A 53174-nucleotide genomic window follows, 5' to 3' on the forward strand; every position below is an offset into this window, starting at 1 on the left:
ATCCGAAGCTCAGGTTATTTATCTACCGATGACAGTGCTCGGTATTATATCGACGATTTAACTTGGCAAGTAAAGCAGGGTGAACATTGGGTATTACTCGGGGGTAATGGTGCTGGAAAATCAGCACTCGCAGCAGCGTTAATTGGTGAAGCAAAACAACAAAGCGGGCAACGTCATAGTACCTTTAACAAGCTACAATTAGTGTCAAGTGATCTACAAAAGCAGTTACTTAACACGCATCGTAAAAGTGAAAAGCCACAAAAAGTAACAGACATGCTCTTTGCTGAGCCTCAAATAAATAGCGATTTATGCCAACAGTTAATCACCGCTTTTAATTTTGATGCCTTACTTAATCGTGATTTTACTGATTTATCTACTGGCGAAACGCGTAAATTATTATTAATTAAAGCGCTATCTGCTAACAGTGATTTAGTTGTGCTTGATGAACCATTTGATGGCTTAGACTCTGAATCGGTTGGGCAGCTAAACCGCCTATTACAGCAGTTGAGCGCACAAACCTGCTTTGTGTTTGTGCTAAACCGTGTTGACGAAATTCCAGCGTTTGTTGATCACTTTGCTTATGTGAATAATGGTCGTTTACAACATAGCTTGGCAAACCGTGTGCAGCAAAACGAGCGGATTTATTCAAATTACTTCATTTAGAGCATACATCATTAAGTATTCCCGATGCGCCTGAACACTGCTTTAAATCAGCGACAAACACGCCACTCGTTAAGCTCACTAATGTTCATGTGCGTTACAGCGAACAAACAATTTTTGAAAATTTAAACTGGACGATTAACCAATATCAGCACTGGCAACTCACCGGGAAAAATGGCTCAGGTAAAACCGTTTATTAAATTTAATTACAGGTGATAACCCTCAATGCTATAACAATGAGATTGAAGTGTTTGGTTTTAAGCGTGGCACAGGGGAGAGTATTTGGGATATAAAACAGCACATTGGTTATATTTCAAATACGCTACATTTGCAGTATCGAGTGAGTATTTCGGCGCTTAATACTATTATTTCAGGGTTTTTCGATAGTATAGGTTTATATCAACAAGCCAGTGAGTTACAAACGCGTTTAGCTAAAGAGTGGTTGGCACTAATAGGTTTAAGTGACAAAACAAATAGCGCTTTTACCCAGCTATCGTATGGCGATCAGCGACTATTACTGATTGTGCGCGCAATGGTTAAACATCCTGCTTTGCTTATTTTAGATGAGCCATGTTTAGGGCTTGATGAGGCAAATCGTCAACGCGTTTTACTGCTGATTGAAAAGGTGTGTGCTGCAAAAACGAGTACCGTTATTTATGTAAACCATCATGCAGCAGATACCATTAAAGGGATTGAACACACCTTAAAAATGGAAGATTTTAAACCGGCTCACTATGGGCAACATGCTGCTCATAGTGAGACGCTTATGTAAGCTTGTTTATAACTGAGTAACCTTAAACCCTTGGTCGCGAAGTTGTTTAATTAAACCATGCTGCTCAACTAAGTGCAGAGCACCTACCGCAATAAACACCTTACCTTGTTCAAGTTTAGGCGTGAGCTGAGTGACCCAATTATTATTGCGCTCAATCAGCATCACTTGCTCGCTTTGTTGACCGTATTGGCTGTCATCAAAACTGGTGTGGTAATAGCTGGTTAGGGTTTGCATATCGCCCTTTTTCCATGCATCCACTAGGGTGATAAAGTAGGTATTAATATCGCTTAGTTGCTCAAAAGTTTCTGCCATCATGGCATTGCTTAATGACTCTAAGCCATTAAACATCTGTAGTTGTTGCTCTATGGTTTCAAGCTCTGCAATGTTAATACTGTGCTTTTGCGCGTACTCGAGTATTTGCTTATCGATGCCGTTTTTATCTGAATAGCCCGCGTTTTGAAACTCAATTTGCATCATGGTCAACATGACAGCCCAAGGTTTAAAACTGTTGAACATGGCAATATCAATCGATTTTTTAGCAAAGTAGTCTTTGAGGAGTTGATAATTTTTTTCTGAAAGCTCGCTCTGTAGCGTACGCCCGTTAGTAAGCAGCATAAACGGCATAGAACGTTGTTGCATTTGTAATGGTGATAGTTTACTTATATCCACTTCAACAACAACTTGATTACTGTTATCCAGTGCGTGAGTCACTTTTTGTGGTAGCCCTTTCATGCTGGCATCACCCACATGCACGGTGCCAAATAAATACGAGCTAGCGCCTTGTTTTTCTATTTTGAATAGAGCCGGTGCTGCATAGCCATTGACGCTAAAGGCTAAAAGTAATAACACCATAAATAAATGACTAATACGTAATGACACGTTCATAAAATCCTATCCAAGTTTAAGTCGTTTTATAAATACTAACTTAGTTTACTTTATAGGTAACGTAAAAATGCCTGATTAATCAATCAGGCATTTTTCGGTGTTATTGATACCAATTATTGCTGTAGGCCATGTTGCCATAATTAGCCAGCGCACGAGCTTGCTTGATGAGTGCGCTATCGTTATGTCTGGGGTGTAATTGCTTATTTTTATAAATATAGGTGGTTGCCGGTTTATCTGGCTGCAAAATAACAACGTTATCATTTTGCATGTAAGCAAAGTTTTTATCGTACTGCATCATTGCACGCTGCTTATTTTTGGCCACAGGGCGAGTGAGATCGTGACCAATCATTGGGTGTTCACCGCTGGCGCCAATAAGCGACAGTAAGGTGGTAGGAATATCCAGCTGACTGGCTAATTGATGATCGCGTTTGGGCTTAATACCGTTTCCAAAAATAACCGCAGGAATTCTAAAGTGATCAATAGGTACAAGGCTGGAACCAGACACGCGTGAGTCGTGATCAGCAATCACTATAAACACAGTATCGTCCCAGTAAGATGATTTTTTCGCCTTTTCAATGAATGTGCCTAGGGCATAATCTGCATATTTAGCTGCGTTATTACGGCTTTGCTTTGGTTGCTCAAACAGGGCTATTTTACCGTCCGGAAATTCATAAGGGCTATGATTAGAACTACTAAAAATCAGACTAAAAAATGGCTTTTGCTGTTGTTGTAATTTATTCAGCTCTTTATCTGCTTGAGTAAATAAATCTTCGTCAGATGCGCCCCATGAACCATTAAAGTTAATGTTAGCGAAGCTTTCACTATCAACAATATCACTAAAGCCGTTACCCAAAAAGAAGCTACGCATGTTGTCAAAGTGACTTTCTCCACCATAAATAAACTGAGTATGGTAGTCCTGCTTTGCTAAAAAACTAGCCAAGGTAAAAAAGTCACGTTGTGATTTATCGAGTTTTACAACGGCGCGTGAGGGAGTCGGTGTAAAACCGGTTATAACTGCTTCAATACCGCGTACAGAGCGAGTGCCGGTAGCGTATAAGTTATCAAATCCCCAGCCCTGTTGATAAAGTGCATCTATATTAGGCGTTAAGGGTAAGCCACCTAAGGTACCTACATAACGAGCGCCCAAGCTTTCTTGCAGAATAATAACCAGGTTTTTCTTTTTACCTTGGTAGCTTGCCTGATGAAAAGTGCGGGTAGGGGCATTTGGATTATTAAATATTGCTTGAGGATTTTGCATGGTACTGCGCACTGTGGCGAGTAACTCCTCTTGAGGGACCTTGCCATAATATGCCTGACTTGATTGCTCATTGGAGAGCTGTTTTAACGCAAATGCTACGCTATATAATGAATTAAGCGTGAGGTCATTCAGCAAGTGGTCGGTCGAAAATGCCACCATAGCGGGGTTTAATGGACGATGGCCTAATGAATTTCGAGCGCCTAACAGTGTTATGCTACATATAATAACAGCTAATAGTGATAGTTTTATTGCCCCTAGTGAAGAGCGGTTTTGCCATTGCTGAGTAAGAATTTTATTAGCAAATTTAATGGTGAAAACGAGCGCTAAAACAGCGAAGAGGACTTCGAGTTTGTAACCTGAAAAAATCATTTTAGAGACTTCTTTAGGATAAATAAGGTATTCAATAAATAGGCGATTAGGGCGTAAGTCGTATTCGTTAATAAACGTGGGTGTAATAACCTCAAAAAACACTAACATTGCAGCCATTATTACTAAATACCACTTTACGACTCCTCGAATATAAGCAGTTAATTTGAGAGCATGTGCTGCAAGTGTTAGTAACAAAGCGGGGGTTATGATGTAGCATAATGTTGCTATATCAACACGTAAACCGCCTACAAAAAGAAAGTGCCAGGCGCCTTCGGTAAATACACGGCCACTTTGCCACAAACTTAAACCTAATCGCGCAAAAGTTAGCAAGCATAGGAGTGCGAAAAAAAATACCGCTAAAACCCACAATGGCCCCAGTACTTTTTTAGTGCTACTGATTAAGTCCATAGCACAGACCACCAAACTAAAATAGCAATAAGCATGGCGATAAAGACACTGGCGGATGCAATATCTTTAGCTAGGCCTGATAGTTCATGATATTCGCTGCCGATGCGATCAACCACCACTTCGACTGCGGTATTGACCAACTCAGCAAATAACACAAACAATAAGCTGGCAATCAATATTAATTTGCTACTTAAAGTAATTTCTTGCAAGCAGGCAAATACGCCTAGCAAACTAAATAAAACCAACTCTTGCTGAAAAGCAGCCTCAAATCGGCTCATCCATTTTAGGCCGTTAAATGTATGGCTTAAGGTAAAAATTAGGCGCATTAGGCCTTGGCGTTTTATAACGGTTTTATTATTCATATTTTAGTTTCGCTATGGTTAATCGTTTGACATGACGCGAGTAAATCTTCAGAGGTTTGATAGGTTTTACTCGCAACACCGGTTAAGTTTAAAAGGGTGTGAAAAATAGCATCGTGTGATTGCGCTAAAGTGCTATTTAAGTTGTTGAGACACTTGGCTGTAATGCGCTGATTATGCTCATCAGCCCAGATGTAAAGAGGTACATGGGTTTGAGCTGTTGGTGCAAATGCATAGGGGAAGCCATGTAAGTACGCGCCATTTTCACCGAGCGACTCGCCATGGTCAGACACATACAGTAATTGCTTATCAATATTAGCTGGCAGTGCCTTTAATTGTTCAATAACTTGGGCGTTGATAAAGTCACTATAAGCAATTGTATTGTCATAGGTATTAACCAGTTCTTCAGCGCTGCAGTTTTGAATATCGCTGCGGTCGCAGGTAGGACTAAATTGTTTAAATTTTTCAGGGTAGCGCTTAAAGTAAGTAGGGCCATGTGAACCCATCATATGCAGCACTATAACCGTATTAGCCTGACTCAAATTGGCAAGCTTGTGCTTTAGTGGGGCTAGTAACGCTTCATCAAAACAGTATTTACCATCACATAGTTCGGATGCTTTGGTATCAATACTAATAGTAGGTACGCGCGTGCAGACGTTTTTACAGCCACTATTATTATCAACCCACAAGACATCTGCGCCTGCTTGTTGTATCAAATCAATTACGTTTTGCTGGTTATCACTGTCTAAACGAGAAAAATTGGCATGAGTTTGCAGTGAAAACATACATGGTACTGACACTGCTGTGGCCGTGCCACACGACGATACGTTATCGAAATAAGTGACATTATGTTTTTGCGTGTATTGGTTGGTATTACGCTCATAGCCTTGGTAGGAAAAATTTTCAGCTCGAGCGGTTTCACCTACCACGATGACAGTAACTCGTGTTGTGCTTGGCGATGCTAAAGTTGGCGTGGTATCAATATTTTTAAATTCAATATCGCTATAAAGTAACTGGTCACGGGCGTATTTGTAGCCACTAGAGAGATATTGAAATGGAATAATTTCTTTTTTAAGAATACGGTTATTACGACCCGTTGCCGCGTAATCGGCGTAAAAGTTAACGACCACTAATGCAATCAGTGCAAAGCTTGCTAAAAGCAGTTTAAGACGGCTAATAACTTCTTTGTATGGGCGAGCGCAGTTTATTTTTATTCTACTCAAAATAAAGACAGGTAATGCGGCAAAAAGCAGTAAAAAGCCAACGAGTTGCAGGTTTAAATAGCTTAACGCTTCACTAGAGTCAGTTTCGACGGTGTTTTGTATCATGGAATAATCAAACACCACACCATAGTTCAATGAGCCATATAACGCCGCACTCGAGAGCACTAGCAGCAAGTAGTTAATGGGTTTTAGTATTCCCCGAATAGAAACCACTGAAAAGAATATGATTAGCAAACAAATCAGTAGTAACGGCACAGAAAACAAAAATAGCCATGAAAATGTGTGCAACGAGGTAATAGCGCTAAACGCACCATGCATAAATGGAATATTAATAACTAAGCCGTAATAACAAGCCATAAAAATAATGAATGCATTAGCACTGCAATTAAAATAAAAGCGTTTTTTAGTATTTTCTTGCGGTTGCTTACTGAGTTTGAAAGTTGAGTTCATAACACGCCTCTTTTTCGTGAACGTTGTTATGCTAGGCTGCCAGACTTAAGAAACTCTTAAGAAATCGATTTATTTTAATTTTGTTAGATAAAAATGAGGTGGCTTACTAAAAATTAATCAAACCAGAATTCAGTGTTATAAGAATAGTGAATTTCCTGAGTTGAAATGAAGGGATAAAAAATCTATTTAACCTGGTTTAATTGAATTTTAAAACCTGAGTAAGCGTGTTTTTATAATTATTTTGAATTGAATTTGGTGTTGACTTACCGCCCTGAGCGCGGTAATAATATAAAAAGACAGCGAAACAAGATGTTCGCAATGACTAAATCTTAAATGGTACTGAATTTTATGCTTAAAAATGCACTTAACCTAGTCCTGATTATTATCGTGGTGATTATTCCCGCGAGGGCTTCGTAGTGCTTTAAAAAACTAAGCATTGAAAAGCCCTCCGCACTTAACCGTCCGGGGGGCTTTTTAGTTTTAGAGTTAAATTTTTAATGGGTTGTCACACAGGAATGAGGATTTACTAATGACAGGCGCAGAACTAACAATAGATTTACTCGCCAAACACGGCGTAGATGAAGTATTTGGCTACCCAGGTGGTGCTATTATGCCCATTTACGATGCCTTGTATGGTGCGCCTGTAAAACATTACCTTACTCGTCATGAGCAAGGTGCAGGGTTTGCCGCCGTGGGCTATGCACGCAGTACTGGACGTTTAGGTGTGTGCTTGGCAACATCAGGCCCTGGAGCTACTAATTTAATTACCGCATTGGCAGATGCCATGATGGACTCAGTGCCTTTACTTGCTATTACAGGGCAAGTACCAACCGCCGCTATTGGCTCTGATGCTTTTCAGGAAATTGACGTGCTTGGCATGTCGCTTTCGTGTACTAAACACAGTTACATGGTTGAGCGAGCAGAAGATTTAGCCGAAATATTACAAGAAGCGATGCATTTAGCACAAAGCGGCCGTCCAGGCCCCGTTTTAGTTGATATCCCCAAAGACATTCAAATGGTGCAGGTGCCTTTTAAACCTTGGTTAGCGGCAGATGAATACTTACCGCAACTTAATTTAAACCAAGTTGCTATCGCCAATCAATTACTCAGTGAAGCCAAGCAACCCGTAGCGTATGTTGGTGGGGGCGTTCATGCCGCTGATGCGCAAAATGAATTAATGCAATTTTTAAATAAAACGCAAATGCCTGCGGTTTCAACCCTTAAAGCATTGGGCAGTGTATTACCTGATTACGAATATGATTTAGGCATGCTAGGTATGCATGGTGGTCAAGCCGCTAATTTAGCGGTGCAAGAATGTGATGTATTAGTGTGTATTGGTGCTCGCTTTGATGACCGTGTAACAGGCAACTTAGCTAAGTTTGCTGCAAAAGCAAACGTGATTCATTTAGACATAGATGCAGCCGAGGTCGGTAAGCGTAAACCCGCAAAGGCTTCTTTAATTGCTGATTTAAAAACCTCACTTCCCGCCCTTGAGTGCGTCGTTACGCCAAAAGCGTGGTGCGATCATAATAAACAAATGATGGTTAAGCATGCATGGCGCTACGACTATCCTGGTGAAAAAGTATTTGCCCCTTATTTGCTTAATCAACTAAGCCAGCGTATGCCAAGCACCAGTGTTGTTTGCTGCGATGTGGGTCAGCACCAAATGTGGGTTGCGCAGCATATGAAATTTAACCATCCATGCAACCACTTAAGCAGTGGCGGTGCAGGCACCATGGGATTTGGTTTACCTGCGGCAATCGGCGCACAAATAGCGAGAAAAGATGACTTTGTGATCACCGTATCAGGTGATGGCTCAATCATGATGAATATCCAAGAGCTTGCCACTATTCGTCGTAATAATTTACCAGTAAAAATACTGATACTTGATAACCAGCGTTTAGGCATGGTACGCCAATGGCAGGAGCTATTTTTTGAAGGGCGTTACAGCGAAACTAACCTGTCAGACAACCCTGATTTTGTCCAACTTGCTGCTGTGTTTGGTATTGCGGGACAAACGATTACCCACGCTAACCAAGTGGATGATGCAATCACAGCCTTATTAAATAGCGATGGACCTTACATTGTTCATGCTTGTATTGATGATAAAGAAAACGTATGGCCACTTGTTCCACCTGGGGCTGCTAACGATGAAATGATGACGGAGAAAGCACAATGAAACACAGTTTAACTATTGCCTTAAAAAGCCAAAGTGTCGCAATCGAGCGCTTTTTACGTGTCGTGCGTCATCGTGGTTTTGATTTAACTCACTTGCAGCTCAATATGGACGATGGCCAATATAATATGGCCATGACGGTTGATAGCGATAAACCAATTTATTTGCTTACCAGTCAACTAAATAAATTGGTTGATGTGAAACATGTCACGCTGCAAAGCTTACAGCAACAAGCTGTATAACAAAAAATTTAACAGATTTTACGAGTAACTGTTCACGTGGTTACTCATCAATTTTAAGAATGAGGAATGCCCGCATTTATTGCGGCAAATACTGAGGTAACTATGGCTAAATTAAGAAGTGCAACGACTACTGAAGGACGTAAACGCGCAGGCGCAAGAGCATTATGGCGTGCAACAGGCATGACCGACACCGACTTTGGTAAACCAATTATTGCTGTGGTTAACTCATTTACACAATTTGTGCCGGGGCATGTGCATCTTAATCAGCTTAGTGAACTAATGGCTGAAACCATCACCCAAGCGGGCGGTGTTCCAAAAGAATTTAATACCATCGCCATAGATGACGGTATTGCCATGGGGCACGGCGGTATGCTTTATTCACTGCCATCGCGCGATTTAATAGCCGACTCGGTAGAGTACATGGTCAATGGCCATTGTGCTGATGCGATGATTTGTATCTCAAACTGCGACAAAATCACCCCTGGGATGATGTTAGCGGCGCTGCGTTTAAATATACCGGTTATTTTTGTATCGGGTGGCCCTATGGAGGCGGGTAAAACTAAATTAGCCAATATCGATATTAAACTCGATTTAGTAGATGCCATGGTTAAAGGTGCCGATGAATCGGTAAGTGATGCCGACTCAGAGCAAGTTGAACGCTCTGCATGCCCTACCTGTGGGTCGTGTTCAGGGATGTTTACTGCCAACTCAATGAACTGTTTATTAGAAGCAATAGGCCTTGCGCTGCCGGGTAACGGTACCACGCTTGCGACCCACAAAGACCGTAAACAATTGTATGTTGAAGCAGGTGCTCGCATCGTTGATTTATGCCGCGAGTATTACCAAAAAGATAACCAAGACGTACTGCCTCGTGCCATCGCTAATAAAACCGCATTTATGAACTCTATGGTGGTTGATATTGCCATGGGCGGCTCATCAAATACGGTATTACATTTACTCGCAGCGGCACAAGAAGCTGGCGTTGATTTTGATATGTCACACATTGATGAACTTTCACGTAAAACCCCGTTTTTATGTAAAGTTGCCCCAGCTACCGCGCAATACCATATTGAAGACGTACACCGCGCTGGTGGCATGATGGCCATAGTACGCGAGCTTGGTAAAGCCGGCTTGGTTGATTTATCGGTTAATCATGTTGCCGGCATGACCATGGGTGAGCTGGTAAAAAAATGGGATGCAACGGATCCTAATAACGAAGTGGCGCGAAAGTTTTACCGCGCGGGTCCCGCTGGTATTCGTACTACTAAAGCCATGAGCCAAGATTGCCGTTGGGACGAAGGGGATAATGACCGTGAACATGGTTGTATTCGCAGTGTTGAACATGCATTTCGTCAAGATGGCGGCCTCGCGGTACTTTCAGGTAATTTAGCGGTTGATGGCTGTATTGTTAAAAGTGCCGGCGTTGTCGATGAAATGCTGCACTTTGAAGGCACTGCTGTTGTTTATGAGTCTCAAGATGACTCTGTAGAAGGGATTTTAAATGGTGAAGTAAAAGCCGGCGATGTAGTTGTAATTCGTTACGAAGGCCCTAAAGGCGGCCCAGGCATGCAAGAAATGCTATACCCAACTAGCTATTTAAAATCAAAAGGTTTGGCAGAGCAATGTGCATTAATTACTGATGGGCGTTTTTCAGGTGGCACGTCGGGTCTATCGATTGGCCATGTGTCTCCCGAGGCTGCCAGCGGTGGCGCGATAGCTTATGTTGAAAATGGCGATAAAATTATCATCGATATCGCTACTCGAGAAATCACTTTAGCATTAAGCGATGAGGAACTTGAAGCTCGCAGGCAAAAACAATTGGCTCGTGGTAAACAAGCTTATAAGCCGCTTAACCGCGATCGTTATGTGTCATCTGCGCTTAAAGCGTATGCGCTACTTGCAACCAGTGCCGATAAAGGTGCGGTGCGCGATTTAGCCAAACTGGAGGAGCTTAGTTAGGTATGGTTTCTCAAGAACTCGATTATTTTCGCGCTATTATCCAAGCCAATATGGAGCCTTTAGCTAAGGTGACTGAGGTGAGTGAAATGGCCGAATTGAGTGCACGATTAGGTAATCATGTTTGGTTAAAGCGTGAAGATCAGCAACCGGTGTACTCGTTTAAATTACGCGGTGCTTTTAATAAATTAAATAAGCTGCCAAAGGGCTCGGTCGTGATAACCGCATCGGCAGGCAATCATGCTCAAGGAGTGGCGCTGAGTGCTTCACACCTAGGGCATAAAGCCACCATTGTTATGCCCGTAACGACGCCTGAAATTAAGGTTAATGCGGTAAGGGCATTGGGTGGGGAAGTCGTGTTACATGGTCATCAATTTGATGCGGCAAAGGCGTATGCGCTTGAATTAACTGAGCAGCGAAACGGCGTATTTGTCCCTCCATTTGATGACCCCGATGTCATTGTTGGTCAAGGCACAGTTGCCCGTGAACTAATGCAACAGCTGAACGACTTAGACGTGGTATTTATTCCTGTTGGCGGCGGCGGATTGCTGGCGGGTATGGCGGTGTACATTAAATCGCTGCGCCCAGATATCAAAGTGATTGGGGTCGAGGCTAATGAAAGCGCTTGTTTAAAAGCTGCCATGGAAGCGGGAGAGCCTGTAGAGCTAGAAAGAGTAGGAAGCTTTGCCGATGGTGTTGCCGTAAAAATAATTGGTAGCGAAACATTTAGACTGGCGCAAAAGTTTTGCGATGAAGTGGTGACCGTATCAGATGATGAAATATGTGCTGCCATGCAAGATATTTTTGTATCAACCCGTGCTATTGCCGAACCTTCAGGCGCACTTGCAACTGCAGGGCTTAAAAAATGGTCTCAGCAGTCGGGTTTAAAGGGGTTAAACTTAGCGGCTATTTTGTCTGGTGCTAATTTAAATTTTGATCGCTTACGCTATGTAGCTGAACGAACTGCATTAGGTGAGAAGAACGAAGCATTATTAGCGGTAACAATTGATGAAAAACGCGGTAGCTTTAAACAATTTTGTGCCTCACTCGGTGGGCGCGCTATTACCGAATTTAACTACCGATATGCAGGGCCTGGCGAGGCGCAAATTTTTGTTGGTATTGCACTGCGTCAAGGATTAGCAGAACTTGAGGAGCTTAAACAAAGCCTGACCGATAATGGCTATTCGTTTTGCGACTTGTCAGATAATGAATTAGCAAAACTTCATGTACGGTATATGGTTGGTGGTAAAGCGCCAGAGCAGCTACATGAACGCTTACTGCGGTTTGAGTTTCCAGAGTACCCAGGTGCATTAGCGCGCTTTTTAGATACACTGGGTAGTAATTGGAATATCACTTTATTTCACTACCGTAATCATGGCGGTTCAACGGGTAATGTATTGGCAGGTTTTGCTATTGAACCAAGTCAATATGAGATGTTTAATGAGCACTTAAACCGCTTAGGTTACAGTGTTCAAGACGAAACCCATAACCCGTGTTTCACCCAGTTTTTAACCACACAACCTCAAGCAGAAAAGCTTGAAAAGCTCGCCTTAGCATAATCCTATTTTAAGCAGGCATCTTCTGTGGATGCTTGCTTTATCAGCTGCTTTACATATAGTTACGTTAATCACTACGTTTTTTGGAAACTCTCTTTGTTACTTAAAGGAATGATAATTAGCGTCTGCCTTTTTTGTAGCCAGTTAATGGCGCAGGAATCAGTCACACTACAATTAAAGTGGACACATCAATTTCAATTTGCGGGTTATTATATGGCTCAGCAAAAAGGGTATTATGATGAGGCCGGTTTAGACGTCACTATTGTGCCTGCCGATCCAAAACGACCAAATAGTTTTGGCGCGGTAGAGCGTGGTGAAGCCCAGTTTGGGGTTGCGCATTCTGGTATTTTACAGCAGCGTATTGCAGGTAAACCCTTTGTAGCCATGGCTGCCATATTACAGTTTTCTCCTTATTGCTGGATGGTCAAAGAAAGCTCTGATATTTTTCATGCCCGTGATTTTGTCAATAAATGTGTAAGTGAAGTGAGTAAAGAGAGCAATTCTGAGTTGTTAACTATGCTCAAGCGCAGCGGTATAAATATCGAAAAGTTGGCTATATACAAAGGCGATAAATTACAAAAAGCATGGATGGAAAATAAAATAGATGCCATCGAAGTCTATGTTACCGACTTACCTTATTATATGGATCAGCAAGGTATTGCTCATCGACTTATATGTCCACAACGTTATGGTATGGACGTATACGCAGATATTTTATTTACCAGTGATAACATGATTAAGTACCACCCCGATACGGTAGAAAAGTTTTACCAAGCGAGTTTAAAAGGGTGGCGCTATGCGGTAATGAATATGGATGAAGCCATCGCCATTACTCAGCAGTTTTATGCCCCTGAGCGTAGTTTTCATCAATTAGCTTATGAGGCCGAAGTACTAAAAGACTATATTGCGCCACCAAGCACCAATGTGGGTAATATGTCGATGGCCAAATGGCGTTTAATTGCTGATTTATATGAGATTGACCAAACAAAGTTTGACGAAGTAAAAGCCGATTTTATTTATAAATATAAAAAACAAGAAACGTTGCAGCTTTCTTGGATGCTGATTGCAGCCATTATTATTAGTATTATTTCTATTCCCCTTTATTTACGGTTAATGTTCAAAGCACGCTAATGGCTAATTTAACCAATAGAAAAGGTGGGAAAGTTAAGTAATCCCCTTGCTCTGCGAGGTTAAAAAAATAACCGCTTAATTAGGCGCGAGTGTACTGGTATAATTTATTGCCTTTTTAATATTTTAAGCTGTTATGACCTTAACTGAGCAATTTACTGCCCTCGATTCGTTACTGATGAATACGCGCTCGTATTGGCAATGTACTGCGTTTGATTTTGACTGTTTACCATGGCCTGAATTACACGACCCCCTAACTGCTTTAACTGATCAGGACGTTGCTGAGTTAGATACTGATCAAGCGCAACTTTATCAGTTTTTTTCACCTTACATACCCGGTATGGAGCAATTAAGCCGATTAGCTTCACTCCCTGTCATAACAAGCAGTCGAACGGATTATCCGTTTTGGATTAGTAACGGTATTAAAGGACGAAAGTTTACTCAGCTACAAGATTTTGTTGGCGCATTGCCCACTAGTAATCAGCCTGTATTAGAGTGGTGTGCAGGCAAAGGCCATTTAGGGCGAATGTTAGCTTTTAATGGTGCGCAGAGTGTACACAGCGTTGAGCTACAATCTCATTTGTGTGAACAAGGGCAAAAAAGTGCACAGCAGCAGGGACTTGCAATACAATTTAGCCAAGCTGATGTACTCACAGATAACACTCAGGATTTTTTTAGCCCACACACTCATGCTGTCGCTTTGCATGCCTGCGGTGCGTTACACCAAACTTTTATGCATCAAGCCAGTGCAGCAAAAGTACCACAAATTAGCTTTTCACCTTGTTGCTATCATTTATTTACTGATAATAATTATCAAGCAATGAGCGAACAGGCGAAGCGAAGTGCGCTTAATTTAACTCATCGAGATTTAAAACTCGCCTTGCAAGAAACCGTCACAGCTCCATCGCGAGTGGGCAAAGTACGAAAAACAGAAGTTGAGTGGCGACTCGGGTTTGATGATTTAAGAAAGTCACTCACCGGTGAGTCGGCGTATGTTAGTGTGCCCTCAGTGAATAAAGCAATATTTTCAGATTCGTTTGAATCATTTTGTAAGTGGGCGGCAGATAAAAAAGCCTTAAAACTGCCAAAAGATATTGATTACAATAAATTTTTATTGATTGGGCAGGCGCGAAAAAAGATAACCGAGCGAGTTGAACTGGTTCGACATGTGTTTAGAAGAGCAATAGAAGTTTGGCTTGTGCTCGATCGTGCTTTATATTTGCAACAGCAAGGCTATAACGTCAGTGTTAGTACATTTTGTGAGAAGCAATTAACACCCCGTAATATTTTAATTTTAGCCAGTTTAACGCCCTCGACCTAAAAGAGATGTAATGAGAAATTTAAATAACCTACTAGAAAATAATAAACGCTGGGCATCTAGAACGAGCGAAGCTAATCCCGAATTTTTTAAAGTTTTATCGATGCAACAAAATCCAGAGTATTTATGGATTGGTTGTTCTGACTCACGAGTTCCTGCTAATCAAATTGTTGATTTATTACCAGGTGAATTGTTTGTGCATCGTAATGTTGCCAACGTGGTAGTGCACACAGATCATAATTGCTTATCGGTTATGCAGTATGCGGTTGAAGTATTAAAAGTTAAACATATTATGGTTGTTGGCCACTACGGTTGTGGTGGTGTACAAGCGGTATTAAACGAAGACCGCTTTGGCTTTATTGATAACTGGCTACGCCATGTTGGTGATGTAAAAGAAAAGCATTTAGAGCAACTTAATGCTCTACCAGAAAAACAGCGTCTTGATCGTTTAATTGAGCTTAATGTAATTGAGCAAGTGCGTAACGTATCGCGCACTAGCATTGTTCAAGATGCTTGGTTACGAGGTCAAGAGCTCACTGTGCATGGCTGGGTATATGGATTAGAAAACGGTCACTTGCATGATTTAGAGTCGGTAGTTAGCTGCGCTGAAGAAGAATGCACTAGCTATAAAAAAGCAGTACACCATGTACTGAACAAGTCAGCGGGTAGTCACGCTTAATATGGCTAAAACGGCGCTAATAATCGGCAGTACCGGCTTAGTGGGCAGCCAGTTATTACAACAGCTGTTAGCATCTCCTTGCTATACGAAAGTAGTGAGCTTATCGCGCCGCCAATTAGACTTTTCTCATTCTAAATTAACTAGCCATGTTATTGATTTTGAGAACCTGACACATTACGTTGAGTTATTCAAAGGTGACGTGTTTTTTTCCTGCTTAGGCACCACGTTAAAGCAAGCTGGAAGCGCAGCAGGACAGCGTAAAGTTGATTTTGAATACCAATTTATTTGTGCGCAAATGGCGGCCAATAACGGTGTTCCTCATTATTGTTTGGTGTCATCAAGTGGCGCAAATGCGCATAGCATGAGCCGTTACCTAAAAATCAAAGGGGAACTTGAGCAGCAGGTAAAGCAGCTTGGTTTTTCGCGCTTGAGTATATTGCAACCGTCTTTGTTAGTCGGCGAGCGATCAGAGCTTAGAATTGCAGAAAAGTTAGGTGGGGTGGTACTGCCACTGTTAACGCGTTTTGGCATCTTCAAACGGTATAGACCAATAACCGGTGAGCAAGTAGCTAATAAATTGCTAAGGGTGAGCATAGAGCAGCAACAAGCAACGGGTTACTATGTGCTCGACGAGCTATTTGAATAACTGAGTGATTAGCGCCATAAAGCAGGTTCGTCTATGGCGTTATATTTATTATTCTGCGTCTGTTTTTGCCGATAATTGCTGTTCAAGTATCGCTACTTTTGCTTCTAATTCAGTTAGCTTTTCACGGGTGCGGATCAGCACTTGGCTTTGAATATCAAACTCTTCACGGCTTACAAAGTCCATTTCGGCAAGCTTATTTTGTAACACTTGCTTGGTTTTACCTTCAAGTGTATCAGCCAGGTTTTTTACACCTTGTGGCATGTTATTAGTGATCTGTTTCGCAATTTCTTCAAGTTTTGCTGGGTTAATCATAGTCGTCCCTTGCCTGTTGCCTAAAATGATAATAACTAATATTACCTTATTGGCTAGGCGTATTGTAGTGATTACGTTAAAATTGCCCGTCTTTTTGTAATCAGCTGGTCGTTATGAAACTCAATCCTAAACAAGATGAAGCGGTAAAGTACATTAGTGGTCCTTGCTTAGTATTAGCTGGGGCAGGCTCGGGTAAAACACGAGTTATCACCAACAAAATTGCTTACTTAGTACAGAAGTGTGAGTATCAAGCGCGTAATATTGCGGCGGTTACCTTTACCAATAAAGCGGCTAAAGAAATGCGCGAGCGGGTTTTGCAAACCTTAGGAAAGCAAGAGTCTAAAGGTTTATGGGTCTCTACATTTCATACACTCGGGCTTGAAATCATCAAAAAAGAGTTAAAAACACTGGGTTTTAAGCCTGGTTTTTCGCTGTTTGACGACCAAGATACGAATCAACTACTCGGTGATTTAACCGAAGATGAGCTTAAAAAAGACAAAGACTTACTTAATCTACTTAAAATGCAAATTGGTAGCTGGAAGAATGAACTCATTTTACCAGAGCAAGCTATTCGCGAAGCCAGAGAGCCACAAAAAGCCTTGTTCGCTCAATTGTACGCACGCTATCAAAACCAACTTCGCGCTTATAATGCACTCGACTTTGATGATTTAATTATGATCCCCACGCTGCTTTTAAGCAGTAACGCCACTTCACGTGAACGTTGGCAGCAGCGTTTTCGGTATTTACTGGTGGATGAATACCAAGATACTAATACCAGCCAATACCAATTAGTAAAATTGCTGGTTGGTGAACGTGCACGGTTTACTGTGGTAGGAGATGACGATCAGTCAATTTACTCTTGGCGTGGTGCTCGCCCACAAAACTTGGTGCTATTAAGTAAAGACTATCCAGGATTAAGATTAATAAAACTAGAGCAAAATTACCGTAGTGCAGGGCGCATTCTTAAAGCGGCTAATATATTAATTGCAAATAACCCCCATGAGTTTGAAAAAAAGCTCTTTAGTGAACTTGGCTATGGTGAGCAAATTAAAGTCATTGGTTGTCGCGATGAAGAGCATGAATCTGAGCGTGTGGTTGCAGAGATTATTTCTCATAAGTTTATGAAGCGCACCAGCTATAAAGATTACGCGATTTTGTACCGGGGTAATCACCAAGCGCGTGGTTTTGAAAAGTCGTTAATGAGTAACCGTATACCTTATAAAATTAGCGGCGGGATGTCGTTTTTTTCACGTTCTGAAATTAAAGATATCATGGCTTACTTACGTCTTTTAGTGAACCAAGATGATGACAATGCCTTTTTAAGAATCGTGAATACGCCACGGCGTGAAATAGGCACGGTGACGCTTGAAAAACTAGGCACCTTAGCCAATGAAAAACATCAAAGCTTGTTTGCCACCTGTTTTGATAACGACTTAGGATACAGACTAAAAGGACGTGGTTTTAATGCGTTAGCTGGGTTTGCCCGTTGGGTGGTTGAGCTGTCGGATAACGCAGTACGCAGCGATACCTTAGAAGCGGTCAAAGATTTAGTGCGAAATATTAATTATGAAGCCTATTTATATGAATCATCACCGAGTGCCAAAGCCGCCGAAATGCGGATGAAAAATGTCTCGGAGCTGTACCGTTGGATCACCGATATGCTGACTGGCGATGCCGATAATCCGCCAATGACGTTAGCTGAAGTGGTTAGTAAATTGACCCTGCGCGATATGCTAGAGCGTAACGAGGAAGAAGATGAAGCAGATGCAGTACAACTACTTACGCTGCATGCTTCAAAGGGACTCGAGTACCCTTATGTATTTATGGTAGGCATGGAAGAGGGGCTATTACCACACCAAGTAAGCATTGATGAAGATAACGTAGACGAAGAGCGCCGCCTTGCGTATGTGGGTATTACCCGTGCGCAGCAAGAGCTAACCTTAACGTATGCTAAAATTCGTCGTCAATTTGGTGAAACATCGCAAACGGAGTTGAGTCGATTTGTGCAAGAGCTACCCCAAGATGACTTAGCCTTTGAAAACAAAAAAGCGCCTAATACTCAAGCTGAACGCATGGAAAAAGGCCAAGCTCGGGTTGCAAATTTAAGAGCAATGCTGAAAAAGCCACAATAAAGTGTGTTTAGCGCTATTTTAATTCTGAGTTTTTAAGTGTAGCTGGTATAGCGCTGGTTAGTGGGTGCTGTTTAGCAACGAATAGGTTTATGCCGTGTTTATCTAAAAGAGCTCTAAAGTTTAATATTGATGGGCCTTTAGCTATCACTTTTATCTGTTTAAGCTTAGTAATAGCCAACACCCCCTGCAACTGTAAATCGTAGCTTTCTTGTTGTAATACTCGTTTACTGAAGGTGGAGCTAAGGAGTAAATAATCACACTCTATTTCAGTCACCAAATTAAGCTCGCATTTGTCTTTTGCGAAATTGTTTAAGCCAATCGAATGACCGAGTTTTTTAAGCTGTTTTAAGTTCTCTAATTGCTGTGCGCTGGCATAACGCAGCTCCTGCTCATCAAACAACAAGCAAAGCTGTTCATTGTTTACCGGTTGTTTTAGTGTCGCTTTTAGTAAAGAAAATTTATGCTCTTCTAACAGTAAACTGGAGCAAGGCAATAGCGCAACGGCTATCTCTGCATTTTGTGCTTGTTGGTAAGCTTGTTGGATGAGTTGTAGTTCAACTTTGGTATGTTGTTCTTTATCACTTGCAAATTTCTTTAAAATATCAAAACTAGTAAAGCCAAGTACAGGGTGTTCACCAAACGCTTCAAATAATGAGGCATATTGATAATGCTCATCCATAGAAATAATATCTGAGCTACGAAACGTCATAGGTAATACATCAAGATGGTGCAATGTTTGTGACTCATGTTGCAGCATTGGCTCTGTGAGTAACGGGTGAAATAATTCGAAGCGATTTTTACCAGAGTTTTTAGCGTAATACATTGCGGCATCAGCATCTCTAATAATTTCATCTGTATGTTTATAGCTTTGTTTTGAATAAGTGATACCAATACTCGCGCCGCTTTGCACACAAATACCTTTTGTACAGAAAGGTTTTCGCATGATGTTGATGATTCGATTTGCAACATCTTCAGCTTGGTTTGGCTCGGTTAAATGAGTGAGTAAAATTACAAATTCATCTCCCCCTAAGCGTGCTAATAAATCATGCTCACGAATACATTGAGAGAACAACTGACCCACGCTAATTAAAAATTCGTCTCCGGCATGGTGCCCAAGCTGGTCGTTTATATCTTTAAATTTATCAAGATCAATAAACAGTACCGCAAAGTGCTCATCAGGGTGACGTTGGTAAAACTTTAGCGTTTTTTCTAGCTGCGTTAAAAATAAATTACGATTAGGCAAGCTTGTTAATGAGTCATGGTGCGCATCGTGATACAGCTGCTGCTCTATTTTTTTACGCTCATCAATTTGCATCTGTAAATGCAAATTTGCTTGGCTTAGCTCTTTGGTTTTTTCGTTTACTCGAGAAGCGAGCTCTTGGTGGCTCTTTTTCAGCGCCTGTGAGGCTAATTTTGTTTGTAATACCGTGGCAATTTGATGCGATACAAAGGTTATGAGTTCTGCATCATCTTGTGTGAAAAGGTGTTCATTATTATAAGCTTGGCAAACAATTAAACCTATAACTCCTTGCGATGTTTTTAGCGGAGCGCCAAGCCAGCTGGTGGCTCTTCTAGATTCATCAATTGGTTTTTCACGCTCTACAATGCCACTATCTAATAACTCTTGTGCTCTTTGCGGGTGAATTATTTGTGTTTCTTCGGTGCTGATCACCAGCTCACTGTACCCTTTTGCAAAGCGCCTTGGTTGGGTGCTGCCTTGAAATTCGTCAACACTGTAAGGAAAACTAATCCAGCCCGTTTCTTTATCATACAAGGCAATATAAAGATTTTTTGCGTAAGTAATGGTTTTTATTATTTCGTGTATTTGAAAATAAGCATCATCTAGGTTTTTAGCTTGAGTTGTCAGCTCTGAAATTTTAAATAATATTTGCTGGCGTTGCAGGGCGCTTTTTCGCTGTTGTATTTCAACATTTAAAGCATCATTGCTTTGCGTTAATGCACGGGTTCTTAGTTTTACTTCTGATTCGAGCAACTCTCGTTTCTTAACGCGTTCAATAGCTGTCGCTAAATAAAGTGACATTGCTTCAAGTAGGTTTATTTGTTGCGAACTATAACCTTGCTCAGTGTCGTAACTTTGCGCTGCTAATACGCCAATAATATTTTTTTCTTGATAAACGGGAACGCCTACCCAGTGTTCTGCAGGTGTACCTAATGCTTTGAATAAGCCTTGCTGTGCAGCATCATGCATTTGTTGCTTAGTGAAATAAGTGGTCTTTCCTTGCTTAAACACATAACCCGTTGCGCCTTCTTCAAAATTATTCTCCCGATTAAGTGGTACAGAAATTCCATCTTTTTCATCAGAAAAATAAGACAGTTCCAACTGTTGTGATTGCGGCTCAACAAGCACCACATAAAAGCTTTTACTCGGGACATACTTTTGTAAAATGTCATGAATAGCTGGGTAAAGTAAGGTTAATTCGGCAACAGTACTTGCTTGCTCTGATAACTGTATCAGGGCATTGTGGAGGTGGTAGGCATGTTTGTACTTTTTCAATAGTGCTTTTAGTCGTTTATTTTGGCGCACTACGCTACTCGGTACAATGAGTTTATCTTCCAATGATGTTTAACCAGTTATAATTTTTTGTATAGTTATTAATCATTATAGTTCCACTTTTAACATTTTGCGTCAAGTAGATATTTATCTTAATTATGCTGCGAAAAGTCGATAATTAGAAACAAAAAAGGCTTACTGTGAGTAAGCCTTTCATTTATAGTTTTAGCCTGACTGATTTTATTTAGCAGTCATAAAGTCGATTGCTGCGCTTATTTCATCATCAGAACAATCCATACATGTACCACGTGGCGGCATTGCATTGAAGCCGTTGATTGCATGATCTAATAAGGTATCTTTTCCTTTAGCAATACGAGGAGCCCAATCGTCAGCTGATTTAGGAGCGCCTAAAGCACCTGTACCATGACAAGCAAAACAGGCCGCTTGATATACTTGCTCGCCTGAACGAGGCCCTGTTGGTGCAGCAACCGCTACTTTTTCACCTTCAAGGTAAACAGCACCGATAGGCGCTAAACGTTTTTTAATTGCATCTTCAGTCATAGAGTTATCATATGGCTGTGCGTATGCGGTGGTTGCTAGCACAAGTAATGCTGCAGCTGATAGTTTTTTCATTTTGCCTTGCCCACTTCAATTTGAACGTGATCAATCACGATTTTAAATGACGGAATTTAAACCAATTATAACTCCACTAAGTCATTTATAAAATGCTCAGAGTCGATTTTATTTAGAAATACGACTAATGATTGTCTTAACTCAATAAAATTACATGGTTTAGCGCATAGTTAAATTATAAAACGGGATCATCACGCCTTTAATGCGATCAAAGCCCTTACGACTAACTCATAGCTAATACGTTACGCACTAACTTATCGATTCCTGCATCTGCATCCATAATGGATTGTGCCAACATATAGGCCGGTGTCGTAACGAGTTTATTGCTTTTATCAATAACAATATCATTCACTTTACACTCTACGTGTTCAGCGCCTAATGTGCTAAGAGCCTCGGCTGTGTCGCTATCATTACCAATAGTAAGCTGAGGTTTATGATAAATAAAAGGCAATAGAGCCGGTGCAATACACATGTAACCAGTGGCTTTTTTTGCATCCGCAAACGCTTTACAAGCGCTAAGTACTGCCTCGTTTACTTTAGCGTTAGTGCCATTAATAGCAAAGTCAGATAGATTTTTAGCTACCCCGAAGCCTCCAGGGACAATGAGTGCATCAAATTGTGTAACGTCTAATTCAGCGAGTGACTTTATATTGCCACGGGTGATGCGAGCTGATTCAACTAATACATTTCGCGGCTGTGTTATTTCTTCACCAGTGATGTGATTAATGGTGTGGTACTGCTCTATATCAGGTGCAAAGCACTGATACTGAGCATTATTTTTTTCAATGTGTAATAAAGTCAGTACCACCTCATTAATTTCACTACCATCAAACACACCACAACCTGCTAAAATTACAGCTATATTTTTCATATCATTTCGCTCCATTAAAGTCTCTTAAATAAAGTTTAACACGATGAATCAGCCGATTTAAAAATTTATTTGCTCGTTTTTTAGGCGCAAAGCACGTTGTTATGCGCTATATGCCATTTAGTGATTAGTAGCCATGAAAAAAATTATAAAGGATCGCTATGATCTTTGATCCATTATGCTAGAATGCTCATCCAGTTATTTAAATGGACGTAAATAATTAAGGTGGGTTATAAAACCAGTGACGGTATAAATGCTTTTTCCACATTAATAAAAAAATAATAAAAAGAACCTCGAATTATCTTTTTTTAAACAAATCAATAAATTACAAGTTAATCTAGGCATTTCAAGATGCTTCGGATGAACTGCTTGTGGGTGTTATCTACATAGTTATCCACAACTTACTAAAAATGTAGCGCTCTTAATCACATTAATTCACAGTCGTTTTATTTACTGCCTTATGGCATGCTTACACTCATATTACTTTTTTGTATTTAGGATCCAATTTTACCATGGCTCAGATCCCCGAAAACCCGCTTATTTTAGTTGATGGCTCTTCATATTTGTTTCGTGCTTATCATTCACCACCACATCTAACCAACTCTAAGGGTGAGGCCACCGGTGCTATTTATGGCGTGGTAAACATGCTTAAAAGTTTGATCAAACAATATGATCCCTCACATATGGTGGTGGTATTTGACGCCAAAGGTAAAACCTTCAGAAATGATATGTACAGTGAGTATAAAGCGAACCGTCCGCCAATGCCTGATGATCTGCGTACTCAAATAGCGCCGCTGCACAGTATTATCAAAGCAATGGGTTTTCCGTTAATTAGTATTGAGGGCGTGGAAGCCGATGACGTAATCGGTACTTTTGCACGGATTGCCTCTGAGCAACAACGTCATGTACTGGTATCGACTGGTGATAAAGATATGGCGCAGTTGGTCAATGAGCATGTAACCTTGATTAATACCATGACCGACAGTATTTCAGATCCCGAAACTGTGGTTGAAAAGTTTGGTGTTGGACCTGAACTTATTATCGATTATTTAGCTTTAATGGGCGACAAAGTAGATAATATTCCTGGCGTTGAGGGTTGTGGACCTAAAACAGCAGTTAAATGGTTACAAAAGTACGGATCGCTTCAGGGCGTAATTGATAATGCTGCTGATATAAAAGGTAAAATAGGCGAGAAACTGGCAAAAGCGATTGATCATTTACCGTTAAGCTATGAGCTTGCCACTATTAAATGTGATGTTGAGGTTGAATCTGATCTTGATACTTTTAAATTACAAACACCGAATAAAGACGAATTAATTGCCTTATACGGTGAATGTGAGTTTCGTCGTTGGCTAGCTGAATTGCTAGACAACCCAAAAGATGCCGACACACATTTAGCAGTACCAACGCAAGAGAATGAGCTGCCAAAAGTTGAAGATGCGCACTATGAAACTATTTTAACTGAGGCCCAATTTGAGACATTAATAGAACAGCTTAATGAAGCTGAGCTATTTGCTTTTGATACAGAAACAACCAGTTTAGAGTATATGAAAGCGCAATTGGTCGGTATGAGCTTTGCGGTTAAAGCAGGCGAAGCGGCTTATTTACCAATAGCACACGATTACCCCGGTGCGCCCGATCAGTTAAGCCTTGAATTTGTGATGCAAAAGTTGGGGCCAATATTAGCAGACGAAAATAAAGCTAAAGTAGGTCAAAATCTTAAATACGATAAAAGCGTGCTTGCCAATGCAGGCTACGAATTAAATGGTATTAAGTTCGACACTATGTTGGAGTCTTATGTATTTAATAGCGTAGGCACCCGTCATGATATGGACTCGTTGGCGCTTAAATACTTAGGCCACAAAAATATTAGTTTTGAGGATATTGCTGGTAAAGGTAAAAAGCAGCTTACATTTAATCAAATAGAACTTGAAAAAGCAGCGCCTTATGCCGCTGAAGATGCCGATATTACTTTGCGTTTGCACCAAGTGTTATGGCCGAAACTTGAAGCGGATGAAAAACTAAAATCGGTGTTTGAAGATATAGAAATGCCACTAGTAAGTGTTATTTCTGATATTGAGCGCACCGGTGTTGCTATCGACAGCAACATGTTGGCCACGCATAGCCAACGTTTAGGTGAGCGATTACTTGAGCTTGAAAAAGAAGCGTTTGAAATCGCGGGCGAACCGTTTAACTTAAGCTCACCAAAGCAACTTCAGGTACTGTTATTTGAAAAGCTCGAATTGCCCGTTATCAAAAAAACACCCAAAGGCGCGCCCTCTACAGCAGAAGAAGTACTACAAGAGTTAGCGCATGATTACCCATTGCCTAAAGTGATTATTGAGCATCGTGGTTTATCTAAGCTCAAATCAACCTACACCGATAAGTTACCCTTGATAGTTAATGAACGCACGCAGCGAGTGCATACTTCTTATCACCAAGCGGTAACAGCAACAGGTCGATTAAGCTCAAGCGATCCTAATTTACAAAATATTCCTATTCGTTCAGAGGAAGGGCGTCGTATTCGTGAAGCGTTTATTGCCGCAGATGGGTATAAAATTGTGGCTGCCGATTACAGCCAAATAGAACTGCGTATTATGGCGCATCTCTCGCAAGATAAGGGATTACTAAGCGCATTTGCTAATGGCTTAGATGTTCACAGTGCCACGGCTGCTGAAGTATTTGGGGTTGAGCTTGAAGAGGTAACATCAGATATGCGCCGTAAAGCTAAAGCGGTAAACTTTGGCTTAATTTATGGCATGTCAGCATTTGGTTTAGCACGTCAACTTGATGTACCACGCCATGAAGCGCAGCATTATATTGATAAATATTTTGAGCGTTTTCCAGGTGTTTTAGAATACATGGAAACAACGCGTGAGAAAGCGGCCGAAAATGGCTATGTAGAAACAATTTTTGGCCGTCGCTTACATTTACCAGAAATAAATGCGCGCAATGGCGCTCGTCGCAAAGGCGCTGAGCGCGCAGCAATTAATGCACCGATGCAAGGCACTGCGGCTGATATTATTAAAAAAGCGATGTTAAGCGTGCATGCTTGGGTTAATCAGCAAGCACCTAATACAGTTAAGCTGCTCATGCAGGTACACGATGAATTGGTATTTGAGATTAAAAAAGAATGTACTGAGCAATATACCAAACAGATTTGTGAGCTGATGTCACAAGCGGCGCAGTTAGATGTACCACTTATTGTTGAAGCTGACGAAGGTGATAACTGGGAACAAGCACACTAATTTAGCGCTACTGTACTGGTTTTAATATAGCCCAAATACAGAGTCCAAAAAGAGAATCATAAAGCGCCGCTAGGCGCTTTTTCTTTATCTTGCAGGTTAAAAAAAAGTTAAATTAAACAGCAGTTTGTATTAAATCGTTAGAGGTTCGTCAATTCGCTACGATTATCAATAATATGCTTGTATTTTTACACTTGCTTTTGGTAAAGTGCCGCCCGTCCTCATCCTGTAGGACATCCTGTTGATGATGCATCGTAAGATGCAACGTATTAATAGCTTCTCCCCAGTTTGCTATATCGGCCTATCATATATTTGATGGGCCGTTTTTTTATTGTCTTGCATCCAAGCGTTAAATTTATTCTCTAATTGCACTTAGCGTTTCAAGTGATACCATCAGTCTACTTAGCATTTTCGATTTACCACACAGTAACTAATGATTTTCAGCTGGGCTGATCAAAGTATTATTTTTACCGGTATAAGTCTTTTTATTTTAGGAGTGCATTATGTTTAAAACGTTAGCTATCGCAGGTTTATCTTTATCATGTTTACTAGTTTCAGGTGCTGCATCGGCAAACTGGCAACTATTGAACGATAAAAGCCAATTAAGTTTTGTATCAATTAAAAAAAATAGCATTGCTGAAGCAAGTCACTTTACTCAGTTAGCAGGGCAGCTGAGCGATCAGGGTCAATTTAGCGTAAACGTTGATTTAACCTCAGCCGAAACCTTTATCCCAATCCGTAACGAACGTTTAAGTAAGATATTGTTTGAGTCTGACACGTTTGCAAACGCAGTATTAACCGCTGACTTATCTGATAAGTTGTCACTTATTAAGCAACCAGGGCAGTACGTATTAAAAGGTATTAGCGCTGAGCTAGACTTTCATGGTCATAAAAAGCCACTTGCTGTTGATGTACTCGTAAGCAGTGCGGCCAATGGAGATTTAAGTGTGGCATCATTCACCCCTATCATTATCAACAGTGATGACTTTAAGATCACCGAAGGGGTAATGCAGTTACAAAAATTAGCCGGATTACCTTCAATTGCTAATGCCGTGCCAGTTACTTTTGCACTGACATTTAAAAAACAGTGATTTCACTTAACGAGCTTAGCAAGCAACTCAGCGAGCCAAGCAAACCTTTTGAACAATGGCAGCCCGCTCACTGCGGGCAGTTACCATTATTGATTGATGAGCAAGGTAAATGGTTTTACGCAGGTAGTGAAATAACTCGTCAATCAATGGTGAAACTTTTTGCCAGTGTATTATGTAACGAAGATGGGCAGTTTTACTTAAAAACACCCGTTGAAAAAATCGCGATCGAGGTGAAGGATGCGCCTTTTATTATTGTAAATTGGCATAGTGAACCGACATCAGAGGGAAGCGTTATTTGTTGTATTGATAACTTAAACCGCACATGGCTATTAGGTCGTTCTGAGTCACTTTATATCAATGACTACAAAGGTGCGGCTGTGCCTTATATGCAGTTACCCTACGGCTGCTTTGCGCGAGTTGCGCGAAATGTGTTTTATCAGTGGGCTGAAATAGCCGAAACAGATGAACTCGGCTATTTTATTACCTCCGCACAGCAGAAATTTTACTTACAGTAATTATTCGCTATCTGGCGCTACTAAATCAGCAGGTGGAACGGCCACTATTGGGCCTAAATACCACTCATCTAGCTTTTTAGCGACTTCTGGTAAGCCGGTGCCTTTAAGTGATGAAAATGCATGAACCGTAATATCGCCATCTAATTCACTTAACTCACGACGTACGTTAAGAACTTGTGATTTACGCGGACCTTGCTTTAGCTTATCGGCTTTAGTTAATAGTGCCAATACCGGAATTTCACTGCCTACAGCCCAATTAATTAAGTCGCGGTCTAAATCTTTTAATGGATGACGAATATCCATTAATACTACAATACCTTTTAAACTTTGACGTTTTTGCAGGTATTCGCCTAGCGATTTTTGCCATTTCTTTTTCATTTCAATCGGCACTTTTGCAAACCCATAGCCAGGTAGGTCAATTAGGCGCATATTATCTACATCGGCAAGTTCAAAGGTGTTGATCAGCTGAGTACGGCCGGGTGTTTTACTGGTTCGTGCTAACTTTTGATCGGTTAGGGCATTTAGCGCACTTGATTTACCCGCATTAGAGCGACCGGCAAACGCGACTTCAATTCCCGTATCAGCAGGTAATTTAGTGATGTCTGGCGCGCTTGTAACAAAAGACGCAGTGTTATACTTGATACGAGATTTGAGCACAGGCTCTCCTAAAACTTAAAAAAATAACATTGGGTAAACCAAATTCACCCGTGGCGCGTATTTTATACTATAAAGTAGCTATTAAAAAGTGTATTTGAGCATGTAAGATCATTGCTGACAGTACATTTTAACTGGCTTAGCGTTTAATTTTACTCAAAACCCTATAATTTATAGGTTTAATGTGTGTAGAAAACGTGCCAGAGAATTTAATATCGTGTAGAATATAAAAATCACAACATCCATATTGTAGATGATACAGGGTCGGAAACAGAGAATTCACCATGAAAAAAATAGCACTATCTTTAACTATATTGCTTGGTGCGTTGTCAGCAAGCAACGCAACAGCATTTGATGGCGATGTAAACGCAGGTAAAGAAAAATCAGCAACGTGTGCGGCTTGTCACGGCCCAGACGGTAATGCGCCGGTTAACATCTACCCAAAAATTGCAGGCCAACACGCAGATTACATATACAAGCAACTTACTGAATTTAAATTAGGTATGACTTCGGGCGGTAAAGAAGGTCGTATGAATCCAGTAATGAGCGGTATGGCAATGCCATTAAGTGATCAAGATATGAAAGACTTGGCTGCTTACTTTGCTTCTTTGAACATGTCTGAAGGTGCTACACCGAAAGATGTTCAAGAAACAGGCGCAATGTTATATAAAGCAGGTGATGCTGAGCGCGGTATCCCATCATGTGCGGCTTGTCATGGTCCACGTGGTAATGGCTCTTCACTTGCTAAATTCCCAAAGATTTCTTTCCAACATCCAGAATACATCAAGTCACAACTTGAACAGTTCAGAGATGGTGTTCGTAATAACGACCTAAATGGTGTTATGCAGGACATTGCAAAGAAACTAACAGATAAAGACATTGAAACACTCTCTAAATACCTTGGTGGTCTACACTAAAGTCGTATTTATTTAGATGTTGTTAACATAATATAATGTTAATTAGTGAAAAAGGCAGCTTTAGCTGCTTTTTTTGTGCGTGCTGAGACCGATAAAGCTCCTTCCCTTGTAAGACATTAACCATGCTTTAGTGTAAGAAAAATCTCATTTTATTTTTGTTTTTTAATGTAACTTATTGTAATTTATGCTTTTAGTGTTTTTTGTCATATGTAGTACAAGAAAAAAGATATAAATTAGTTGTAACAAAATTATTAACGAGTAAATTAACCCCTGTCGCAAAAACAATAACAAATAGGAAAACGTTATAAGGATAGTAGCGCGGCACGACTGAATAGCACATAGAGTGTGCTACCAAAGGAAATATCAAAAAAGTGTTAGGAAGACCGAAAATAATAAAATACTCATGGAAGTTTAATAATAAAAACAAAATGGAATGCTACACGGAAGATAAATAATAAAAATACGGATAGAAAATAATAATAAAAACAATAAAGACTAAAAAGTCGAAGGGAGAAGTGTCCATATAATGGCGCTCAGATTAGTAGGCGGTAGAGATGTTTTCTCTACCGCCTTTTTATTTGTCCTGTTACAATACCCCCCCGTTAAAAAAAGCACCTTAACTGTGCTTTGGCGCGCAAAACGCCCAAACTGAATTCTCCTGGCTAGGCCAGCACCGCGATGCCCATTGAGTTGCGCCTCGCTCAAAACCTCTTAAGTGAGACGATCAAAATATGAGTAGAAAGAAAAAGTCACGTAAAATTCCATCAAATGGTCCCGTTCGTTTAAGTCAAGATAAGCTTAAAGAAATGCGCGCATTGAAAGAGCAACGTGTTAAAAAAACTAAGGGCGCTAAACCTGGTTCACGTAATGCACCGGATGCATTGAGTAATGACACTCAAAAAGCAGGTTCGGCTGCTAAAGATAAACGCGTTGGTAGTAAAAAAGCAGTGCCATTAGTTGCACCTGCTGCTGAACCAAAAATCGAAATGAAACGTAACCTTAAACCTGTAGCAGAGCTTAAAAAGGCTGTTGAACCAGAATTAACGCCTGAACAAGAGTTAGAAGCCCTTGAAAATGATGAGCGCTTACTTAAATTAGTTGAGCGTCATGAGCAAGGTGAAATGCTAACGGGTAAAGATGCAAAATACTTTAATAGCCGCATAGCGCGTCACCAAGTGCTTTGTAAATTATTAGGCATTGAAGATGAAGAAGAGTTTGAAGATGACTTCAGCGATGAAGACAGTAATTCAGACTTTGATCAATACCTATCAAACGATCTAGCGAATGAATGGCTAGATGACGACGAAGATAAGTAATAAGGACACGCAATGAGTACAGCAGTGATCTTAGCCTTAGTTGTAGGTGCTGCTATTATAGCGGGCTTGGCATTTTATGCGGGTCAGTTGCTCTATAAGCTAAATGTGCAAAAAAAGCTAATTAGCAAAAAACAGGCAGAGCAACAGCAAAAGCTAAAACAGTCGCGTTTAAAGCGTAATGCGAAGTTAGCCGATAGTATTCATTTAATTGCACGTGCTATGAATGAAAAGCAATGTGATTATTCTGAGGGGTGCTTACGTATTTGGGTGCTTATGTCGCAATATAGTTTTGATACTGAGCGCGACCTAACGAGTGCATACCCGGGTATTTATAAAATGTACGACGTGGTAAAAGAAATGCCAACCCATGATTCGCGCAAAAAGTACGCTAAAAAAGAAATTTTTAAGCAAGACACGGCGCGCTGGCGCGCAGAAGAATCACTGAGTGATGAAATAGAAGCTGACTGTAAAAAAATTATTGTTGAGTTTAAAGCAGCCCAAGGCAGCGAAAACGTGGTTTTTAACTAGCGCTTAGATTTTACGGCATATATAAAAAAAGCAGACCTTGGTCTGCTTTTTTTATGCGTGCTAGTTTTAAATTATATAACGCGTGAGAAGCGAGTGGCATTTATCTGTTTTTGTAAATGCGCATCAAAGCACATACAAATAATACGAATAAATAAATTCCCTTTTGGTGTTACGCTAATTAGGTTGTTTTCTATTGTTACCATTTCATCGGCAATTAATGGTGCGAGTGCCTCTAAAGCATCTTGAAAGTAGTCATTAAAGCTGATTTTATGTCTGTTAGCGAATACGCTCATATCAAGCTCAAACTGGCAAATAAGCTGCTTAATCGCATCGGCGCGAATAATATCATCTTGGGTTAAATGCATGCCTTTATTAATGGCACTGCCTGCTTGCTCATCAACTGCTTGATAATAATGTTTTAACTCTTTTTTATTTTGTAATATGGCCGTGCCTATTTGTGAAATAGACGAAACACCTAAGCCCAATAAGTCGCACTCGCCATGAGTGGTGTAGCCTTGAAAATTACGATGCAGCTGACCCGTATTTTGTGCAATGGCTAGCTCATTATCAACTTTTGCAAAGTGATCCATACCTATAAATTGATAGCCCGCCTGCGTCATTTGCTCTAGGGTATTTTTAAACATGGTGAGCTTATTATGCGCACTGGGTAAATCGGCGTCTTTAATTTTACGTTGGGCGGCAAAACGTTCTGGTAAATGAGCGTAGTTAAATACTGAAACGCGGTCAGGGTTTAAGGCAATCAGTTGCTCAATCGTTTGCGTAAAGCTCTCAGGTGTTTGTAGTGGCAAGCCATAAATCATATCAGCATTAATTGATTTAAAGCCCAACTGTTTTGCTTGGGTAATTAATTGCTTTACCTCATCAACATGCTGAGGGCGATTAACAGCCAGCTGAACCTGATCATTAAAATCTTGAATACCAAATGACACACGATTAAACCCCAACTCGCTTAAATCAACCAGCATATTGTCAGCCAGTGAGCGAGGGTCGATTTCGATACCGCGCTCGCAGGTATCGCTAAAGTTAAAGTGTTGCTCTAGCAGCTTTACTAAGCGCGTCATTTGCGCTGCGGTTAAAAAAGTTGGTGTGCCGCCCCCCAAATGTAATTGCTCAACCCGATAATCTTGAAACAGCGGCGCTTGTGCTGCAATTTCTTTAGCTAAAAAGTCTAGGTAGGTATCGGCTTTAGATTGGTGGCGAGTAATGACTTTATTACAGCCACAGTAATAACAAAGCTGACTACAAAAAGGAATATGAATATATAAAGACAACGAACGGGTTTGCGATGATTCAATAGCGCTAATCAAATCTTGTTGCTGATAACCATCAGCTAACGAAAGCGCGGTCGGGTAAGACGTGTAACGCGGGCCCGATACATTGTATTTGTTTATTAAAGTTTGATCCCATTGAGGAAGTTTAATCATCACGCGCACCTTATCTTTTAAGTTGCTGCGTATTGTAAAAAAGCAAAGAGGAGGAGGTTTTGATCTACAACAAAAAAAGGTGCCGCAGCACCTTTTTAATATATAACGCGGCTGCGTTACATTATGGCGTCTTTTAAGTACTGAAATAACTCTTTGTAGCTTCTCGCTGGTTTTTCAGCTTTTACTTCTTTGGCAGCATTACGCACCATTTGGCGCATTTTTTGGCGCTCAAGAGCTGGATATTGTTCAATTGTTTCGTTGATTAAGTCATCGCCTTGTTCAATTAAATCACTGCGCAGTTGCTCAATTTTTTTGATCATAACCTCAGCTTGGTTATTTTTATTAAGCATGACATCAATGATCGCTTTAATTTCTTCAATATTTTCTACCGTACGAAGGGTTTTTGCGATGTAATTTAAATGTCGGCGGTAAGCATCACTTTTATTACTTATTTTATCAGCAACCACCATTGCTTCTTTTAAGTCATCATTGAGCGGCAGGCGTTCGCGCTGCTTTTTACCCATTTTGGCAATTTCAGATCCTAACTGATGAAACTCTTGCGCTTCGCGCTTAAGTTCACTTTTTGATACATATATAATTTCTTCTTCAATTTCAGCAGGCTTGCCTTTTTTCTTCGCCATGGGGTGCTCTTAAATAAAAATAACTTCATCTATTATACGCGATTCTTTTAGTGATTAATATTAGCTGATGTGGTGCAGTGAGTGTGTTAGCATTTAAATATAAAAAATGTGTGCAATATGGCCTTCAGGGCTCAGGACAGAATTTATGAAAAGCCAACACCAAGATCCAATTTATTCGCAAATCTCTCAAGTAAAAGACGCTGTATCAGAAGTACTTGAACATGCTAAAAAACTAGGTGCTACCGCTGCAGAAGCTGCTATGTCAAGCACTTCTGGGCTGTCGGTAAGTACGCGCATGGGGGAGGTAGAAACCATTGAGTTTAATCAAGACGGTGGTTTAGGTATTAGCGTGTATGTTGGCAATAACAAAGGCTCGGCATCAACGGCTGATTTAAACCCTAAAACATTACGTGCTGTGGTCGAAAAAGCCATCGATATTGCTAAATTCACTTCAGACGATCCATGTAATGGCATTGCTGATAAAGAACTGCTTGAGTTTGCCCCTAAAGATTTAGACTTGTTTCATCCTTGGGATGTAAGCCCAGAGCAAGGGATTGATTTATGTCATGCCGCAGAGCAAGCCGCATTAAACGCCGATGAGCGAATAGTGAATTCAGATGGCGCGAGCTTTTCATCGCATCAAGGTTTGCGAGTATATGGTAACAGCCATGGTTTAATTGCAGGCTTTCCACGTACTCGCCACAGCATAAGCACTATGGTGATAGGTAAAGAGGGCGAGCATATGCAGCGCGATTCAGCCTACACGATTTCTCGCGATCAAGCAGGGTTAAAAGATGCTGCAAGTGTTGGACTTGAAGCTGCAGCAGAAACTCTAGCAAAACTAAACAGCCAAAAACTAGGCACTATGAAAGTGCCGGTTATTTTTAGAGCTGATATTGCTAATTCATTGTTTGGCCATTTGGTATCAGCAATTGGTGGTGGCGCACTGTATCGTAAATCCAGCTTTTTATTGGATAGCTTAGGCACGCAGGTATTTAGTAAAACGGTTAATATTTCAGAGCGTCCGCATTTACTTAAAGGCTTAGCGTCATCGCCATTTGATAGTGAAGGGGTTAAAACTCTCGACAGAGAAATAATTCACGGCGGCGAGCTGCAAACGTATTTATTAGCAAGCTATGCAGCACGTAAAATGAATATGACCCCAACCGGGCATGCTGGCGGTATTCATAATTGGTTAGTAGAGCAAACGCATCAAGATTTAACTGCATTATTAAAAACCATGGGTACGGGCTTATTAGTTACGGAACTGATGGGGCAGGGTGTGAATACCGTAACGGGTGACTACTCTCGCGGTGCGGCTGGTTTTTGGATTGAAAATGGGGAAATACAATACCCAGTAAGCGAAATTACGATTGCTGGTAATTTAAAAGATATGTTCAAAGGTATTTCCGCTATAGGTGGCGATATAGAGCGTCGCGGCGGGATTCAGACTGGTTCAGTACTGATTGAACAAATGCAAGTAGCAGGTGCTTAATACCCATCCGCAATAATATTTATTTCAGTGAATTGGTATAAACCCACTTTGCTTGCTTAAATTAAGTTTAATTTAAGCAAGCCTTCTTTTGATGTTTTTAAGGTGTGATATGGCTAAAGATAGATATGCGCCAAAACCGTTAACCGATATTATGGCTGGGCTGAACAACCGCTTAGCAGCCTATGCTGGAAAAAGTCAAGCACTGGATACACAGCAACAATTGTTGCGCGATTTCTTAGGCCCTAAGTTAGGTGAAAAGTGCCGAGTAAGTAATTACCGTGACGGCACCTTAATGATAGAAGCCGTTTCTGCACCTATTGCGCTTAGGCTTAATTATTTAAAAATGGACATGCAATCGCATTTTAGAGCCGCGGGTATGGCCGAGCTTGGGCAAATAAAAATTACTGCCAATCCACAGGCAACTCAGCGGTTAAGCACTCGACCTAAAGTGGCTGATGGCAAACCAACGAACTCCCTTAAAATGAGTGAACAAACGGCTGATTATTTAAATGCGATCGCCGATTCTGCTCCACCGTCATTAAAAGAAAAGCTTCAACGCTTAGCTTTACATGGTAAAAATAAATCTTAATTAAATACCATTTAACACCTTGCTCAGTTTGTTTTGCTGGCTTTAAAATACTTTGTTACATATTCGATTTTATTGTTATTTAAATCAGGTTTATGATGCCTAGTTAGTACTTCCTAAATTAGGTTGTAGCTGATGCGTATTTCATTAAGCAGATAATAGACTGCATCCTATTGTTGTTTTTTTGAGTTATCAAATCTTAATGAAATGCGTATTTATTCTAATTAATATACGGAATTCTTATGAAAAAAATAACAATGACTGCCGCCAGTATTGCATTGGCGTTAGGTTTGGTTGGTTGCGGCGAAAAGCCACAAGAAATGCAAGCAGAAGCAACAACAGTAACCGCACCGGTGGCAACCCCTGGTGCCTTAGGTGTTGATTTACAAAATATCGATAACAGTGTTCGTGCACAGGATGATTTTTACTACCACGTAAACGGTAAATGGTTAGAAAAAACTGAAATCCCTGGCGATAAGTCAAACTATGGGTCGTTCTCACAGTTATATGATGAATCGCAAAAAGCAATGAAAACAGTTCTAGAAAATGCCAGTACCAATAGCAGCGCAAAGCCAGGTTCAGATGAATATAAGATCGGCGCATTTTATACTAGCTACATGGCAGAAAATGCTCGTGAAGAGTTAGGGATGTTACCACTTGAGCCTGCTATTAAAAGCATTGATACAGTAAAAGATAAAGCCGCGTTGGTCACACTGATGGCACAGCTACAAGTTAAAGGCGGAGATCTTCCTTTTGGCTGGTATGTTAATAATGATGCTAAAAACTCAAGTGAAAATGCGCTTTATGCCTATCAAGCCGGACTTGGTTTACCTGACCGTGATTATTATTTAAAAGATGATGAAAAATTCACAAAAATTCGCGCGGCATATCAAACCTATATTACCGATATTTTAGCTAAAGCTGGCGTTAATAATGCCGCTGATGCAGCCAAAGCGATACTTGCCCTTGAAACGACACTTGCTGATGCACAGTGGAGTCGGGTACAAAGTCGTGATGCAACAAAATCATATAATAAAATGTCAGTAGCTGAAGCTAACACGTTAATGGGAGATTTTGATTTAAGTGCTTACTTTGAAGCCGTTGGTGTTGATGCCCAAGAGTTGATTGTGCGCCAACCAAGTTACTTTGAAAAATTTGCAGACATTTTCAAAAATACAGACTTATCGGTTTGGCAAAACTACTTAAAATTCCATTTCGTTAGTAATTACGCGCAGTTGCTAAATAAAGACTTAGTGGATTTGAAATTTAATTTTTACAGCACCACATTGCGCGGTGTTGAAGAGCAAGCGCCACTTTGGAAGCAAGCCGTTGATGCATCAAACAGTGTACTGGGTGAAATTTTAGGTAAAGTCTACGTTAAAGAAAACTTCCCGCCAGAAGCGAAAGCGCGCATGGAAGAATTAGTTGATAACGTGATTAAAGGCTATTCAGTGGCAATTGAAAACCTTGAGTGGATGAGCCCTGAAACAAAAGTTGCGGCGCAAGAAAAGCTGGATAAGTTTACGCCTAAAATTGGTTACCCAGATAAATGGAAAGATTATTCAGATTTAGTAATTAATCCTGATGAACTAGTAGGTAACTATATTCGCTACAGTGAGTGGGCTTATGCAGATATGGTTGCTAAATTAGGTAAGCCAGTTGATCGCTCTGAGTGGCATATGACGCCACAAACAGTGAATGCTTACTACAACCCAGTGAATAACGAAATAGTATTCCCTGCGGCGATTCTGCAGCCTCCTTTCTTTAATTTAGAAGCAGATGATGCGGTTAACTATGGTGCTATTGGTGCGGTTATTGGCCATGAGTTAGGCCATGGCTTTGATGACCAAGGTGCAAAATACGACGGTGATGGCAATTTACGTAATTGGTGGAGCGAGTCAGACCTTAAGCAGTTTGAACAGCGAAGTGCTGCCTTAGTTGCGCAGTATAATCAATATAAACCGTTTGAAGATGCCAGCGTTAATGGTGAGCTGACACTGGGTGAAAACATTGGTGATTTAGGCGGCTTAACCGTCGCTTATAAAGCGTATCAATTATCGCTGGGTGATTCTAAAGCGCCCATTATTGAAGGCTATACGGGCGACCAACGCTTCTTTATGGGCTGGTCGCAAATTTGGCGTCGTAAATACCGTGATGAAGCATTGCGCAATCGTTTAATGACCGATTCACATTCACCGAGTCATTATCGCGTAATTGGTATTTTGTCGAACATGCCAGAATTTTACCAAGCGTTTGATGTTAAAGAGGGCGATAAAATGTATATCAAGCCTGAAGATCGCGTAAAAATTTGGTAATTTGAACTAAAATTAGCTTAAGCGGTTAGCCCCACTAATCGCAAAATAAAAAGCCAGTGAGCATGATGCTCACTGGCTTTTTAGTTACTTTTATCTAGTTATATTTAGTTTTTATGGCGCTGATAATCTCGACATTGGCTGCAGGAAAATCATAGTTATCAAGTTCGTCTATACTTACCCATTCGCTTGGTTGCCCTTCTGCGCCATGAGCTTGACCGTTAAAGTTACTGACCACGTGTACATTAAGTCGTACGCATTTATCGCCATAGTCATGCTCTATGGTGATAAGTTCGCTTGAACTATGAATAGTCAGTCCTACTTCTTCTAGCAGTTCACGTTTTAGGGCTTGAAACACACTTTCTCCGGCTTCAACTTTGCCACCAGGAAACTCCCATAACCCACCTTGATGTTGCTCATCTGCACGTTTACAAATAAACACATTGTTATTTTTTTTAATTACACCCACAGCAACATTGATAATTACTTTAGTCATTACCTCTCCCTTAAATAGCATAAAAAAAGCGACGCAAGCGTCGCTTTTTATCTAACGTAACAAAGTGGTGTTATTTTAATTTACCACAACATTGTTTGTATTTTTGACCTGAACCACATGGACATGGATCGTTACGACCCACTTTTGGCTCGCTACGCGCCATAACCTGAGCGCTTTGTGGGGCTTCACCACCTACATGCTCTGCTTCTTCATGTTGATATTCGCGAGGGGCATTTTCACTTTTACGGTGTTGCTCTTCTACTTTTTCAACATCTTCTTCAGCGCGAACTTGCACTTTACTTAAAATACCGACGACATCGACTTTTAAGTTTTCTAGCATTTCAGAGAACAATTCAAACGACTCACGTTTGTACTCTTGCTTAGGATTCTTTTGTGCATAACCACGTAAGTGAATACCTTGGCGTAAGTGATCCATTGCAGCAAGATGGTCTTTCCAATGCTGGTCAAGACTTTGAAGCATAATGGCTTTTTCAAACTGACGTAGTACAGAATCGCCAACCATTTCTTCTTTTTGCTTGTAAGCTTGTTCAACCGCTTCTTCAATACGCTCACGCAGTTTTTCTTCGTACAGTTTATTGTCATCAGCTAACCACTGAGTAATTGGTAACTCAATTAAGAAGTCTTGTTTTAAGCGTTCTTCAAGTCCTGGTATATCCCACATTTCAGCCAAGCTTTGTGGAGCAATGTATTGATCAATCACACCAGCGAGCACATCACCACGGATAGCAGTAATCGTTTCTGAAATATCACCTTCTTCAAGCAATTCGTTACGTTGTGAGTAAACAACACGACGTTGATCGTTTGCTACATCATCGTACTCAAGTAGCTGTTTACGCACATCAAAGTTACGTGCTTCTACTTTACGCTGAGCGTTTTCGATTGCGCGGTTAACCCATGGATGTTCAATCGCTTCGCCGCGTTGCATACCTAGTTTACGCATCATATTAGTCATGCGCTCACCAGCAAAAATACGCATTAACGCATCGTCCATCGATAGGTAGAAACGGCTTGAACCGGCATCACCTTGACGGCCAGAACGACCACGTAATTGGTTATCAATACGACGTGATTCATGACGCTCAGTACCAATAATGTGTAAGCCGCCAGCATCAATTACCGCATCATGGCGAATCTTCCATGCTGCTTTTATTTCAGCAATTTGTTCGTCAGTTGGGTTCTCAAGTTTTTCAACTTCGCTGTTCCAATTACCACCAAGTACGATATCGGTACCACGACCGGCCATGTTAGTGGCAATCGTAACTGTACCTGGTAAGCCCGCATCAGAAACAATGTCTGCTTCTTGTGCGTGGAATTTAGCATTAAGTACATTGTGCTTAATTTTTTCTTTGCGTAAAAACTGCGATAAGTACTCAGAGCTTTCAATTGAGATAGTACCTACAAGTACCGGCTGACCACGTTCTTGACAGTCTTTAATGTCTGCTAAAATCGCTTCGTACTTTTCTTCTTGCGTTAAGTAAACTAAATCAGCGCGATCATCGCGGATCATTGGTTTATTGGTTGGCATAACCACAGTGTCTAAACCGTAGATAGACTGAAACTCAAACGCTTCTGTGTCGGCTGTGCCTGTCATACCTGCTAGCGTTTCGTACAAGCGGAAGTAATTTTGGAACGTAATAGAGGCTAATGTTTGGTTCTCGTTTTGAATTTTCACACCTTCTTTTGCTTCTACAGCTTGGTGTAAACCTTCTGACCAACGACGCCCTTCCATTGAACGACCTGTGTGCTCATCAATAATGATGACTTCGTTTTCTTTAATAACGTAGTCAACATCTTTTTGGTAAAGCTTGTGCGCACGAAGAGCTGCATAAACGTGACTAAGTAGCGTGATGCTCGCTGCTGAGTACAGTGAATCACCTTCTTCAATTAAGCCGCGCTCAGTAAGTAGCTCTTCAACTTTTATTTGCCCACGCTCAGTAAGATGAACTTGCTTAGATTTTTCATCGATAGTGAAATCGCCATCGCCTTCAATCCCTTCCTCATCTTCTTTTTCTTGTAGTTCAAGTAAAGGAACAATGGTATTTATTTCTGTGTATAGCTCAGAGCTATCTTCAGCGGGACCAGAAATAATCAGTGGCGTACGTGCTTCATCAATAAGGATTGAATCCACTTCATCCACTACAGCATAAAATAATGGGCGTTGTACGCGCTCATCAATACTAAATGCCATGTTGTCACGCAGGTAATCAAAACCAAATTCGTTATTGGTACCGTAAGTGATGTCAGCTGCATAAGCTTGTTTTTTCTGTTGTGGCATCATGCCCGGAACATTACAGCCTACGGTTAACCCTAAAAATTCAAATAATGGGCGATTGGTTTCAGCATCACGTTTGGCCAAGTAGTCATTCACGGTAATGACATGAACACCTTTACCTGTTAAACCATTTAAATAAGCCGGCAGTGTCGCTGTGAGTGTTTTACCTTCACCGGTACGCATTTCTGCGATACGACCTTGGTGTAAAACCATACCACCTAATAACTGCACGTCGAAATGACGCATACCGTTTACACGTTTTGATGCTTCACGTACCACTGCAAATGCTTCTGGTAGAATATCGCCTAAGCTTTGTCCGTTATCGTAACGCTCTCTAAACTCGGCTGTTTTAGCTTTTAAATCTTCATCTGAAAGCGCTTCTAGCTGCGTTTCAAGTGCATTGATCAGTGCGACCGTCTTTCTTAGGTTTTTAATAGTGCGGTCATTGCGACTACCAAAAATCTTGGTAAATAAATTAGATATCATGATAAAACCGTTACAATGTGTTTTTTTGCTAGCCGTGCATCGGCTAACCCATTTTTTACAATTGATAATTAATGTATTCTTTAAATTAACCTTTAGGACACATTAATTAGCAATTTTGTATTAAGCTGCTTAAAAAGCACTGTTTATTACCTGCGCTACTATACCAGACTCTGCTAAACATCAAACTACCTCAATAAAAAGATCTTCATTTAAAACAGAAAAATGAGATCTCGCTCATAAAAATAGCGTTATGTAACGAAACTTGATTAAAACTGCAGATAAACAGACCCTTAAGATATGGTGCTGAATAAATTAAAAACAAGAGCAAAACGCTTAAATTTCACCCTTAAACGCCTTGTTAGCAGCCATCGTTTTTTAAAGTTTAAATTGAGCAATCGTTTTATATATTACTCTCGATAAGTCACTTAAGTCATACGGTTTATCGGCAGATGTGTATGCACGGAAGCTTTATCATTAAAGAGGTTGTTAATCGTAAAAAAGGTGTATGTTAATATCTTCTGCAACCAGCGTTTGCTAATATTATTTTTAGTCGCATAAAGTTAATTATATTTTTTATCGCTATAAAACGCGTTGATTGAGTTTTAATAAGGGTAAATAAAGTGCAAACCAACAAAGATAATTTAGTCGTTCTTGGCGCTGGCTGGCTTGGCCAAGCCTTATGTATTGATGCACAAAAACAAGGCTGGCAAGTGCAGGGAACTCATCGAAGTGACACTCATCAATTTGATTTTGAACGTCAGTTTGTTTTACAAAACGGCGAGTTGCAGCACCAAGTGGATTTACAAAATGCGTATTGGGTCTGTGCAATCCCGCCTCGCAGTCGAGATAGTCAAAGTGATTATCCGCAAGTGCTTGAGCAGGCGTTAAAGCTGGCAACTGAGCTTAATTGCAAAGGCTTTTTATTGTGCTCATCGACTGGGGTATATGACCAAGAACCTGGCGTTTATAGTGAAAGCAGCGATATATCAGGCACTAACGAGCGACAAATAAAGCTGTATGACGCCGAAGAGCAAGTGCTTGAACAGCAAGGTAAAGTGCTTCGCTTAGCTGGATTGTTAGGGGCAAATAGAGAGCCTGGTCGTTTTGTGGCGGGTAAAGAACTCAATACCTCTAGTAAGCAAGTAGTGAATATGGTGCATCAACAAGATGTGATCAATGCTATTTATGCGGTCCTTAATAACTGGTCGCAAGGACAGAGCATTTATAATGTGGTGAACCCAGCGCACCCGAGCAAAGAAGATTATTATGCACAAAAGTGTGAGCTGTATGGCACACAAATGCCAAGCTTTAGTAGTAATGAGGTCGCTGAGCGCAAAGTTATTGGCTCAGCGATAGAAGCACTGGGTTTTAGTTATCAGTATGGTATTTAATAAGAAGGTAAGGGGGAGTGGCTTATGAAGTCACACAACTTACCTTCACTTAGTAGCGTGTTGGCCGCTTCAATATCGGGAGCAAAATACCGGTCTTTGTCGTAATAGCTAACATGTTGGCGTAGCAGTGCTTTGGCACTTTCTACTTTATCACACGCGCGTAGTGGCGCTCTAAACTCAAGCCCTTGGGCAGCACTGAGCCATTCTATGGCCAGTACGCCTTGCGTATTATTAGCCATATCAACCAGTCGTCGTGCTGCAAACGTTGCCATAGAAACATGGTCTTCCTGATTTGCTGAAGTCGGTAAGCTATCTACCGAGGCAGGGTGTGCTAAGGATTTGTTTTCAGAGGCGAGAGCAGCTGCGGTGACTTGAGCAATCATAAATCCTGAATTTACCCCACCGTTTTTTACTAAAAATGGCGGTAATTTAGATAAATTAGAGTCAATCAATAGAGCAATACGTCGCTCAGCTAAGGCGCCAATTTCAGCAACAGCAATCGCCAGGTTATCAGCGGCCATAGCAACGGGCTCAGCATGAAAGTTTCCGCCTGAAATAATATCCCCTATATCGGCAAATACGAGAGGGTTATCGGTTACCCCGTTTGATTCACAAAGTAATACTTCGGCGGCTTGGCGTATTTGGGTTAAGCATGCACCAAGTACTTGAGGTTGGCAACGCAGGCAATAAGGGTCTTGTACTTTTTCACAATTAATATGTGAGTCACTAATTTGTGAGTGCGTATCGAGTAATTCTCTAAATACATGCGCGGTATCAATTTGCCCTTGTTGACCACGAACCTCATGAATACGCGCATCAAATGGTGCGCGACTGCCCATGGCCGCTTCTATACTGATAGAGCCAATTACACAGCTTTGTGCGTACAAGTCTTCGGCTCTAAATAATCCCTGAAGTGCAAATGCAGTAGAGGCTTGCGTGCCATTTAATAAGGCTAAGCCTTCTTTTGCAGCTAATGTTAGTGGCTCAAGCCCTGCAATGTTGAGTCCTTGTGCAGCACTTATCAGCTCACCTTGGTAACGCATTTGCCCTTCACCTAATAAAGGCAAACACATATGCGCAAGCGGTGCTAAATCGCCCGATGCGCCCACTGAGCCCTTTTTAGGCACGCAAGGGTAAACTTCACTTTTAAGCAGCTGCATAAAAAACTCAAGCACAGCTAAGCGAATGCCAGAATAACCGCGCGATAAGGAGTTTATTTTTAGCGTGATCATAAACCTAACGGTGCTGTCATCCATTAACTCACCAATACCTGCGGCGTGTGAAAGCACGATACTGCGTTGTAATAGTTCGAGTTCATCGTCAGCGATTTTAGTATTGGCCAATAACCCAAAGCCAGTATTAATACCATATACAGTGCGATGTTCGTTTATCACGTTTTGTACTGTTTGGGCACTGGCTGCTATTTGCGCCTGTGCATCATTGGCCAGAGTTAAATCTATGGCTGATTTGTTAATTTTTCTTAGCGTGTTTAAGTCAAGCTGACCCGGTTTGAGTGTATATGAAATCATGACTTATCCTCATTAAGCATTGGTAAGTCTAGCTGCTGCTGTTGCGCACAGTTTTTTGCAATTTCATAACCCGCATCAGCATGGCGCATTACACCGGTGGCGGGATCGTTCCATAATACTCGAGCAAGACGCTGCTCTGCTTCATCAGTGCCATCGGCAACAATCACTACGCCTGAGTGCTGGCTAAACCCCATACCTACACCACCGCCATGATGAAGCGATACCCAAGTAGCACCGCCTGCGGTATTAAGCAGAGCATTTAATAGTGGCCAGTCGGAGACCGCGTCGGAGCCATCTTTCATACTTTCAGTTTCACGGTTAGGACTGGCAACTGAGCCTGAGTCGAGATGATCTCGTCCAATAACTACCGGCGCTTTAAGCTCACCGCTTTTAACCATATCGTTAAAGGCAACAGCAAGGCGCGCTCTATCTTTTAAACCGACCCAACAAATACGTGCAGGCAAGCCTTGAAATTGAATTCGCTCACGCGCCATATCAAGCCAATTATGCAAATGCTTATCATCAGGAATTAGCTCTTTTACTTTTGCGTCTGTTTTGTAAATATCTTCAGGATCGCCAGATAGTGCTACCCACCTAAACGGACCAATCCCTTCACAAAATAATGGACGAATATAAGCAGGCACAAATCCAGGGAAATCAAATGCATTTGCTACGCCTTCTTCGAGCGCCATTTGGCGAATATTATTGCCATAGTCAGTAGTTGCTGCGCCCGCATCTTGCAGTGCCAACATCGCTGTTACTTGAACAGCCATTGACTGTTTGGCCGCTTTGACTACTGCTTGTGGATTATCGATTCGCATTTTTTCTGCATGCTCCATACTCCAACCTTGTGGTAGGTAGCCGTTAAGCGGATCATGGGCTGAGGTTTGATCGGTGACTATATCGGGAGTAATACCACTTTTTACTAAGGTACTAAAAACATCAGCCGCGTTACCGAGTAAACCCACAGAAAGCGCTTCACCTTTGACACAGGCATCGGTTATTAATTTTAATGCATGCTCAAGATCTGTCGCTTTTACATCGACGTACCCTGTTTTTATTCGAAAATCGATACGGCTTTCATCACATTCCACCACTAAGGCACTAAAGCCAGCCATGGTAGCCGCTAATGGTTGTGCACCGCCCATTCCTCCCAGGCCACCTGTTAACACCCACTTACCTTTGGCATCGCCTGAGAAATGTTGTTTTGCCATAGCTACAAAGGTTTCGTAAGTGCCTTGAACAATTCCTTGAGAACCAATATAAATCCAAGAGCCAGCGGTCATTTGGCCGTACATCATCAAGCCTTTCTTATCTAACTCGTTAAAGTGTTCCCAGTTAGCCCAGTGCGGAACAAGGTTAGAATTTGCAATTAATACCCGCGGTGCATTGCTATGAGTTTTAAATACCCCCACTGGTTTACCTGATTGCACCAATAAGGTTTCGTCATCTTCAAGGCGCTCAAGCGTCTCAATTATTTTGTCATAGCTTGGCCAATCACGGGCTGCACGGCCAATCCCGCCGTACACCACCAAAGCTTGAGGGTGCTCGGCAACATTAGGGTCTAAATTATTCATTAGCATGCGTTTAGCTGCTTCGGTTTGCCAGCTTTTAGTAGATATTTGATTACCATGCTGTGCGCGTATTTCACGTTGTGTGTCCAGTCGATGATCCATTGTTCACTCCTGTTAAATAGTGTTAAGCGTTATGGGCTTTATTATTGTTTTTAAATGTTAATTGTCCGCCCAAGCGGTACTTACTACCCGGCGATATAAGTCGTGCAAAGCTAACAATCCCGTTAACCGACCAAGTGCGGCGTATTACTTGTAAGCATGGCTCTTCGTTATACAGGTTAAGCCATTGGCACATTTCACTGCTTGGTGTAATAGCCTCTACGGTGTGCCTTGCTTGTGTTAAAGGGGCAACCGTTGATAGGTATTCGTGTGGGGTGAGAGCGGTAAAATCTTGTTGTAAATAATCCTTGGCAAGTAACGGGTTTACAAAGCGTTCTTCAACTTGCAAGGGACTGTCGTTTTCATTATGAATAATGACACTTCTATACACCACACTATCTACCTCAACACCTAAAGCAATAGCAATTGGCGCCACGGCATTGATTGATTCCAACACCTGTACTGTGCAGCTGTAGTTTCCGTTTCGCTCTTTGACTTCATGTGCAATGTTTTTTATTTCGAGTAATGATGATTGCGACTTAAAGCTTGCGACAAAAGTACCCAGCCCTTGGCTACGGGTTAAAATGCCTGTATCAGTTAGCTCACTTAACGCTCGACGTGCGGTCATTCTACTTACCGCAAACTGCTTTGCCAGTTCATTTTCTGAGGGCACGCGTTGGTTTTCAAGCCAAAGCCCACTGCGTATTTTGTCCACAATAAACTGTTTTATTTGTGTAAATTTAGGTGTTGGCATAGACGCTTTTGATGTATTAAAAATAAACAATACTTAATAAGATGGCATAATTACCTTGTATATACAAGATGTGTTGTTAAACTTGTTTGAACATTATCGCGGAGAAACTTATGCAAGCCACAGAATCTACAGAACAGTTAAATGATATCGATTTATTGCTCACAGATGCCAACATTGCCACTATGGATAGCAATATTGATGCGCCTTATGGGGCAATAGAAAATGCGGCGCTAGCTATTAAAAATGGCAAAATAGTGTGGCTAGGTAAGCAAACTGAGTTGCCCGACTTTGATGTATTAGCCACTCCGGTAGTAAGTATCAAAGGACAGTGGTTAACCCCGGGGTTAGTGGATTGCCATACTCACTTAGTGTTTGCCGGTTCTCGTGCGCAAGAGTTTGAGCAGCGTTTGCAGGGCGTGAGCTATCAGCAAATAGCAGCGCAGGGCGGGGGAATAGCAAGTACAGTTAAAGCAACCCGAGAGGCTGACCACGAAAAGTTATTTGTAGCAACAAAAGAGCGTTTAAATGCATTGTTAGCTGAAGGGGTGACAACGGTTGAAATTAAGTCAGGGTATGGGCTTGATATAGACAATGAGAAAAAAATATTGGAGGTGGCTAGGCTGTTAAATCAACATCATCCTATTGACGTGGTTAACACCTTTTTAGGGGCGCATGCACTACCTTTGGAGTTTAAAAACCGCAGTGATGATTACATAGATTTAGTATGCAATGAAATGCTAAGCACGCTTGTTGAACATGACCTAGTGGATGCAGTTGACGTATTTTGTGAAGACATTGGCTTTAGCTACGCACAAACTCAACGCGTATTTGATGCAGCTAAAAAACAGGGTTTGGCAATCAAGTGTCATGCCGAGCAACTATCAAATCAACACGGTGCAGCGCTGGTAGCACAATACAATGGCCTGTCGGCTGATCATTTAGAATACCTTGATGAAGCAGGCGTTAAAGCTATGGCAAACGCAGGCACTGTGGCGGTATTACTGCCTGGGGCTTTTTATTTTTTAAAAGAAACGAAATACCCACCAATTGAACTGTTAAATAAATACAAAGTACCCATTGCGATCGCCAGTGACTTTAATCCCGGCACATCACCCTTATGTTCGTTGCAATTAATGATGAATATGGCCTGTACCTTATTTAATTTCACCCCAGAGCAGGCATTAACTGGCGTAACAGCACATGCGGCTCGTGCTTTAGGTTTTACTGATAGAGGGGTGTTAAAAGTTGGCGCTCGCGCAGATATAGCTCATTGGCAAATTGACCATCCTGCACAATTAAGTTATCAGTTTGGGGTAAATAAACTGTTAAATCTATGGATATTGGGTAAACTTAGCTAGTTTGTATAAAATTAACTCTTAAACCTATGTTTTATTTAATGTCAGTGAGTACGTCAGCTATGGATGGAACGTTATTTAGCTACATCAATTTAGCTATTTTTTTAAGTGGTGCACTTTTAATGGCAATGGTTGCCACGCTATTAACCGTTAAAAGTAACGTAATGAGACTCAGCTTTTTATGTACTGGGCTCATTGGCTTAGCTATGGTGAGTAGCGCAATACCCTGGCTCGCTATTTTACTAGCGCTAGGTTTTGGTTTTAATTTATATCAAGCGAAGTTACAAAAGCAAAAAAAACCACTTCTTATCAGTGCCTGTGCAAGCGCATTACTTGCTTTATTGTTAATAGGGTATCTCTTTTTTACGCTGCATTTAGCGTGGTTGCTCATGGCTATTTTACTGCTCTCAGTCAGTGGTTTTTTAGCTGATAATGAGCCTAAAACTACTACGCCTTTAAAGCCACAAACCGAGCCTGAGGTGTATGTTGAAAACTCGCCTTTAGCCAGCTTCCCCGATAAACAACAGTTACGTCAAAAGTATAATGAGCTTACCAATGAAGGTTCATTCAGAGCCGCACTTATTGTATTAAGGCTAGAGGGGTTTGCGCAGGTAAATCAACATATTGGACGAGATTTTGGTGACTTATTGTTGTCGCAGTCGGCAAATCGAATAAAAGACTTACTAGACAGTGATGAAGTGTTGTTCCTTGCTCCGCACGCTAAATTAGCGCATTTAGGCGGGTTAAATTTCGCGTTTATTTGTGTTCTACAAAGCCATAATCATTTACATCAACAGCTTATCAAGCAAATTATTGGCGCTACATTAAAGCCCTTTAACGTGGCAAATTGCACTATTGAAGTAAAGGTAAGAGCCAGTTATGTTCATTGCGATCAACAAAGTACGAACTTTGATGATTTAATTAGCCATGCGTATTTGGCACTTGATAGTCAGCCAAGCAAACAAATAGTGGCTTATCATCAACAAATGACGGTTGAGCATTTAGAGCAACAAGCGCGATTAACAGAGCTTGCGAATATCAGCTTTGCTGATGAGTTTGAGCTGTTTTTTCAACCCGTTATTCGCAACGGCGATGGCCAAATTGAATTTTTAGAATTGTTATTACGTTGGCAACACCCCACGCAAGGCACCTTATCGGCAAGCCGATTTATAAATGATATTAGAATTGCAGGGCTTGGTTATTCACTGGCTACCTTTGTTATAGAGCGTGCTGGCGAATTAGCCATGGCACTTCGTATGGAGGGGATGTCAGTACCTTTGAGTGTTAATTTATTTGGCCCAGAAATGCTCAATGAAGAGTTTGTTGATTTTGTTTACGGAGTCATTGGTGAGCATCAACTAAGGCCAGGCGATTTAATTATTGAATGTCCGCTTCATGTTTTTACCAGCCTAGATGATAAAGGCAGAGCCATGATCGCAAGGCTTAACAGTTTAGGTTTAAAAGTATGCGTTGATGGCTTGGGAGATAACCCCGTATTACTGTCTAAATTACCAAGTTTAGCGGTGGAGTATATTAAGGTATCTCCTGCCTTAACTGCTGACTTTAGTAATCAAAATAATATACGCAGCTTAGTAAGCGGCATGGTAGAAATGCATAATCAGCAACAAACAAAAGTGATTTTTGAAGGTGTTGAAACACTGGACCAACTTAAATTTGTGAAAAGTTTGAAAGCTTATGCCTCACAAGGATACTACTTTGGACACCCTTTAAGTAGCTTAGGGTTAATGAGTTGGTTTAAACAGTGGTTACAGGCACAAGAAGACTAATTAGATTTTTTGCTTTGTTTGGAGGTAGGTATTTACTAAGGCGCTGATTACTTGACCACATTGTAATTTACCCACAGCAAGAGAGTGAGGATGTTGCGACGGTGCTGCTTCGCATAAATGTAAATAAGCACTGTGATGATGACTTGCAGCTAAATAAACATAATGCTCGCCATCGCTAACATCAAAACCGCAATAATTAAATGCGCTTGCAGGTATGTTGGTTAGGCTATCTAAATCAACTTCTATTCCTAACGGTGCGTTATCAAATGCGTTTAGTGCATTGTTAGTTGCCTCCGTTAAACTTGTTTCTCGCCTAACATTAATCGCTTGATAGCTGGTGAAACTAAATTTTGCACTTTGCATCGCATTAAAAATTTGTTGATTATTTTTAAGCTCATGTAAGCCAATTACATGGTAACTGTTAAGGTGCTGCTCTTGATAGGCGTAGTGAAAACCATTGCCACTGTGTCTGCCTTCACACTCTCTAAAGTCGGCATGAGGGTCTAAATTAATGGCGTTAATTGCGCTGTTTTTATATTTTGCAAGCGAGCGAATAATACCTAAGCAGTTGTTATGTCCGCCACCAATAATGATGGGTTCAAGACCGGCTTTAAAAATCATGCTTAAAATTGCTTCAACCCGCACATCAATCTCAGCGCACAACTGACGTAATTGGTCTAAATCGAGAGGATTTTGGTTATCAAGCGGGTGTGCTTGTTTCATTAAGTCATCGAGGTTTACTTCGCCAAGGAGTAACACTTTTTGCATGGCAATAGCGTGATTGTGAGGTTGGTTTAAAAAGTGTTGTAAAAAAGCGGGCCAAGCATGCTGTGCTCCGCCTTTACCTAAATTGGCTCTAGGTCCAATGTCTTCGCAAACGCCCAGTAAAACAAAGCGCATACCAAATTGTGCAGCATCAGTAAGCGCTTGTTGTATATTAACGTTTGCGTCAAGTAATGCCATTGACTGCCACGCTTTTTGTTCACCTGCACGGTTAGAACAAATGCGCTTGAGTGTGCTTTCGTTATATACTTTAAGGTGTGCTGTCACGCTACAGTTCTATTATTTCTAGCTCTAATTCTTCAGCAGAAAGTACAATACCTGTACTGTCGGCATAAACAAAATCATCATCGAAAAATGATACACCCGCAAAGTTAACGCCTATGCCGCTTTCACCCGCGCCTTCACTGTCAGCTGCAACCGGAATTGATCCAATGGCTTGAATTCCTAAATCCAGTTCTTCAAGTTCATCAACATGGCGCAGTGCACCATATACAATAATACCTTGCCAATTGTTTTCAAGTGCCAGCTCAGCCAGTTCAATATCAATTAAGGCTCTACGAGTGGAGCCTCCACCATCAATAAGTAAAATCTGATCTGTACCATCTTGAGAAAGCAATTGACGGATCAGTTCATTATTTTCAAAACATTTTACCGTTTTAATGCGGCCACCAAAACTGTGTCGACCACCAAAGTTGATGAACATAGGTTCAAGCACGTCAACCACATCAGCGAAATGGTCACATAAATCAGAAGTGCTGTAATCCATTATTTTATCCTCAAAAGATACATAAGTTAGTAACTTAGTATACCCTCCTTATATTCAATAACAACGACTTAATTGCAGTAAATTTAGCCAGAAATAGAACTAAATCAATAACACGACTCATAATTTTTTAATAAAATTGTCATCTTTATAAATAAATATTTTTAAAGCTATGGACTGAGCGTTTATAAGTGCGAGAGATTTAAGTTCTGATTGGCGAGACTGTAAAAATTAAACAATACTGTGATTAGGCCGATGATTATATTGTCCATTTGTATAAAGGGAGTTTGTTAATGGTTAAATTTTACTGGTAGCCCTTTTTTATGGTTTTTAATGATAGGCATTATTGTTTATTTCATGTAACAAAATTATGTTAATACAAGAAAGCATCACGTTATACTGAACTGGCAAGTTTAATATAGGTATTTACAATGAACTTTTTACAGAATCTAACGATTAAACGTCGTTTACAATTTAACGCATTAATCGTTGGCTTAGCCATGATTGTTATGCTGTGCATCATCATTTATGAAGCACGTATTATGCTTAAATTAAATGAAACTATTCAGTACGCTGAAGAGCTAGATGTGCATGAGCTTTCGATGCGTAAATACGAAAAAGACTTTTTGTTTTACAAAGATGAGTCTAGTTTAGAGCTATTTGCACAAGAATATAAAAAACTACAATTTAAACTAGAAAAGCTATCTGTTTTATCTGCAGATTTAAATATTGCTACGACTCAGGTCAATCAATTTTCTACGTTAGCCCAACAGTACTATGACGACTTTCAAAATGTTGTAAAACTACAGCGTAAAATCGGGTTGCACCCAAAAGACGCTTTATATGGCGAGCTGCGAGAAGCAGTTCATAAAATAGAAACATTGCTTAGTGAGCAAAATAATTACCAATTACTTACCACTATGCTACAGCTGCGTCGAGCTGAAAAAGATTTTATGTTACGTTTAGATACCAAGTATTTAGATCGATTTAATAAATTAGCAAGCGAGTTAAAACAACAAGTAAATGCTGCAGAGCTACCTAATAATTTACGCAATCAATTGGTCTCGTTAATGACCAACTACCAAAATAAATTTACTGCATTGGTAGAGGCGCAGGTGGAACTAGGCGTCGATTTAAATTCGGGTGCCCTAGGGAAAATGAGAATAAGTGTTAAGAAAAGTGATGAAGTGGTCACTTTGATCACTAATGCGACTAAAGAGCAAGTAACTGAAACGGCGCAGCAGGCGCAATTATTAGCAATAGTCATATTTATAATTGCAAGTATCATCGTTATGCTACTTGTGTACTTAACCAGTCGTTCAATTATCCAACCTATAGAAAAAGTTTATCAAGCAATAGGTAAGATCAGACAAAGCAATGACTTAAGCTTGTTTATAGAGCATAAAGGGAAAGATGAAGTAACAAGGATGACCATAGACTTTAATAGTTTAATTAGTGACTTTAAAGATCTCATCTATGAAGTAAATACGGCTCTAACAACGCTTAATATAGCAACAGGGAATCTATCTGAAACAACCTCAGCGACTAGCTCCGGTATGCAAGAGCAATTACATGAAGCGGATATGGTAGCAACCGCTGCTACAGAAATGCAGGCAACGATTCAAGATATTTCACACAATACTGAAGCCGCCGCTAAAAAAGCTGAATCGACCAATGTAAGCGCCCAGCAAGGTCAGGTTGAAGTAGAGTCAACTATTAAGCATATTAATGCCTTATCTGATTCACTTGGTAAAGCTTCCAGCGTGGTGTCTCAGCTAGAAAAAGATGGTGAAACCATAGGTTCTGTACTTGATGTGATACGTGCGATTGCAGAGCAAACTAATTTACTTGCTTTAAATGCTGCCATTGAAGCGGCGAGAGCGGGTGAACAAGGTCGTGGCTTTGCGGTTGTTGCAGATGAAGTGCGCTCACTTGCACAGCGTACGCAAGAGTCAACCAGCGAAATAGAAGGCATTATTAACACCCTGCAACAGCGTACTCAAGAAGTTGTGAGTATCATGCATCAATGTCGTACTCAAGGTGGCGAAAGTGCAACACAAGCAACAAAAGCGGGTGAGCTGCTAGGATCAATTACCATTGATGTGCAAACTATTATGGAAATGAGTACACATATTGCTACTGCTATTGATGAGCAAAGTCAGGTGGCTTCTGAGGTAAATAAAAACGTGGTCCGTATTCGAGATATTGCCGAGGGGGCTGCGGCTCACTCACAAACTAATGCGCAAACTAGTGAAGAGGTCTCTGAGCAAGCAAGGGTACTTCATCAAGCAATTTCAAAATATAAGGTTTAACTACTAACAGAAAAAAGTGGCTTAATTGCCGCTTTTTTCTCATTCACAGAGTATAAGTTCAGACTAAATAACCTGAACTCTGGTTAAGAGATTTACTAACATATTGAATCAAAATGATATTTATTTTTATTTTCTCAAGCTAGAGATTTTTAGTGAAAACAAGGCGAAATTACGCGTCAATAGCTAGCCTATTGCAAGTAAATTCAACGCAGTTAGCGCTGAAAATAGCTGCTTGAGATGGATTTATTATCCGGAGTTCAGGTTA

The 53174-nt window shown here is 40.8% G+C and carries 40 protein-coding genes and 1 pseudogene; 23 read left to right on the top strand and 18 right to left on the bottom strand.

The window, feature by feature from the left end:
• Positions 1-1432 (top strand): annotated as a pseudogene (gene modF, locus CWC14_RS04670) (molybdate ABC transporter ATP-binding protein ModF).
• Positions 1433-1438: 6 nt separating this feature from the next.
• On the opposite strand, the gene CWC14_RS04675 reads toward modF, so the two are convergent.
• The 4 genes from CWC14_RS04675 to CWC14_RS04690 all read right to left on the bottom strand — a co-directional run bounded on the left by CWC14_RS04675 (position 1439) and on the right by CWC14_RS04690 (position 6384).
• Entirely contained in the window at positions 1439-2317 is an 879-nt protein-coding gene (locus CWC14_RS04675; RefSeq protein ID WP_033104319.1) for a TraB/GumN family protein, read from the bottom strand.
• A gap of 100 nt (positions 2318-2417) precedes the next feature.
• Complete coding sequence (locus CWC14_RS04680) at positions 2418-4352, bottom strand: LTA synthase family protein (RefSeq protein WP_138561564.1); 1935 nt, start codon at positions 4350-4352, stop codon at positions 2418-2420.
• Positions 4343-4714: a diacylglycerol kinase gene (locus tag CWC14_RS04685; protein ID WP_008112748.1), complete on the bottom strand. Its 372-nt coding sequence runs from the start codon at positions 4712-4714 to the stop codon at positions 4343-4345. Before CWC14_RS04685 ends, CWC14_RS04680 begins: the two co-directional genes overlap by 10 nt.
• Positions 4711-6384, bottom strand: a complete 1674-nt coding sequence (locus CWC14_RS04690; RefSeq protein ID WP_138561566.1) for a phosphoethanolamine transferase — start codon at positions 6382-6384, stop codon at positions 4711-4713. The genes CWC14_RS04685 and CWC14_RS04690 overlap by 4 nt, the downstream gene beginning before the upstream one ends.
• A gap of 529 nt (positions 6385-6913) precedes the next feature.
• Here CWC14_RS04690 and ilvG point away from each other — a divergent pair.
• From ilvG to CWC14_RS04730, 8 genes are all read left to right on the top strand, one after another.
• On the top strand, positions 6914-8563 hold the full coding sequence (gene ilvG / locus CWC14_RS04695; protein WP_138561568.1) for an acetolactate synthase 2 catalytic subunit: 1650 nt from the start codon (positions 6914-6916) through the stop codon (positions 8561-8563).
• Positions 8560-8802, top strand: coding sequence for an acetolactate synthase 2 small subunit (ilvM, locus tag CWC14_RS04700; protein WP_028834467.1), 243 nt, complete (start codon positions 8560-8562; stop codon positions 8800-8802). Before ilvG ends, ilvM begins: the two co-directional genes overlap by 4 nt.
• A gap of 102 nt (positions 8803-8904) precedes the next feature.
• The gene (gene ilvD, locus CWC14_RS04705; protein WP_138561600.1) at positions 8905-10761 is read left to right on the top strand and encodes a dihydroxy-acid dehydratase; all 1857 of its coding nucleotides are present in this window, start codon (positions 8905-8907) and stop codon (positions 10759-10761) included.
• 2 nt (positions 10762-10763) lie between these two features.
• Positions 10764-12317: a threonine ammonia-lyase, biosynthetic gene (gene ilvA / locus CWC14_RS04710; protein ID WP_013463863.1), complete on the top strand. Its 1554-nt coding sequence runs from the start codon at positions 10764-10766 to the stop codon at positions 12315-12317.
• A 144-nt stretch (positions 12318-12461) separates the two neighbouring features.
• Positions 12462-13445 (top strand): ABC transporter substrate-binding protein, encoded by a 984-nt coding sequence (locus CWC14_RS04715; protein ID WP_013463864.1) that lies wholly within the window; start codon positions 12462-12464, stop codon positions 13443-13445.
• A gap of 133 nt (positions 13446-13578) precedes the next feature.
• Positions 13579-14763 (top strand): methyltransferase, encoded by a 1185-nt coding sequence (locus tag CWC14_RS04720; RefSeq protein ID WP_138561570.1) that lies wholly within the window; start codon positions 13579-13581, stop codon positions 14761-14763.
• Positions 14764-14773: 10 nt separating this feature from the next.
• Entirely contained in the window at positions 14774-15439 is a 666-nt protein-coding gene (can, locus tag CWC14_RS04725; protein WP_076923015.1) for a carbonate dehydratase, read from the top strand.
• Between the two features lies 1 nt (position 15440).
• Complete coding sequence (locus tag CWC14_RS04730; protein WP_138561572.1) at positions 15441-16085, top strand: NAD(P)H-binding protein; 645 nt, start codon at positions 15441-15443, stop codon at positions 16083-16085.
• Positions 16086-16133: 48 nt separating this feature from the next.
• On the opposite strand, the gene ubiK is transcribed toward CWC14_RS04730, so the two are convergent.
• On the bottom strand, positions 16134-16397 hold the full coding sequence (ubiK, locus tag CWC14_RS04735) for a ubiquinone biosynthesis accessory factor UbiK (protein WP_008112735.1): 264 nt from the start codon (positions 16395-16397) through the stop codon (positions 16134-16136).
• 113 nt (positions 16398-16510) lie between these two features.
• Here ubiK and rep point away from each other — a divergent pair, with 113 nt between their 5' ends.
• A complete protein-coding gene (rep, locus tag CWC14_RS04740) occupies positions 16511-18529 on the top strand; it encodes a DNA helicase Rep (protein WP_016899315.1) in 2019 nt (672 codons plus the stop codon).
• Positions 18530-18542: 13 nt separating this feature from the next.
• Here the strand turns inward: rep and CWC14_RS04745 are convergent, their stop codons facing one another.
• The 3 genes from CWC14_RS04745 to elbB form a co-directional block, all read right to left on the bottom strand.
• Complete coding sequence (locus CWC14_RS04745) at positions 18543-21107, bottom strand: diguanylate cyclase domain-containing protein (protein ID WP_138561574.1); 2565 nt, start codon at positions 21105-21107, stop codon at positions 18543-18545.
• A 174-nt stretch (positions 21108-21281) separates the two neighbouring features.
• The gene (locus CWC14_RS04750; protein ID WP_016899314.1) at positions 21282-21674 is read right to left on the bottom strand and encodes a c-type cytochrome; all 393 of its coding nucleotides are present in this window, start codon (positions 21672-21674) and stop codon (positions 21282-21284) included.
• Positions 21675-21897: 223 nt separating this feature from the next.
• The gene (elbB, locus tag CWC14_RS04755) at positions 21898-22545 is read right to left on the bottom strand and encodes an isoprenoid biosynthesis glyoxalase ElbB (RefSeq protein ID WP_171036824.1); all 648 of its coding nucleotides are present in this window, start codon (positions 22543-22545) and stop codon (positions 21898-21900) included.
• A 509-nt stretch (positions 22546-23054) separates the two neighbouring features.
• Between elbB and polA the strand changes: the two genes are divergently transcribed.
• From polA to CWC14_RS04770, 3 genes are all read left to right on the top strand, one after another.
• Positions 23055-25790: a DNA polymerase I gene (gene polA / locus CWC14_RS04760; RefSeq protein WP_138561578.1), complete on the top strand. Its 2736-nt coding sequence runs from the start codon at positions 23055-23057 to the stop codon at positions 25788-25790.
• A gap of 500 nt (positions 25791-26290) precedes the next feature.
• Positions 26291-26878, top strand: coding sequence for a YceI family protein (locus CWC14_RS04765; RefSeq protein ID WP_138561580.1), 588 nt, complete (start codon positions 26291-26293; stop codon positions 26876-26878).
• Positions 26875-27393: a DUF1285 domain-containing protein gene (locus tag CWC14_RS04770; protein WP_024602130.1), complete on the top strand. Its 519-nt coding sequence runs from the start codon at positions 26875-26877 to the stop codon at positions 27391-27393. Before CWC14_RS04765 ends, CWC14_RS04770 begins: the two co-directional genes overlap by 4 nt.
• Here the strand turns inward: CWC14_RS04770 and yihA are convergent, their stop codons facing one another.
• Positions 27394-28050 (bottom strand): ribosome biogenesis GTP-binding protein YihA/YsxC, encoded by a 657-nt coding sequence (gene yihA, locus CWC14_RS04775; RefSeq protein WP_076923009.1) that lies wholly within the window; start codon positions 28048-28050, stop codon positions 27394-27396. It abuts the gene before it with no gap.
• Between the two features lie 281 nt (positions 28051-28331).
• Here yihA and CWC14_RS04780 point away from each other — a divergent pair, with 281 nt between their 5' ends.
• The 3 genes from CWC14_RS04780 (at position 28332) to CWC14_RS04790 (ending at position 30808) form a co-directional block, all read left to right on the top strand.
• Entirely contained in the window at positions 28332-28964 is a 633-nt protein-coding gene (locus CWC14_RS04780; protein WP_013463877.1) for a c-type cytochrome, read from the top strand.
• A 731-nt stretch (positions 28965-29695) separates the two neighbouring features.
• On the top strand, positions 29696-30280 hold the full coding sequence (yihI, locus tag CWC14_RS04785; RefSeq protein ID WP_013463879.1) for a Der GTPase-activating protein YihI: 585 nt from the start codon (positions 29696-29698) through the stop codon (positions 30278-30280).
• Between the two features lie 12 nt (positions 30281-30292).
• Complete coding sequence (locus tag CWC14_RS04790) at positions 30293-30808, top strand: DUF2489 domain-containing protein (RefSeq protein ID WP_024602131.1); 516 nt, start codon at positions 30293-30295, stop codon at positions 30806-30808.
• 71 nt (positions 30809-30879) lie between these two features.
• On the opposite strand, the gene hemN is transcribed toward CWC14_RS04790, so the two are convergent.
• Entirely contained in the window at positions 30880-32253 is a 1374-nt protein-coding gene (gene hemN, locus CWC14_RS04795; RefSeq protein ID WP_076923008.1) for an oxygen-independent coproporphyrinogen III oxidase, read from the bottom strand.
• A 116-nt stretch (positions 32254-32369) separates the two neighbouring features.
• Positions 32370-32894 (bottom strand): ribosome biogenesis factor YjgA, encoded by a 525-nt coding sequence (gene yjgA, locus CWC14_RS04800; protein WP_013463882.1) that lies wholly within the window; start codon positions 32892-32894, stop codon positions 32370-32372.
• A gap of 145 nt (positions 32895-33039) precedes the next feature.
• Between yjgA and pmbA the strand changes: the two genes are divergently transcribed.
• The 3 genes from pmbA to CWC14_RS04815 all read left to right on the top strand — a co-directional run bounded on the left by pmbA (position 33040) and on the right by CWC14_RS04815 (position 37290).
• Complete coding sequence (pmbA, locus tag CWC14_RS04805; protein ID WP_138561582.1) at positions 33040-34389, top strand: metalloprotease PmbA; 1350 nt, start codon at positions 33040-33042, stop codon at positions 34387-34389.
• A gap of 109 nt (positions 34390-34498) precedes the next feature.
• Complete coding sequence (locus CWC14_RS04810) at positions 34499-34978, top strand: DciA family protein (protein WP_076923007.1); 480 nt, start codon at positions 34499-34501, stop codon at positions 34976-34978.
• A gap of 239 nt (positions 34979-35217) precedes the next feature.
• Positions 35218-37290: a M13 family metallopeptidase gene (locus tag CWC14_RS04815; RefSeq protein ID WP_138561584.1), complete on the top strand. Its 2073-nt coding sequence runs from the start codon at positions 35218-35220 to the stop codon at positions 37288-37290.
• 94 nt (positions 37291-37384) lie between these two features.
• On the opposite strand, the gene mutT is transcribed toward CWC14_RS04815, so the two are convergent.
• Positions 37385-37783, bottom strand: a complete 399-nt coding sequence (gene mutT / locus CWC14_RS04820) for an 8-oxo-dGTP diphosphatase MutT (RefSeq protein WP_138561586.1) — start codon at positions 37781-37783, stop codon at positions 37385-37387.
• Positions 37784-37853: 70 nt separating this feature from the next.
• Entirely contained in the window at positions 37854-40562 is a 2709-nt protein-coding gene (secA, locus tag CWC14_RS04825; protein WP_013463887.1) for a preprotein translocase subunit SecA, read from the bottom strand.
• Positions 40563-41182: 620 nt separating this feature from the next.
• Between secA and CWC14_RS04830 the strand changes: the two genes are divergently transcribed.
• Positions 41183-41953, top strand: a complete 771-nt coding sequence (locus tag CWC14_RS04830; protein ID WP_138561588.1) for a Rossmann-fold NAD(P)-binding domain-containing protein — start codon at positions 41183-41185, stop codon at positions 41951-41953.
• On the opposite strand, the gene hutH is transcribed toward CWC14_RS04830, so the two are convergent.
• The 3 genes from hutH to hutC are packed head-to-tail and all read right to left on the bottom strand — an operon-like array spanning position 41950 to position 45909.
• The gene (gene hutH, locus CWC14_RS04835; protein ID WP_138561590.1) at positions 41950-43482 is read right to left on the bottom strand and encodes a histidine ammonia-lyase; all 1533 of its coding nucleotides are present in this window, start codon (positions 43480-43482) and stop codon (positions 41950-41952) included. The two genes, CWC14_RS04830 and hutH, sit on opposite strands and share 4 nt — an antisense overlap.
• Entirely contained in the window at positions 43479-45158 is a 1680-nt protein-coding gene (hutU, locus tag CWC14_RS04840; RefSeq protein WP_138561592.1) for a urocanate hydratase, read from the bottom strand. The genes hutH and hutU overlap by 4 nt, the downstream gene beginning before the upstream one ends.
• Positions 45159-45180: 22 nt before the next feature.
• Entirely contained in the window at positions 45181-45909 is a 729-nt protein-coding gene (gene hutC / locus CWC14_RS04845) for a histidine utilization transcriptional repressor HutC (RefSeq protein ID WP_096038897.1), read from the bottom strand.
• 110 nt (positions 45910-46019) lie between these two features.
• Here hutC and hutI point away from each other — a divergent pair, with 110 nt between their 5' ends.
• Positions 46020-47267, top strand: a complete 1248-nt coding sequence (gene hutI / locus CWC14_RS04850) for an imidazolonepropionase (protein ID WP_138561594.1) — start codon at positions 46020-46022, stop codon at positions 47265-47267.
• Positions 47268-47326: 59 nt separating this feature from the next.
• Positions 47327-49051, top strand: coding sequence for a GGDEF domain-containing phosphodiesterase (locus CWC14_RS04855; RefSeq protein ID WP_138561602.1), 1725 nt, complete (start codon positions 47327-47329; stop codon positions 49049-49051).
• Here the strand turns inward: CWC14_RS04855 and CWC14_RS04860 are convergent, their stop codons facing one another.
• The gene (locus CWC14_RS04860; RefSeq protein WP_138561596.1) at positions 49052-50101 is read right to left on the bottom strand and encodes a formimidoylglutamase; all 1050 of its coding nucleotides are present in this window, start codon (positions 50099-50101) and stop codon (positions 49052-49054) included.
• A gap of 1 nt (position 50102) precedes the next feature.
• Positions 50103-50600, bottom strand: coding sequence for a ribonuclease E activity regulator RraA (gene rraA, locus CWC14_RS04865; RefSeq protein ID WP_008115004.1), 498 nt, complete (start codon positions 50598-50600; stop codon positions 50103-50105).
• 428 nt (positions 50601-51028) lie between these two features.
• On the opposite strand from rraA, the gene CWC14_RS04870 reads away from it, so the two are divergent.
• Positions 51029-52909, top strand: coding sequence for a methyl-accepting chemotaxis protein (locus CWC14_RS04870; protein ID WP_138561598.1), 1881 nt, complete (start codon positions 51029-51031; stop codon positions 52907-52909).
• Positions 52910-53174: the final 265 nt, after the last annotated feature.

This window comes from Pseudoalteromonas sp. S3260 (genome assembly GCF_005886925.1).
GTDB lineage: Bacteria > Pseudomonadota > Gammaproteobacteria > Enterobacterales > Alteromonadaceae > Pseudoalteromonas > Pseudoalteromonas tetraodonis.

Excerpts from the sequence above, each read along its gene's own strand:
- CWC14_RS04675 (WP_033104319.1), bottom strand. The coding sequence starts at position 2,317 with ATGAACGTGTCATTACGTATTAGTCATTTATTTATGGTGTTATTACTT.
- CWC14_RS04680 (WP_138561564.1), bottom strand. The coding sequence starts at position 4,352 with ATGGACTTAATCAGTAGCACTAAAAAAGTACTGGGGCCATTGTGGGTT.
- CWC14_RS04685 (WP_008112748.1), bottom strand. The coding sequence starts at position 4,714 with ATGAATAATAAAACCGTTATAAAACGCCAAGGCCTAATGCGCCTAATT.
- CWC14_RS04690 (WP_138561566.1), bottom strand. The coding sequence starts at position 6,384 with ATGAACTCAACTTTCAAACTCAGTAAGCAACCGCAAGAAAATACTAAA.
- ilvG (WP_138561568.1), top strand. The coding sequence starts at position 6,914 with ATGACAGGCGCAGAACTAACAATAGATTTACTCGCCAAACACGGCGTA.
- ilvM (WP_028834467.1), top strand. The coding sequence starts at position 8,560 with ATGAAACACAGTTTAACTATTGCCTTAAAAAGCCAAAGTGTCGCAATC.
- ilvD (WP_138561600.1), top strand. The coding sequence starts at position 8,905 with ATGGCTAAATTAAGAAGTGCAACGACTACTGAAGGACGTAAACGCGCA.
- ilvA (WP_013463863.1), top strand. The coding sequence starts at position 10,764 with ATGGTTTCTCAAGAACTCGATTATTTTCGCGCTATTATCCAAGCCAAT.
- CWC14_RS04715 (WP_013463864.1), top strand. The coding sequence starts at position 12,462 with ATGGCGCAGGAATCAGTCACACTACAATTAAAGTGGACACATCAATTT.
- CWC14_RS04720 (WP_138561570.1), top strand. The coding sequence starts at position 13,579 with ATGACCTTAACTGAGCAATTTACTGCCCTCGATTCGTTACTGATGAAT.
- can (WP_076923015.1), top strand. The coding sequence starts at position 14,774 with ATGAGAAATTTAAATAACCTACTAGAAAATAATAAACGCTGGGCATCT.
- CWC14_RS04730 (WP_138561572.1), top strand. The coding sequence starts at position 15,441 with ATGGCTAAAACGGCGCTAATAATCGGCAGTACCGGCTTAGTGGGCAGC.
- ubiK (WP_008112735.1), bottom strand. The coding sequence starts at position 16,397 with ATGATTAACCCAGCAAAACTTGAAGAAATTGCGAAACAGATCACTAAT.
- rep (WP_016899315.1), top strand. The coding sequence starts at position 16,511 with ATGAAACTCAATCCTAAACAAGATGAAGCGGTAAAGTACATTAGTGGT.
- CWC14_RS04750 (WP_016899314.1), bottom strand. The coding sequence starts at position 21,674 with ATGAAAAAACTATCAGCTGCAGCATTACTTGTGCTAGCAACCACCGCA.
- elbB (WP_171036824.1), bottom strand. The coding sequence starts at position 22,545 with ATGAAAAATATAGCTGTAATTTTAGCAGGTTGTGGTGTGTTTGATGGT.
- polA (WP_138561578.1), top strand. The coding sequence starts at position 23,055 with ATGGCTCAGATCCCCGAAAACCCGCTTATTTTAGTTGATGGCTCTTCA.
- CWC14_RS04765 (WP_138561580.1), top strand. The coding sequence starts at position 26,291 with ATGTTTAAAACGTTAGCTATCGCAGGTTTATCTTTATCATGTTTACTA.
- CWC14_RS04780 (WP_013463877.1), top strand. The coding sequence starts at position 28,332 with ATGAAAAAAATAGCACTATCTTTAACTATATTGCTTGGTGCGTTGTCA.
- yihI (WP_013463879.1), top strand. The coding sequence starts at position 29,696 with ATGAGTAGAAAGAAAAAGTCACGTAAAATTCCATCAAATGGTCCCGTT.
- CWC14_RS04790 (WP_024602131.1), top strand. The coding sequence starts at position 30,293 with ATGAGTACAGCAGTGATCTTAGCCTTAGTTGTAGGTGCTGCTATTATA.
- hemN (WP_076923008.1), bottom strand. The coding sequence starts at position 32,253 with ATGATTAAACTTCCTCAATGGGATCAAACTTTAATAAACAAATACAAT.
- yjgA (WP_013463882.1), bottom strand. The coding sequence starts at position 32,894 with ATGGCGAAGAAAAAAGGCAAGCCTGCTGAAATTGAAGAAGAAATTATA.
- pmbA (WP_138561582.1), top strand. The coding sequence starts at position 33,040 with ATGAAAAGCCAACACCAAGATCCAATTTATTCGCAAATCTCTCAAGTA.
- CWC14_RS04810 (WP_076923007.1), top strand. The coding sequence starts at position 34,499 with ATGGCTAAAGATAGATATGCGCCAAAACCGTTAACCGATATTATGGCT.
- CWC14_RS04815 (WP_138561584.1), top strand. The coding sequence starts at position 35,218 with ATGAAAAAAATAACAATGACTGCCGCCAGTATTGCATTGGCGTTAGGT.
- mutT (WP_138561586.1), bottom strand. The coding sequence starts at position 37,783 with ATGACTAAAGTAATTATCAATGTTGCTGTGGGTGTAATTAAAAAAAAT.
- secA (WP_013463887.1), bottom strand. The coding sequence starts at position 40,562 with ATGATATCTAATTTATTTACCAAGATTTTTGGTAGTCGCAATGACCGC.
- hutH (WP_138561590.1), bottom strand. The coding sequence starts at position 43,482 with ATGATTTCATATACACTCAAACCGGGTCAGCTTGACTTAAACACGCTA.
- hutU (WP_138561592.1), bottom strand. The coding sequence starts at position 45,158 with ATGGATCATCGACTGGACACACAACGTGAAATACGCGCACAGCATGGT.
- hutC (WP_096038897.1), bottom strand. The coding sequence starts at position 45,909 with ATGCCAACACCTAAATTTACACAAATAAAACAGTTTATTGTGGACAAA.
- hutI (WP_138561594.1), top strand. The coding sequence starts at position 46,020 with ATGCAAGCCACAGAATCTACAGAACAGTTAAATGATATCGATTTATTG.
- CWC14_RS04855 (WP_138561602.1), top strand. The coding sequence starts at position 47,327 with ATGGATGGAACGTTATTTAGCTACATCAATTTAGCTATTTTTTTAAGT.
- rraA (WP_008115004.1), bottom strand. The coding sequence starts at position 50,600 with ATGGATTACAGCACTTCTGATTTATGTGACCATTTCGCTGATGTGGTT.
- CWC14_RS04870 (WP_138561598.1), top strand. The coding sequence starts at position 51,029 with ATGAACTTTTTACAGAATCTAACGATTAAACGTCGTTTACAATTTAAC.